The 55420-nt window shown below is 72.1% G+C and carries 53 protein-coding genes and 1 pseudogene (2 of these 54 cut by a window edge); 25 read left to right on the top strand and 29 right to left on the bottom strand.

Annotated features, from left to right (window positions below):
• Positions 1-102 carry the 5' portion of a class II fructose-bisphosphate aldolase gene (fba, locus tag N4G63_RS19895; RefSeq protein ID WP_260787139.1) on the bottom strand. The gene continues 963 nt to the left of window position 1, outside the view, so the window shows 102 of its 1065 coding nt (coding positions 1-102); the start codon lies at positions 100-102; its stop codon lies off the left edge, out of view.
• A 274-nt stretch (positions 103-376) separates the two neighbouring features.
• On the opposite strand from fba, the gene N4G63_RS19890 reads away from it, so the two are divergent.
• Entirely contained in the window at positions 377-1408 is a 1032-nt protein-coding gene (locus tag N4G63_RS19890; RefSeq protein ID WP_314600099.1) for an STAS-like domain-containing protein, read from the top strand.
• Between the two features lie 16 nt (positions 1409-1424).
• Here N4G63_RS19890 and pyk read toward each other — a convergent pair whose 3' ends face one another.
• The 10 genes from pyk to def all read right to left on the bottom strand — a co-directional run bounded on the left by pyk (position 1425) and on the right by def (position 11699).
• Positions 1425-2855: a pyruvate kinase gene (pyk, locus tag N4G63_RS19885; protein ID WP_314600098.1), complete on the bottom strand. Its 1431-nt coding sequence runs from the start codon at positions 2853-2855 to the stop codon at positions 1425-1427.
• A 73-nt stretch (positions 2856-2928) separates the two neighbouring features.
• A complete protein-coding gene (locus N4G63_RS19880) occupies positions 2929-5259 on the bottom strand; it encodes an NADP-dependent malic enzyme (protein ID WP_314600097.1) in 2331 nt (776 codons plus the stop codon).
• A gap of 101 nt (positions 5260-5360) precedes the next feature.
• On the bottom strand, positions 5361-6554 hold the full coding sequence (locus N4G63_RS19875; RefSeq protein WP_260787141.1) for a phosphoglycerate kinase: 1194 nt from the start codon (positions 6552-6554) through the stop codon (positions 5361-5363).
• A 57-nt stretch (positions 6555-6611) separates the two neighbouring features.
• Positions 6612-6941: a branched-chain amino acid transport AzlD family protein gene (locus tag N4G63_RS19870; RefSeq protein ID WP_260787142.1), complete on the bottom strand. Its 330-nt coding sequence runs from the start codon at positions 6939-6941 to the stop codon at positions 6612-6614.
• Between the two features lie 2 nt (positions 6942-6943).
• Positions 6944-7606, bottom strand: coding sequence for an AzlC family ABC transporter permease (locus N4G63_RS19865; RefSeq protein WP_260787660.1), 663 nt, complete (start codon positions 7604-7606; stop codon positions 6944-6946).
• 259 nt (positions 7607-7865) lie between these two features.
• Entirely contained in the window at positions 7866-8633 is a 768-nt protein-coding gene (locus tag N4G63_RS19860; RefSeq protein WP_314600096.1) for a head GIN domain-containing protein, read from the bottom strand.
• Positions 8634-8768: 135 nt separating this feature from the next.
• The gene (locus N4G63_RS19855) at positions 8769-9152 is read right to left on the bottom strand and encodes a hypothetical protein (protein WP_260787144.1); all 384 of its coding nucleotides are present in this window, start codon (positions 9150-9152) and stop codon (positions 8769-8771) included.
• Between the two features lie 77 nt (positions 9153-9229).
• Positions 9230-10069, bottom strand: coding sequence for a zinc metalloprotease HtpX (gene htpX, locus N4G63_RS19850; RefSeq protein ID WP_260787145.1), 840 nt, complete (start codon positions 10067-10069; stop codon positions 9230-9232).
• Between the two features lie 106 nt (positions 10070-10175).
• A complete protein-coding gene (gene fmt / locus N4G63_RS19845) occupies positions 10176-11120 on the bottom strand; it encodes a methionyl-tRNA formyltransferase (protein WP_260787146.1) in 945 nt (314 codons plus the stop codon).
• Between the two features lie 60 nt (positions 11121-11180).
• Complete coding sequence (gene def, locus N4G63_RS19840) at positions 11181-11699, bottom strand: peptide deformylase (RefSeq protein ID WP_260787147.1); 519 nt, start codon at positions 11697-11699, stop codon at positions 11181-11183.
• A 281-nt stretch (positions 11700-11980) separates the two neighbouring features.
• On the opposite strand from def, the gene N4G63_RS19835 reads away from it, so the two are divergent.
• From N4G63_RS19835 to N4G63_RS19825, 3 genes are all read left to right on the top strand, one after another.
• Positions 11981-13144: a LysM peptidoglycan-binding domain-containing protein gene (locus N4G63_RS19835; protein WP_260787148.1), complete on the top strand. Its 1164-nt coding sequence runs from the start codon at positions 11981-11983 to the stop codon at positions 13142-13144.
• Between the two features lie 16 nt (positions 13145-13160).
• Positions 13161-14378, top strand: a complete 1218-nt coding sequence (gene dprA / locus N4G63_RS19830; protein WP_260787149.1) for a DNA-processing protein DprA — start codon at positions 13161-13163, stop codon at positions 14376-14378.
• A 107-nt stretch (positions 14379-14485) separates the two neighbouring features.
• Positions 14486-14938 carry a Smg family protein gene (locus tag N4G63_RS19825; protein ID WP_260787150.1) on the top strand — a complete coding sequence of 151 codons (453 nt, stop codon included), beginning with the start codon at positions 14486-14488 and terminating at the stop codon, positions 14936-14938.
• A gap of 111 nt (positions 14939-15049) precedes the next feature.
• On the opposite strand, the gene N4G63_RS19820 is transcribed toward N4G63_RS19825, so the two are convergent.
• From N4G63_RS19820 to N4G63_RS19800, 5 genes are all read right to left on the bottom strand, one after another.
• Entirely contained in the window at positions 15050-17578 is a 2529-nt protein-coding gene (locus tag N4G63_RS19820; protein WP_260787151.1) for a DUF1631 family protein, read from the bottom strand.
• Positions 17579-17633: 55 nt separating this feature from the next.
• Positions 17634-18689 carry a protein translocase subunit SecF gene (gene secF / locus N4G63_RS19815; RefSeq protein WP_260787152.1) on the bottom strand — a complete coding sequence of 352 codons (1056 nt, stop codon included), beginning with the start codon at positions 18687-18689 and terminating at the stop codon, positions 17634-17636.
• 19 nt (positions 18690-18708) lie between these two features.
• Positions 18709-20628 (bottom strand): protein translocase subunit SecD, encoded by a 1920-nt coding sequence (gene secD, locus N4G63_RS19810; protein ID WP_260787153.1) that lies wholly within the window; start codon positions 20626-20628, stop codon positions 18709-18711.
• A gap of 138 nt (positions 20629-20766) precedes the next feature.
• Positions 20767-21093, bottom strand: coding sequence for a preprotein translocase subunit YajC (gene yajC / locus N4G63_RS19805; RefSeq protein WP_260787154.1), 327 nt, complete (start codon positions 21091-21093; stop codon positions 20767-20769).
• Between the two features lie 157 nt (positions 21094-21250).
• Positions 21251-22204 carry a tetratricopeptide repeat protein gene (locus N4G63_RS19800; protein WP_260787155.1) on the bottom strand — a complete coding sequence of 318 codons (954 nt, stop codon included), beginning with the start codon at positions 22202-22204 and terminating at the stop codon, positions 21251-21253.
• A 145-nt stretch (positions 22205-22349) separates the two neighbouring features.
• Here N4G63_RS19800 and purE point away from each other — a divergent pair, with 145 nt between their 5' ends.
• From purE to N4G63_RS19760, 8 genes are all read left to right on the top strand, one after another.
• Positions 22350-22814, top strand: coding sequence for a 5-(carboxyamino)imidazole ribonucleotide mutase (purE, locus tag N4G63_RS19795; RefSeq protein ID WP_260787661.1), 465 nt, complete (start codon positions 22350-22352; stop codon positions 22812-22814).
• Positions 22811-24007: a 5-(carboxyamino)imidazole ribonucleotide synthase gene (locus tag N4G63_RS19790; RefSeq protein ID WP_314600095.1), complete on the top strand. Its 1197-nt coding sequence runs from the start codon at positions 22811-22813 to the stop codon at positions 24005-24007. Before purE ends, N4G63_RS19790 begins: the two co-directional genes overlap by 4 nt.
• Before the next feature lie 40 nt (positions 24008-24047).
• On the top strand, positions 24048-25103 hold the full coding sequence (locus tag N4G63_RS19785) for an L-threonylcarbamoyladenylate synthase (protein WP_260787156.1): 1056 nt from the start codon (positions 24048-24050) through the stop codon (positions 25101-25103).
• Between the two features lie 21 nt (positions 25104-25124).
• Positions 25125-26150, top strand: a complete 1026-nt coding sequence (locus N4G63_RS19780) for an SGNH/GDSL hydrolase family protein (RefSeq protein WP_260787157.1) — start codon at positions 25125-25127, stop codon at positions 26148-26150.
• Between the two features lie 82 nt (positions 26151-26232).
• The gene (tsaB, locus tag N4G63_RS19775; protein ID WP_260787158.1) at positions 26233-27075 is read left to right on the top strand and encodes a tRNA (adenosine(37)-N6)-threonylcarbamoyltransferase complex dimerization subunit type 1 TsaB; all 843 of its coding nucleotides are present in this window, start codon (positions 26233-26235) and stop codon (positions 27073-27075) included.
• Positions 27075-27623, top strand: a complete 549-nt coding sequence (rimI, locus tag N4G63_RS19770) for a ribosomal protein S18-alanine N-acetyltransferase (protein WP_314600094.1) — start codon at positions 27075-27077, stop codon at positions 27621-27623. The genes tsaB and rimI overlap by 1 nt, the downstream gene beginning before the upstream one ends.
• Entirely contained in the window at positions 27610-28494 is an 885-nt protein-coding gene (locus tag N4G63_RS19765) for a uracil-DNA glycosylase (protein WP_260787159.1), read from the top strand. Before rimI ends, N4G63_RS19765 begins: the two co-directional genes overlap by 14 nt.
• A 134-nt stretch (positions 28495-28628) precedes the next feature.
• The gene (locus N4G63_RS19760) at positions 28629-31100 is read left to right on the top strand and encodes a diguanylate cyclase domain-containing protein (RefSeq protein WP_314600227.1); all 2472 of its coding nucleotides are present in this window, start codon (positions 28629-28631) and stop codon (positions 31098-31100) included.
• 126 nt (positions 31101-31226) lie between these two features.
• On the opposite strand, the gene glmU is transcribed toward N4G63_RS19760, so the two are convergent.
• The gene (glmU, locus tag N4G63_RS19755) at positions 31227-32612 is read right to left on the bottom strand and encodes a bifunctional UDP-N-acetylglucosamine diphosphorylase/glucosamine-1-phosphate N-acetyltransferase GlmU (RefSeq protein WP_260787161.1); all 1386 of its coding nucleotides are present in this window, start codon (positions 32610-32612) and stop codon (positions 31227-31229) included.
• Between glmU and N4G63_RS19750 the strand changes: the two genes are divergently transcribed.
• Positions 32611-33513: a DUF6279 family lipoprotein gene (locus N4G63_RS19750; RefSeq protein ID WP_314600093.1), complete on the top strand. Its 903-nt coding sequence runs from the start codon at positions 32611-32613 to the stop codon at positions 33511-33513. The two genes, glmU and N4G63_RS19750, sit on opposite strands and share 2 nt — an antisense overlap.
• Before the next feature lie 85 nt (positions 33514-33598).
• On the opposite strand, the gene N4G63_RS19745 is transcribed toward N4G63_RS19750, so the two are convergent.
• From N4G63_RS19745 to N4G63_RS19730, 4 genes are read right to left on the bottom strand one after another with little or no spacing between them, the layout of a single operon-like run.
• On the bottom strand, positions 33599-34222 hold the full coding sequence (locus tag N4G63_RS19745; protein WP_260787163.1) for a DUF4136 domain-containing protein: 624 nt from the start codon (positions 34220-34222) through the stop codon (positions 33599-33601).
• A 57-nt stretch (positions 34223-34279) separates the two neighbouring features.
• Entirely contained in the window at positions 34280-35224 is a 945-nt protein-coding gene (gene ttcA, locus N4G63_RS19740; protein ID WP_314600226.1) for a tRNA 2-thiocytidine(32) synthetase TtcA, read from the bottom strand.
• Between the two features lie 8 nt (positions 35225-35232).
• Positions 35233-35631, bottom strand: a complete 399-nt coding sequence (locus N4G63_RS19735) for a dihydroneopterin aldolase (RefSeq protein ID WP_260787164.1) — start codon at positions 35629-35631, stop codon at positions 35233-35235.
• Between the two features lie 13 nt (positions 35632-35644).
• On the bottom strand, positions 35645-36505 hold the full coding sequence (locus N4G63_RS19730; RefSeq protein WP_260787165.1) for an SDR family oxidoreductase: 861 nt from the start codon (positions 36503-36505) through the stop codon (positions 35645-35647).
• An 18-nt stretch (positions 36506-36523) separates the two neighbouring features.
• On the opposite strand from N4G63_RS19730, the gene N4G63_RS19725 reads away from it, so the two are divergent.
• Together N4G63_RS19725 and N4G63_RS19720 are read left to right on the top strand one after the other, a co-directional pair.
• Positions 36524-37732: a class I SAM-dependent methyltransferase gene (locus tag N4G63_RS19725; RefSeq protein WP_443112071.1), complete on the top strand. Its 1209-nt coding sequence runs from the start codon at positions 36524-36526 to the stop codon at positions 37730-37732.
• A gap of 61 nt (positions 37733-37793) precedes the next feature.
• Positions 37794-37985 carry a DUF2905 domain-containing protein gene (locus N4G63_RS19720; RefSeq protein WP_260787166.1) on the top strand — a complete coding sequence of 64 codons (192 nt, stop codon included), beginning with the start codon at positions 37794-37796 and terminating at the stop codon, positions 37983-37985.
• On the opposite strand, the gene N4G63_RS19715 is transcribed toward N4G63_RS19720, so the two are convergent.
• The 5 genes from N4G63_RS19715 to N4G63_RS19695 all read right to left on the bottom strand — a co-directional run bounded on the left by N4G63_RS19715 (position 37948) and on the right by N4G63_RS19695 (position 44157).
• A complete protein-coding gene (locus N4G63_RS19715) occupies positions 37948-39222 on the bottom strand; it encodes a multifunctional CCA addition/repair protein (RefSeq protein ID WP_314600092.1) in 1275 nt (424 codons plus the stop codon). The two genes, N4G63_RS19720 and N4G63_RS19715, sit on opposite strands and share 38 nt — an antisense overlap.
• Before the next feature lie 29 nt (positions 39223-39251).
• Positions 39252-40190 carry an NAD-dependent epimerase/dehydratase family protein gene (locus N4G63_RS19710; protein WP_260787167.1) on the bottom strand — a complete coding sequence of 313 codons (939 nt, stop codon included), beginning with the start codon at positions 40188-40190 and terminating at the stop codon, positions 39252-39254.
• Between the two features lie 16 nt (positions 40191-40206).
• Entirely contained in the window at positions 40207-42276 is a 2070-nt protein-coding gene (locus N4G63_RS19705; RefSeq protein WP_314600091.1) for a lytic transglycosylase domain-containing protein, read from the bottom strand.
• 129 nt (positions 42277-42405) lie between these two features.
• Complete coding sequence (locus tag N4G63_RS19700; RefSeq protein WP_314600090.1) at positions 42406-43089, bottom strand: glutathione S-transferase family protein; 684 nt, start codon at positions 43087-43089, stop codon at positions 42406-42408.
• Between the two features lie 72 nt (positions 43090-43161).
• Entirely contained in the window at positions 43162-44157 is a 996-nt protein-coding gene (locus tag N4G63_RS19695) for a LysR substrate-binding domain-containing protein (protein ID WP_314600225.1), read from the bottom strand.
• A 171-nt stretch (positions 44158-44328) separates the two neighbouring features.
• Between N4G63_RS19695 and N4G63_RS19690 the strand changes: the two are divergent.
• Positions 44329-44598 (top strand): annotated as a pseudogene (locus N4G63_RS19690) (DUF2917 domain-containing protein); the annotation flags it as partial.
• 68 nt (positions 44599-44666) lie between these two features.
• On the opposite strand, the gene N4G63_RS19685 reads toward N4G63_RS19690, so the two are convergent.
• A complete protein-coding gene (locus N4G63_RS19685) occupies positions 44667-45056 on the bottom strand; it encodes a TfoX/Sxy family protein (protein WP_314600224.1) in 390 nt (129 codons plus the stop codon).
• A gap of 180 nt (positions 45057-45236) precedes the next feature.
• Between N4G63_RS19685 and N4G63_RS19680 the strand changes: the two genes are divergently transcribed.
• Entirely contained in the window at positions 45237-45830 is a 594-nt protein-coding gene (locus tag N4G63_RS19680; protein ID WP_314600089.1) for a 5-formyltetrahydrofolate cyclo-ligase, read from the top strand.
• Between the two features lie 184 nt (positions 45831-46014).
• On the opposite strand, the gene N4G63_RS19675 is transcribed toward N4G63_RS19680, so the two are convergent.
• The gene (locus N4G63_RS19675; RefSeq protein WP_260787172.1) at positions 46015-46638 is read right to left on the bottom strand and encodes an OmpW/AlkL family protein; all 624 of its coding nucleotides are present in this window, start codon (positions 46636-46638) and stop codon (positions 46015-46017) included.
• Between the two features lie 303 nt (positions 46639-46941).
• On the opposite strand from N4G63_RS19675, the gene N4G63_RS19670 reads away from it, so the two are divergent.
• From N4G63_RS19670 to N4G63_RS19640, 7 genes are read left to right on the top strand one after another with little or no spacing between them, the layout of a single operon-like run.
• Positions 46942-48576, top strand: a complete 1635-nt coding sequence (locus N4G63_RS19670; protein WP_260787173.1) for a carboxyl transferase domain-containing protein — start codon at positions 46942-46944, stop codon at positions 48574-48576.
• 39 nt (positions 48577-48615) lie between these two features.
• Positions 48616-48744, top strand: a complete 129-nt coding sequence (locus N4G63_RS19665; protein WP_260787174.1) for a hypothetical protein — start codon at positions 48616-48618, stop codon at positions 48742-48744.
• Positions 48741-49709, top strand: coding sequence for a GNAT family N-acetyltransferase (locus tag N4G63_RS19660; RefSeq protein ID WP_260787175.1), 969 nt, complete (start codon positions 48741-48743; stop codon positions 49707-49709). The genes N4G63_RS19665 and N4G63_RS19660 overlap by 4 nt, the downstream gene beginning before the upstream one ends.
• Positions 49710-49768: 59 nt before the next feature.
• Positions 49769-50587 (top strand): dienelactone hydrolase family protein, encoded by an 819-nt coding sequence (locus N4G63_RS19655; protein WP_260787176.1) that lies wholly within the window; start codon positions 49769-49771, stop codon positions 50585-50587.
• 10 nt (positions 50588-50597) lie between these two features.
• Positions 50598-51389: an enoyl-CoA hydratase/isomerase family protein gene (locus N4G63_RS19650; protein ID WP_260787177.1), complete on the top strand. Its 792-nt coding sequence runs from the start codon at positions 50598-50600 to the stop codon at positions 51387-51389.
• A complete protein-coding gene (locus N4G63_RS19645) occupies positions 51386-52024 on the top strand; it encodes a DUF4126 domain-containing protein (RefSeq protein WP_260787178.1) in 639 nt (212 codons plus the stop codon). Before N4G63_RS19650 ends, N4G63_RS19645 begins: the two co-directional genes overlap by 4 nt.
• A 14-nt stretch (positions 52025-52038) precedes the next feature.
• Positions 52039-54042, top strand: a complete 2004-nt coding sequence (locus tag N4G63_RS19640) for an acetyl/propionyl/methylcrotonyl-CoA carboxylase subunit alpha (protein ID WP_260787179.1) — start codon at positions 52039-52041, stop codon at positions 54040-54042.
• 210 nt (positions 54043-54252) lie between these two features.
• On the opposite strand, the gene N4G63_RS19635 is transcribed toward N4G63_RS19640, so the two are convergent.
• Positions 54253-54651, bottom strand: a complete 399-nt coding sequence (locus tag N4G63_RS19635; protein WP_314600088.1) for a hypothetical protein — start codon at positions 54649-54651, stop codon at positions 54253-54255.
• A gap of 186 nt (positions 54652-54837) precedes the next feature.
• On the opposite strand from N4G63_RS19635, the gene N4G63_RS19630 reads away from it, so the two are divergent.
• On the top strand, positions 54838-55420 hold the 5' portion of the coding sequence (locus tag N4G63_RS19630) for a hydroxymethylglutaryl-CoA lyase (protein ID WP_260787181.1). Its footprint extends 344 nt past the window's final position; the window shows 583 of its 927 coding nt (coding positions 1-583); it begins with the start codon at positions 54838-54840; its stop codon lies off the right edge, out of view.

The following is a 55420-nucleotide window of genomic DNA, read 5'->3' as shown; positions in this document are numbered from 1 at the left end:
CACGGCCTGCACCTGCTCGAGGTTGTTGACGTTGAAGGCCGGGATGCCGTAGCCGTTTTCGGCGGCATGGTCCAGCAGTTGGCGCATCGAGACGAGAGGCATGGCAGATCCTGGATGGAGAGTGAGAAACCGTGCGGGCGGTGGCCATGGTACGGCGCGTGGATGTCGCTGTCAGGTCGCTGAAACCGCCTTGTAACTGCGCAGGATTGTATCGACCGAGGCTGTCGCGCCAAGGGTGGCCGCTCAAGCCGGGTGGGTGCCGGCGGTGCAGGAATTGGCGGGTCGGGGCCGCGCTTTTCGCGCTTCAGCCCGGGCTCCTGCCGGTCGACACTGGCAGCCACAGACGGTGGCGGTGATGCCGCCTGAGGACGACACCATGGCCCAGCCACAAGCTCCCCGTTCGCCCCTGAGCAAGGCCTGCGACTGCATCACCGAACTGGTGATCCGTCACCCCGACGCGTTGCCGCACAAGCTGGCCGCACGCCTGGCGATGCCGCCCGACGCGGCGCGCGAGCTGTGCGACCAGCTGGTGGATCTGCAATGGCTCGAGCCCACCGGCACGGCCGCGCGCCCGGCCTGGCGCCCCGGCGCGCTGCGCCAGGTGGTGCGCCGCTACGGCCTGGCCGGCCTGCAGGAAGATGTGCCCTGGCAGCACGACTTCGCGCCCTACTTTGCGCTGCCCGACAACGTGGCGCGCATTGCCCAACATGCGTTCACCGAGCTGATGAACAACGCCATCGACCACAGCGGCGGGCGCCAGGTCACGATCTCGATGCGCCAGACGCCGCTGCAGATGCAGATGCTGGTCAGCGACGACGGCCGCGGCGTGTTCAGCAGCATCGGCCGCCAGTTCAAGATCGAGGACCCGGTGCATGCCATGCTCGAGCTGGCCAAGGGCAAGCTCAGCAGCCAGCCCGACCGCCACACCGGCCGCGGCCTGTTCTTCACCGCCAAGATGGCCGACATCTTCGACCTGCATGCCAATGGCGCCGCGTTTCAGCAGCGCGACTGGGACCGCGAGGAATGGCAGCGCGGCCGCCCGGCCTGTGGCCGCGGCACCTCGATCTACGTGGCGGTGGCGCTCGACACCGAGCGCACGGTCGACGAGGTGCTGCGCCAGTTCAGCGCCGATGGCGAGAGCTATGCCTTCGAGCGCACCGTGGTGCCGATGAAGCTGCTCACCGCGCCGCAGGTGGGGCTGGAGTCACGTGCGCAGGCGCGCCGCATTGCGCAGCGCCTGTCCGATTTCCGCTGCGTGGAGCTCGACTTCGATGGCCTGTCCGACATCGGCCACGGCTTTGCCGACGAGCTGATGCGGGTGTTCAAGCGCGAGCATCCGCAGGTCAAGCTGGTGCCGGTGAACATGGCCCCGCGCGTGGCCGCGCTGGTGCACAGCGTGGCGGCCTGAGCCAACAGGCGCCGCGTCAGCCGACGCGGCAGACCTTGAGCATGTTGGTGCCGCCCGGGTAGCCCATGGGCTCGCCGCAGGTGATGGCGTAGGTGTCGCCGGGGCGCAGCACCTCGCGGCTGACCAGCACGCGCTCGGCATCGGCCAGCGCGGCGTCGCGGTCGGAGTGCGACGACATCAGCACCGGACGCACGTTGCGGTAGAGCGCCATGCGCCGCTCGCTGGTGGGCTTGCTGGTGATGCCGAAGATCGGCACATGGATGTTGTGCCGGCTCATCCACAGCGCGGTGCTGCCCGATTCGGTGAGCGCCACGATGGCCTTGCAGCCCAGGTGATGGGCGGTGAACAGCGCACCCATCGCAATGCTCTGGTCGATGCGGCCGAAGGCGCGGTCGGTGAAGTTGGCGTCCAGGCGCACGTCTTCAGCACGCTCGGCCTCCAGCGCGATCTGCGCCATCTGCTCCACCGTCTCCACCGGGTACTTGCCGGCGGCCGTTTCGGCGCTAAGCATCACCGCGTCGGTGCCGTCGAGCACCGCGTTGGCCACGTCGCTCACCTCGGCGCGGGTGGGCACCGGGTTGACGATCATGCTCTCCATCATCTGCGTGGCGGTGATGGCCACCTTGTCCATCTCGCGCGCCATGCGGATCATCTTCTTCTGCAGCGCGGGCACGGCGGCGTTGCCCACCTCCACCGCCAGATCACCGCGCGCCACCATGATGCCGTCGCTGGCCTTGAGGATGGCCTCGAGCTGCGGAATGGCCTCGCTGCGCTCGATCTTGGCAATCATCGCCGGCTTGTGGCGGTAGGCCTCGCCGGCCACATTGGCCAGCTGGCGCGCCATCTCCATGTCGGTGGCGTTTTTCGGGAAGCTCACCGCCAGGTAGTCGCACTGGAAGGCCATGGCGGTCTTGATGTCCTCCATGTCCTTGGCGGTGAGCGCCGGCGCGGTCAGGCCGCCGCCCTGCTTGTTGATGCCCTTGTTGTTGCTGAGCTCGCCGCCGATCTTGACCGTGGTGTGCACCTGGTCGCCGCGCACGACTTCCACCGTCAGCACCAGCAGGCCGTCATTGAGCAGCAGGGTGTCGCCGGGCTTCACGTCGCGCGGCAGCTCCTTGTAGTCGAGGCCCACGCCCAGGTCGTCGCCAGGCTCGGTGCGCGCGGCGTCCAGCACGAAGGGCGCGCCGGCCACCAGCATGGTCTTGCCGGCGGCAAACTTGCCCACGCGGATCTTGGGGCCCTGCAGGTCGGCCATCAGGGCCACCGGCTTGCCCACCTTGGCGGCGATCTCGCGCACCAGCCGGGCGCGGTCGATGTGGTCCTGCGCCTTGCCGTGGCTGAAGTTCAGCCGCACCACATCCACGCCGGCGCGCAGCATGCGCTCCAGCACCTCGGGGTCGCTGCTGGCAGGGCCGAGGGTGGCAACGATCTTGGTGGCACGTGGCATGGTGGGCAGTGGCTTGGCAGTGAAGGGCGGCCTGATTATGGGCGCCGTGCGCCGGTGCGCCGACGCCACACGGTTACCGCGCGGTTTCTTTCGGCGCCGTGGCGTCGGCCACGGCCAGCGCGGTCATGTTGACCACCCGGCGCATGGTGGCCGAGGGCGTGAGCACATGCACCGGTGCGGCCGCGCCCAGCAGCATCGGGCCGATGGTGACGCCGTGGCCGCTGGTGACCTTGAGCACATTGAACAGGATGTTGGCCGCGTCCAGGTTGGGCAGCACCAGCAGGTTGGCCGCGCCCTTGAGCGTGGCATCGGCCAGAAAGCTTTCGCGGATGGGCTCCGACAGGGCCGCGTCGCCCTGCAGCTCGCCATCGCATTCCACGTCGGGACACCACTGCACGAACAGGTCGCGCGCGGCGCGCATGCGGCGCGCCGATTCGCGCTGCGACGAGCCGTACATCGAGTGCGAGACAAAGGCCACCTTGGGCGGCATGCCGAAGCGCCGCACCTCGTTGGCGGCCAGGCGGGCAATCTCGGCCAGCGCCGCGGCGTCGGGCGTCTCGTTGACGAAGGTGTCGGTGATGAACAGCGTGTGCTCCTCGAGCATCAACGCGTTCATGGCGGCCAGCGTGCCCACGCCGGGGGCGCGGCCGATCACCTTGCACACATGCGCCAGGTGCGCGTCGTACTGGCCCACCAGGCCGCACAGCATGGCCTCGGCCTCGCCACGGCGCAGCATCAGGCAGGCAATCAGCGTGTTGCTGCGGCGCACTGCCGCCTTGGCGGCCTCTTGCGACACGCCGTCGCGGCCCATCAGCTGGTGGTACAGCGCCCAGTAGCTGCGAAAGCGCGGGTCGTCCTCGGGGTCGCACACATCGAAGTCGACACCGGCCTTCAGGCGCAGGCCGGCGCGCTCGATGCGCATGGCCATCACCGCCGGCCGGCCGATCAGGATGGGCCGCGCCAGGCCTTCATCGAGCACCACCTGCACCGCACGCAGCACGCGTTCGTCTTCGCCCTCGGCGTACACCACGCGCACCGGCTGGCGGGCGTGGGCGGCCTTGGCCGCGGCAAACACCGGGCGCATCACCATGCCCGTCTGGTAGACAAAGCGGCCCAGCTGCTGGCGGTAGGCGTCGAGGTCGGCGATCGGCCGCGTGGCCACGCCGCTCTCGGCGGCGGCCTGGGCCACGGCCGGGGCAATGCGCAGGATCAGCCGCGCATCAAAGGGTTTGGGAATGATGTAGTCGGGCCCGAAACGCAGCTCCTGGCCGGCATAGGCCGCGGCCACCTCGGACGGCGTCTCGGCCTTGGCCAGCGCCGCGATCTCGCGCACGCAGGCCAGCTTCATGGCCTCGTTGATGCGCGTGGCGCCGCAATCGAGCGCACCGCGAAAGATGTAGGGAAAGCACAGGACGTTGTTGACCTGGTTCGGATAATCCGACCGGCCCGTGGCCACGATGCAGTCGGGCCGCGCCGCCTTGGCCAGCTCGGGCCGGATCTCGGGCTCGGGGTTGGCCAGCGCCAGGATGATGGGCTGCGCGGCCATGGTGGCCACCATCTCGGGTGTCAGCACGCCGGCGGCCGAGCAGCCGAGAAACACGTCGGCGCCCTTCACCGCATCGGCCAGGGTCAGCGCCTCGGTCTTCTGGCAGTAGCGCTGCTTGCTCTCGTCGAGCTTGCCGGCCGCCACATCGGCCCGGCCGGCGCGGATCACGCCCTTGCTGTCGACCACCGTGATGTGGCCGATGACCACGCCCAGGCCCACCATCAGGTCCAGGCAGGCGATGGCCGCGGCGCCGGCGCCCGAGGCCACCAGCCGCACCTGGTCGATGGGCTTGCCCACCAGTTCGAGCGCGTTGAGCAGCGCGGCCGAGCTGATGATGGCCGTGCCGTGCTGGTCGTCGTGAAACACCGGGATGTGGAGCCGCTCGCGCAGCGCCCGCTCGATGTGGAAGCACTCGGGCGCCTTGATGTCCTCGAGGTTGATGCCGCCCAGCGTGGGCTCGAGCGCGGCAATGATCTCCACCAGCTTGTCGGGATCGCGCTCGGCCAGCTCGATGTCGAACACATCGATGCCGGCGAACTTCTTGAACAGGCAGCCCTTGCCCTCCATCACCGGCTTGCCGGCCAGCGGGCCGATGTCGCCCAGGCCCAGCACGGCCGTGCCGTTGGTGATCACGCCCACCAGGTTGGCGCGGCTGGTGTACTCGGCCGCCAGCGTGGGGTCTTGCTCGATGGCCAGGCAGGCATAGGCCACGCCGGGTGAATAGGCCAGGCTCAGGTCACGCTGGTTGCTGAGCGGCTTGGTGGGCAGCACCGCAATCTTGCCCCGCGTGGGGCTGCGGTGGTATTCCAGCGCCGCGTCGCGCAGCGCCTGCTCGGCCGGGGTGAGCTCGGATGCCATGGCGTGTGTCTCCTTCGTGGTCTGCCCAGGCAGACCCGCCGAGATTACGCCTGAAGCATGACCGCCCGGCCTGAGGTTTCACCTCGGGCCGGGCGCCCGGGTCAGCCTTGTGCGCGCTTGGCCAGGATCTCGAAGGCCGGCAGCGTCTTGCCTTCCAGCACCTCCAGGAACGCGCCGCCGCCGGTGGAGATGTAACCCACCTGCTGCTCGATGCCGTACTTGGCAATGGCCGCCAGCGTGTCGCCGCCGCCGGCAATGCTGAAGGCGCTGCTGTCGGCAATGGCGCGGGCGATGGCCTCGGTGCCGCGGCTGAAGGCCTCGAACTCGAACACGCCCACCGGGCCGTTCCAGACGATGGTGCCGGCGGCCTTGAGTTGTGCGGCCAGCGTGGCGGCGGTCTTGGGGCCGATGTCGAGGATCAGGTCGTCGTCTTCCACCTCGGTGGCAGCCTTCACGGTGGCCGGCGCATCGGCGGCAAAGGCCTTGGCGCACACCACGTCTTCGGGGATGGGCACGGCCGCGCCGCGTGCGGCCATGGCCTCGATCACGGCCTTGGCTTCGCCCACCAGGTCGGGCTCGGCCAGGCTCTTGCCGATCTTCAGGCCGGCGGCCAGCATGAAGGTGTTGGCAATGCCGCCGCCGACGATCAGGCCGTCGACGTTGGCGCTCAGGCTCTTCAGGATGGTGAGCTTGGTGCTCACCTTGCTGCCCGCCACGATGGCCACCAGCGGGCGCTTGGGCGCGGCCAGGGCCTGGCTGATGGCGTCGATCTCGGCGGCCAGCAGCGGGCCGGCGCAGGCGATGGGTGCGAACTGGGCGATGCCGTAGGTGGTGCCCTCGGCGCGGTGCGCGGTGCCGAAGGCGTCGTTCACGTAGACGTCGCACAGCGCGGCCATCTTCTTGGCCAGGTCTTCGTTGTTCTTCTTCTCGCCCTTGTTCAGGCGGCAGTTTTCCAGCATCACCAGCTGGCCCGGGGCCACCGTGACGCCATCGACCCAGTGGGCCAGCACCGGCACCTCGCGGCCCAGCAGCTCGCCCAGGCGCTTGGCCACGGGTGCCAGCGAATCCTCGGGCTTGAACTCGCCCTCGGTCGGGCGGCCCAGGTGGCTGGTGACCATCACCGCGGCGCCGGCCTTCAGCGCCAGCTCGATGGCCGGCACCGAGGCGCGGATGCGCGTGTCTTCGGTGATGGCGCCGGCATCGTCTTGCGGCACGTTCAGATCGGCGCGGATGAACACGCGCTTGCCGGCCAGCTGGCCTTGCGCGGCCAGGTCTTGCAGTCGAAGAATCTTCATGGTGAGCTGCTTTGCGGGAGTGGTGAAAAACTCGGATTCACCCGCAAGTTTGTCAGATCACCAGCCCAGGCCCAGCCGGCAGATCAACATCGTGGCCGTGCCGGCCACGATGGTGCCCAGCATGTCGCGCCGCCACAGGTAGTACAGCGTGGCGGCCAGCGCACCGGCCAGGCGGGGGTCGCGCCAGGTGCTGATCAGCTGGCCCTGGCTCATCACCAGCTCGGGTGCGATCACCGCCACCAGCGCGCCCACCGGGGCGTAGCGCAGGCCCTCGCGCAGCCAGTCGGGCATCGGCAGTTCGCGCTCGGGCAGGATGAAGAAGCCGCGCGTCAGCAGCGTGATCAGCGCCAGCCCGGCAATGGTGAGCAGAACCTCCCAGGTGGCCATGCTCAGGCGCCCCGACTGCGCAGCGGCCGCGTGTGGTCGATCACCGTGCCCACCACCACCGCGGCGGCAATGGCCACCAGCATGTTCAGCTTGAGCGGCAGGGCATAGGCGGCCACGGCCGCGGCGCCGGCCACCACGGCGGGCAGCCAGGTGGCGCGGTCGGCCAGCATCGCGTAGGTCATGCCCAGCAGGGCCACGGTGCCGGCAAAGCCCAGGCCCCATTCGGCCGGCACGCGGTGGCCCAGCGCAATGCCCAGCAGCGACATCACATGCCAGCTGCCGGCGTTGACCGTGACGCCGCCCCAGAAGTAGGGCTGCTGCTCGGGCGCCGGCCTGGGCTCGGGAAAGCGGCGCATGAACAGCACGTAGTTCAGATCGGCGCAAAAGTAGGCCAGCAGCGCGCGGCGCCGCCGCGGCAGGTGGGCGAAGTAGGGCCGCCACTGCGTGCTGAAGACCACGAAGCGCAGGTTCAGGCACAGCGCCGTGGCCCACACCACCCAGATCGGCGCGCCGCTGGCCATCAGCGGTGTGGCGGCCAGCTGGGCCGTGCCGGCAAACACGGTGAGCGACATCAGCACGGCCAGCCAGGGATCGAGCCCGCTCTTGACCATGGCCACGCCGGTCACCAGGCCCCAGGCGCCGATGCCCAGCGCAATGCCCACCATGTCGCGCGCGCCGCGGCGGTATTCGGGGTGGCGCACCAGGCGGGCCAGGCGGTGGCCCAGGCGGGCGGTATTGGCCGGCGGTTCGGGCGGCAGGGGCTGGGGCCGGCCCGCGGAAGCGGAAGTCATTGCCGCGATTGTCGGCGCTGTGGCCGCGGCGCCATGCAGGCGGGCCGTGCGCCGATGCACGCCGCGAGGCGCCACCGCCGCTGCCAGCGCGGCGCCACCGCCACCGCCGCTGCCAGCGCGGCGGGGGGCCGCCTCAGTACTTCTTCACCTTGCCCGAGCCGGCCACCTTGGTCTGCACCGTGGCGTTGCCGGTGTGGCGCACATCGCCCGAGCCGGCGATGCCGATGTCCAGCGTGCGCTGGGCCTGCAGGTCGACACTGCCCGAGCCGGCGATGCTGACCTTGGCATCGTCCGCACGCAGGCCGGCAGCCTTGACATCGCCCGAGCCGGCGATCTTCACCACCAGCCGCGTGGCCTGGCCGGCGGCCAGCACATCGCCCGAGCCCGATACGTCGATGCTCAGCTCGTCGGTGCTGATGTCGGCCAGCTGCACATCGCCCGAGCCGCTGATCTGCACGCGCAGCTGCGGCACCTTCAGCGCCTCGGCCAGCAGCTTGCCCGAGCCTTGCACGGCCAGCCCGCGCAGCTGCGGCACGGTGACCTGGATCTGCGGCGCCACGCGCGTCTGCAGGCTGGTGCCGCGCTTCCAGCGCAGCACCAGGGTGCGGCCGTCGACCACGCTTTCCAGCAGCGGCAGCAGGTTGGCATCGGCCGTCACGCTGACGGCCGGCACCGCGCCCTGGCGCACGCTCACCTTGAAGCCCTGGGTCTGGATGCTGTCGAAATCGCCCGGGCTGCGCTGCTCGGTGGCGGCCTCGCCGCTGCCCACCACGCGATCGGCAGCGCGCGCGGCGCCGGGCCAGGCGGTGATGGCCAGCATCAACAGGGCGCTGGCCAGGGCCAGGCCGAACAGGCGGTCAAGCCAGCCGGTCATCGGCCGTGAACGGGGGGTGGAATTCATCGCGTGCTCCTCGGTGGCCGCGATGATGGCTGAGGCGGGGCACCCGCCCCAGTGGCCGCGCGACGAAGCGTCGCCCAGGTGGCCCAGGCTGCGGCCTGGCGCGACGTGCCGGCGTCAGCCGCCGCGGCGCTGCGCTCAGTGGCCCTTCTTGCCCTTGGCCGGCGGGGCTTCTTCCTCGTCGGCCTCGTCGGCGGCCGAGGCCTTGGGCGCCGGCTTGGGCGCCGAGGCCGGCTCGGGCGGCTTGGGCAGCGGCACCACCGGGGTCACCGGCTCGATCTTGTTCTCGCGCATGTAGTTGTCCATCTCGCGCCAGCCGGCGTAGATGGCCGACTTGTCGGCCTTCTTGTAGAGCGTGTAGCAGTCTTCGATGGCGCGGCCGGCATGGCGGCAGGCGCCACCGATGGCCTTGCTGTCGGCTTCACGCTTGGCCGCGGCCGCGGCGGGCGTGTCGATGCCCAGCTGCTCGCAACCGGAGGCGAGTACGCACACGAGCATCCAGGGCGCGAGGGTCCACTTCATGCCCCCGATATCGGCCCGGCGGCGGGCCAACTTGAGCGGCGCTGCGGCGTGCGCGCGGCGCCGGGTGCCCCGTTCAATCAGCGCATGGCCAGCAGGCGCTCCACGCGTTCCTCGGTGGACGGGTGGGTGGAGAACAGGCCGCGCAGGCCGCCGCCCGACAGCGGGTTGACGATCATCATCTGCGCCGTCTCGGGGTGGCGCTCGGCGGCCTCGAGCGGTGCGCCGCGGGCAAAGCGCTCGATCTTCTGCAGCGCCGAGGCCAGGGCCTGCGGGTCGCCCGAGATCTCGGCGCCGCCGCGGTCGGCCTCGAACTCGCGCGCGCGGCTGATCGCCATCTGGATCAGCGCGGCCGCCATCGGTGCCAGGATGGCCACCAGCAGACCGGCCAGCGGGTTGACCGGCCGACCCTCGCTGTCACGGCCACCGAACATCATGCCGAAGTTGGCCAGCATGCTGATCGCGCCGGCCATCGTGGCGCTGACGGTGGAGATCAGGATGTCGCGGTGCTTCACATGCGCCAGCTCGTGGGCCATCACGCCGCGCATCTCGCGTGCGCTGAGGGTGCGCAGGATGCCGGTGGTGGCCGCCACCGCGGCATGCTCGGGGTTGCGGCCGGTGGCAAAGGCATTGGGCGCGTTGTCGTCGATCACGTACACCCGCGGCATCGGGATCTGCGCGCGCTCGGCCAGCTCGCGCACCATGCCCACGAACTGCGGCGCGGTGCTGTCGTCCACCTCGCGGGCGTTGTACATCTTCAGCACCATCTTGTCGCTGAACCAGTAGCTGAAGAAGTTCATCCCCAGCGCCACCAGCAGCGCCAGCATCATGCCGGTCTGCCCGCCCAGCACACGGCCGAGCAGCATGAAGAGGGCGGTGATGGCCGCCATCAGGATGGCGGTCTTCATCAGGTTGAACATGGTGGTTCAGCGCCCCGCGGGGCGGGGCAGGGGTGGCGATGAGGCGTCAGATGCGGCCGCGGGCGCGGAGTTCAATGCCGCGCGGGCGAGCCCCCGCCAAAGGCCATCAGCCGAGCTGGGTGCCGGCCAGGCCGGGGCACTGCTGCAGCAGCACGCCCACATCGATGCGCCGGCCGCCCGGCCGCTGCAGCGTGCGCAGCGCCAGCGCGCCGTCGCCGCAGGCCACCAGCAGGCGCTGGCCGTCGGCCTGCAGCACCTGGCCCGGCGTGCCGCCGGCCTGCGGCAGCACCTCGGCCGCCCACAGCTTCACCACCTCGTTGCCGAGTGTGAAGCTGGCGCCGGGAAACGGGTCGAAGGCGCGCACGCGGCGCTCGATCACCGCCGCCGGCTGGCGCCAGTCGATGGCCGCCTCGTGCTTCTCGATCTTGTGCGCGTAGTTGACGCCCTCGGCCGGCTGCGGCGTGCGCCGCAGTGCCTCGGGTGCGGCCAAGCCCTGCACGCACAGCGCACCACCCTGCGTGGCCAGGCGGTCGTGCAGCGTGGCGGTGGTGTCGTCGGGGCGGATGGCCTGCGCCGCGGTGAGCAGCATGTCGCCGGTGTCCAGGCCGGCGTCCATCTGCATCAGCGTGATGCCGGTCTGGGCATCGCCGGCCTCGATGGCGCGGTGGATGGGCGCCGCGCCACGCCAGCGCGGCAGCAGCGAGGCATGGATGTTCAGGCAGCCGCGCGCCGGCAGATCCAGCACCCACTGCGGCAGGATCAGGCCGTAGGCGGCCACCACCATGGCCTCGGGCGCGGCGCCCAGCAGCGCCTGGCGCGCCGCCGCGGCATCGTCAGGGTACTTGCCGTCCAGCCGCAGGCTGCGTGGCTGGGCCACGGCGATGCCGTGCTGCAGCGCCAGGGCCTTCACAGGTGAGGGCGTGAGCTTCATGCCACGGCCGGCCGGGCGGTCGGGCTGGGTCAGCACCAGCGGCACGGTGTGCCCGGCGGCCAGCAGCTGGCGCAGCGCCTCGGCGGCAAATTCCGGCGTGCCGGCGAAAACGAGCTTCATCGGGTCAGGCGTCAGGGCGTCAGGGCTTGGGGCAGGCGGTGTGCGGTGGCCGGCGCCGGCTCAGCGCGGGCTGTCCTGCTCGTCGCGCGTCTTCTTGACCATCTTGGTCTTGATGCGGTTGCGCTTGAGCAGGCTCAGGTACTCCACGAACACCTTGCCCATCAGGTGGTCCATCTCGTGCTGCACGCACACCGCGGCCAGGCCCTCGGCGTCGAAGCTGAAGCTGCGGCCCTCGCGGTCGAGCGCGCGCACGCTCACCCGCGCATGGCGCTGCACCGGCTCATAGATGGTGGGCACCGACAGGCAGCCTTCGTCGCCCACGTGCATCTCGTCGCTCACCGCGGTGAGCTCGGGGTTGATCAGCACCAGCGGCTGGTCGCGCTCGGCCGAGGTGTCCATCACGATCACGCGTTCGTGCACATCCACCTGGGTGGCGGCCAGGCCCACGCCGTCGGCCTGGTACATGGTGGCCAGCATGTCGTCGGCCAGCTGGCGGATGCGCGCGTCCACCTGGCTGACGGGCTTGGCCACGGTGTGCAGGCGCGGATCGGGGTAGCGGAGGATCGTCAGCATGGGCATGGCAGGGCGGTGTCGGCCTCGGGCCGACACATGGGGAAACAACTGTGGATGTCAAGCAACGCCGGGCGGTGAAGGCCTTGGGGCGGCGGTGGCCAGCCTCAGCGCTTTTCATTGCGGCATCAAGGGTTTATCGGCAGAATCTGCGAGGCTGCATGAAGTATTTCAGCGCCCTTGCAGCCCTTTGCAGCCGTTGGCGAGCCAAGGGCGGGTGGGGGCACTGCGATGCAGCTTGTGCCGCGCGGTGCGGATTGTCGCACCGGCCCCTTCCGGAGACTGTCGCCATGAGTTCACGCCCGCCCCGACCCGCACGCCTGCGCCCGATGGCGTGCGCCTGGGGTCTGCTGCCGCTGCTGTGGGCGGCCGCTGCCGGCGTGCAGGCGCTCGAGCCGGTCACCCCGGCCTGGCGCGCCACCGCCCAGCAGGTGGCCGAGGCCGGCGTGCCGCTGTCCGAGCTGGCCGCCAACGCCCCCGATTCGCACACCGTGCAGCGTGGCGACACGCTGTGGGGCGTGTCCTCGCTGTTCCTCAAGGGCCCCTGGCGCTGGCCCGAGCTGTGGGGCATGAACCTCGACCAGATCCGCAACCCGCACCTGATCTACCCGGGGCAGGTGCTGGTGCTCGACAAGAGCAACGGCCGCGCGCGCCTGCGCCTGGCCAGGGGCGCGGCAGATGGCCAGATGCCCAGCAACACCGTCAAGCTGTCGCCCACGGTGCGCAGCCAGCTGCTTGACAACGGCGCCATCGCGTCGATCCCGCTGCACCTGATCGGCCCCTTCCTCAACGAGGCGGTGGTGCTCAGCGACGACGCGCTGGCCACCGCGCCACGCATCGTGGCCACCCAAGAGGGCCGGGTGATGGTGTCGCGCGGCGAGACGGCCTATGTGCGCGGCGATCTCGCCGGCGCCCGCAGCTTTGCGGTCTACCGCCAGACCAAGCCGCTGTCCGATCCCGAGACGCGCGAGCTGCTGGGTTTCGAGGCCGGCTATGTCGGCACCGCCGACTTGCTGCGCACGGCGGTCGAGCAGGGGGTGCCGGTGCCGGCCACCTTCACGATGACCAGCGTGCGCCAGGAGGCCGGCGTGGGCGACCGCCTGGCACCGGTGCCGCCGCATGACCTGCAGGCCTATGTGCCGCATGCGCCGGGCCAGCCGGTGGCCGGCCGCGTGGTGTCGATCTACGGCGAAGCGCTGAGCGCCGGCCAGAACCAGATCGTGGCCATCAACCGCGGCACGCGCGACGGCATCGAGCGCGGCCATGTGCTGGCCTTGTGGCGCGCCGGCACGACGGCGGTCGACCGCACGCAGGACAAGCCGCTGCTGATGCAGCTGCCCGACGAGCGCAGCGGCCTGCTGTTCGTGTTTCGGGTGTTCGATCGCGTGTCCTATGCGCTGATCGTCTCGGCGCTCGATCCGGTCAAGCCCGGCGACCGCTTCACCCAGCCCTGAACCGGCGCGCGGCGGCATGTCGGTGTCGTCCGCGCCCGACGCTGACGAACTGGCCGCCTGGCTGCGCCTGCTGGCCACGCCCGGCGTGGGCCGCGACACCGCGCGGCGCCTGCTGGCCGCGTTTGGCTCGCCGCAGGCGGTGCTGGCCGCCGGCGAACTGCCTTGCCGCAGCGTGGCCGGCGTGGCGGTGGGTGCCGCGCTGGCGCAGGTGCCCGCCGGGCTGGCGACCCAGGTGGCCGCGGTGCAGGCCTGGTTGCAGGGCGCTGGGGCCAATGGCCCGGCGCGCCGCGTGATGGTGCTGGGCGATGCCGACTATCCGCCGCTGCTGCTGCACACCGCCGATCCGCCGCTGCTGCTGTACCTGGAGGGGCGCAGCGAGCTGCTGTCGGCGCCAGGCCTGGGCATCGTCGGCAGCCGCCGGCCCACGCCGCAGGGCCGCGAAAACGCCCGGGCCTTTGGCGCCGCCCTGCTGCGCCAGGGCTGGACGGTGGTCTCGGGCCTGGCCCTGGGCATCGACGCCGCCGCCCACGAGGGTGCGCTGCAGGCCCAGGCCGAAGCCGCCGCCGGTGCCGACGGCCCCGGCACCGTGGCGGTGATCGGCACCGGCATCGACGTGGCCTATCCGCTGGCGCACAAGGCACTCACCCGGCGCATCGCCGCGCGTGGTCTACTGGTCAGCGAGCTGCCGCTGGGCGCGCCACCGCTGGCGGCGCATTTTCCGCAGCGCAACCGCCTGATCGCCGGGCTGACCCGCGGCACGCTGGTGGTCGAGGCTGCACTGCGATCGGGCTCGCTGATCACCGCGCGGCTGGCCGCCGAAGCCGGGCGCGAGGTGTTTGCGCTGCCGGGCTCGATCCTGTCCGACCAGAGCGAGGGCTGCCATGCGCTGATCCGCCAGGGCGCCACGCTGGTCAGCTCGGTCGAGCAGGTGCTGGAAGACCTGGGCCCGCCCGCCGCCGGCGCGGGCCGCTGGCCGGCCGCCAGCACCACGCCGGCCGATGCCGGCGCGGCCGCAGGGCTGTGGCCCGACGCGCCCGCGGCGGCGGCCTCGGCAGACGAAAGCGACGACCCGGTGCTGCGCGCGCTGGGCCACGATCCGGCCTCGCTGGACGCCCTGATGGCTCGCTGCGGCTGGCCCGCGCACAGCCTCTCCGCCCACCTGCTGACGCTGGAATTGAGCGGCCAGATCGCCCGTTTGCCTGGCGGTCTGTACCAGAGAATCCAGCGTTCTTGAGCGCTTTTCGGGCAGTGAGCGCATGCTCACATCAAAGCCATGAAAAGCCACCGGAACCCAGGCCTGGGCCCACGCCCCAATCCCGGGCCCTGGGGTATAGTCAATTCATGTTCGAGGTTCTGGTCTATCTCTACGAGAACTACTGGCGCCCTGATGCGTGCCCGGATCACGCCCAGCTGACGCGCAAGCTCTCGGCCGTGGGCTTCGAGTCCGACGAGATCCAGGAAGCCCTGGTGTGGCTGGACGGCCTGGCCGAAGTGGCGCAAACCTATACCGGCGAGCAGTCCGAGGCCAGCATGCGCGTGTACTCGCCGGCCGAGGTGGATCGCCTGGGCCCCGATTCCGTGGCTTTCGTGAGCTTTCTCGAATCGGCCGGCGTGCTGCCGCCCTCGATGCGCGAAATGGTCATCGACCGTGCCACCGCGGTGGGTGAGTCGCCGCTGGCACTCGAAGACCTGAAGGTCATCGTGCTGATGGTCTTCTGGAGCCTGGGTGAAGAGCCCGACGCGCTGATCCTGGACGAGCTGTTCGTCGCACCCGAAGAGCGCCTGATCCACTGATCGGCGCTTGCGAGCGCTGCGGCGCTTTCAAGCGCCGGGCCACCACCCCTGTGCACGACCGCCTGCGCGCGCGGGCCGGGCCGGCGGGCCGACACCCGGCACCGGGATCTTCTAGTTCATCAGCTTCGACGGATCAGCGTCCAGCCGCGCCAGCGCGCTGCGTGTGGCCTTGACGGTGAGCGCTTCGTCTTGCGCAGGCAGCAGCAGGCCGGCCTGCAGATAGGCGGCCAGGCGCTGCTGCTGGAACATCAGGCAGCGGCCGGCCGGCGTGACGAACAGCGACAGCTGGCGGCGCATGCCGTGCCACACCAGCTGCACGTTCTCGCGGCGGCCACGCCAATCCAGCGTGTACCAGCTGCCCACCATCAGCTCGCGCGCCCAGGCCAGCATCGGCGCGGTGGGCATGGTGCCGCCGTCGGACACCACCTCGAGCTCGGAGCTCTCGTGGCCCGACAGGTCGAGCACCATCGACTCGTCGATCTCGATGTCTTCGGCGGCCGGCAGCAGCTCTTCGAGTGAGTCGAGCCGCTCCATCAAATCCTGCAGCCGGTCGCTGGGAATCACCGCCGCCTTGGCAGTGAAGGCCGCGGCCAGCGCGTTGTTCAGCGCGTTGATGCGCTCGTCCTGCTTCTCGGCGGCCATGTTGGCCGAGGCCATGCCGTCGCGCAGGCGCTTGAGAAGCGGCGGCAGGCGGCGAATGACCTCGGCGCGCTCTTCGCGCGTGACCTTGGCGCTGGCCGACCAGATCAGGTCGGCGGCGGCGCGCTTCATGGCCTTGGTCTCGGTGCTTTGCGCGCCGTAGCGCACGGCCGAGGTGGCCAGCACGTCGGCCCACACCTGGAACAGGAACTGGCGCACGCCCTCCTGCACCGGTACCTCGTTGAGCATGCGGCGCAGCTCGATGGTGTACTGGATGGCCAGGGTTTCGCGCTGCTCGACCTGCTGGGCCAGCGAGACGCCGCGGCGGGTGGCCTCGTTCTCGTTCTTGAAATAGTGCTCGAGGAACTTCTCGAACTCGACCAGCACGGTCTGGAACACGCGCCGGCCGGTGTCGGGATAGGCTTCGACCACCTGCACCACGCGCTTGATCTCTTTCTCGAGCGCGTCGCCGACCGCGCCGCTGGCCGAATCGAGCCCCATCACGCAGGCGCCCATGCGGTCGATCAGCCGGCGCGCCGGGTGGTCCAGCGTGGCGAAGAAGTCGGGCTCGCTGATGGCCACGCGCAGCACCGGCATCTGCAGCCGGGCAAACCACACGCGCATGGCCGCGGGGATGCGGTCTTCGGTGAGGATGCTCTGGAACATCATCGCCACGATTTCGATGGTGGCCCGCTCGGTGGGGCTGGAGGCGGCCTGCTTGAGTGCCTGCTTGCCCTTGTCGAGCTCGTCGAGCAGCATCGGCCCGGTGGGCGCCATGGCCCCGCCTGGTGCGCCACTGCCGCTGCGCCGGCCGGCCAGCCCGGCGGCGCCGCTGGGCGGCGTGGCCACAAAGCGGCGGCGCAGGTTCTGCTGCGCGTTCTGGATGGCCACGGCCAGGGTGTCGGACACCGGCCGCGCCTGCACCGTGTCGGAGAAGCCAGGCAGGTGGCGGCCCACCAGCCGGTTGAGCCGGCTCATCACCGCCTCGGCATGGTCGCTGCCGCGCGCCAGCGGCGCGGCGCGGGTCATCATGCGGGTTTCTTCGCCCACCTGCCGGTCGTCGGACGGGCCGTGCGACGGGTCGGCGTAGCGGGCGTTGCGGCGGCTGTCGCGCTCGCCGGCAGACTCCCAGCCGCCGTCGTACGCACCGGCGTCGGCATGGCCGGCGTGGCTTGGGTAGCCCGAGTGCGCGCTGCCGTAGTAGCCGCCGGCGCCACTGGCGTGGGCGTGGGCCATGCCGCCATGGCCGCTGGAGGTGCTGGGCACCCCCGAGGTGCTGCGCGGCGCCTGGCCCTGGGCACCGAAACCGCTGCCGCCGCCACCACCGCCGCCGCCATTGCTGTCGCGGGTGCGGCGGATCAGCGGGCGCAGGTCGACATCGGCCATCACGCGCTGGCTCACCAGCCAGCGGTTGGTCTCGTGGTAGGCCTCCTGGGCCAGGGCCGAGAACTCGTCGTGCAGCAGCGGCTGGGCCTCGCGCCAGTCACCGGCCAGCAGCCCCGACTGGCGCCAGGCGTCGAGCGCCACGCGCGCCAAGATGTGGGCGCGCAGCATGTCGTGGGTGTCGAGCTCGCCGCGGCGCTCAAGGTAGGCAACGCGCGAGCGCAGGTCGGTGAACTCCCAGGAGGCGCGATCCATCACCGCCAGCGCCAGGCGCGAGGTGAGGATCTCGCGCTCGATGGTGTCGTCGTCCACCAGCGACAGGCCGCCGCCGCGGCCGCCCAGCGGCGCATCGGAAGGCACCGAGGCCGTGACGCCATGTTGCAGCACGTGGCGCAGGCCGCTGGCCATGGCCGCGTGCCAGGCGCCCGAGCACTTGATCAGGCCCTGCACCAGATCGCGCCTGCGCTGGCCCACGGCGTACTCGGCCGGTTTGTCGAGCAGTTCGCGCGCGCCGCTCGAAACCGCTGTCACGAGGGCCGGCAGGCCCTTGAGCAGTTCTTCCACGTAGCGGCGCCGTGCCAGGCTGGCGATCTGGGCGTTGTCGGCAGCGGTCGCCATGGTGGAAGGCAGGACTTCGGGAGACTCAGAAATGACGCCTTACTCTATACCAGGACTAGACCACCGCCCCTGCATTCGGGTCGTTGGGATCGTGTTCCTTTGTACCGGCGCCCCCTCCCTTGCTGATGAGGTCTTCCCGCTTGACGCCCAGCCACATCGCGATGGCCGCGGCCACGAACACCGACGAGTAGATGCCGAACAGGATGCCGATGGTCAGGGCCACGGCAAAGTAGTGCAGCGTCGGGCCGCCGAACAGCAGCATCGACAACACCATCAGCTGGGTCGAGCCGTGGGTGATGACGGTGCGGCTGATGGTGCTGGTGATGGCGTGGTCGATGACCTGCGCGGTGTTGAGCTTGCGGTACTTGCGGAAGGCTTCGCGGATGCGGTCGAAGATGACCACCGACTCGTTGACCGAGTAGCCCAGCACCGCCAGCACCGCCGCCAGCACGGCCAGCGAGAACTCCCACTGGAAGTAGGCGAAGAAGCCCAGGATGATGATCACGTCGTGCAGGTTGGCGATGATCGCCGCCACCGCGAACTTCCATTCGAAGCGGATGGCCAGGTAGACCATGATGCCGATCACCACCACGGCCAGCGCCATGGCGCCGTCAGTGGCCAGTTCCGAGCCCACGGCCGGGCCGACGAATTCGGTGCGCGAGAGCTTCAGCGGCTCGGTGCCGGCGGCCACGGCACACGAGGGCCGGCTGACCTGCTCGCCCTGGGCCGTGGTGTAGGCCTTGGTGCCCACGCTGCCGCCTTCGGCCTTGCACAGGGCCTCGAAGGCCCGCGTGGCGGTGGCGGCCTGCTCGCCGGCCTTGGCCTCGCCGCTGACCGGCATGCGCACCAGCACATCGTGCGAGGTGCCGAAGTTCTGCACCTGTACCTCGCCGAGCTTGAGCGCCTCGACGGTGCTGCGCACCTTCTCGAGGTTGGCGGCCTGGGTGTACTCGACCTCCAGCACCGTGCCGCCCTTGAACTCGATCGACAGGTGCAGGCCGCGGGTGAGCAGGAAGAACACCGCCGCGGCAAAGGTGACGAAGCTGATGATGTTGAACACCAGCGCATGCCGCATGAACGGGATGTCGCGGCGGATGCGGAAAAATTCCATGGTCGTGCTCCTGTCGCGCTCAGGCCTTGGGGGCCGGGTCGGCGTCGGTGTTGTCGGGCGTCAAGGCGGAGCCGGCCACCGCGGCCGGGCGCCACACCTGGCCGATCGACACGCTCTTGAGCTTCTTCTGGCGGCCGTACCAGAGGTTGACCAGGCCGCGCGAGAACATCACTGCCGAGAACATGCTGGTCAGGATGCCCAGGCAGTGCACCACGGCAAAGCCGCGCACGAAGCCCGAACCGAAGGCCAGCAGCGCCAGGCCGGCGATCAGCGTGGTGATGTTGCTGTCGAGGATGGTGGCGAACGCGCGTTCGTAGCCGGCATGGATGGCCGCCTGGGGCGAGGCGCCGTTGCGCAGCTCCTCGCGCACGCGCTCGTTGATCAGCACGTTGGCGTCGATGGCCATGCCCAGCGTCAGGGCGATGGCGGCGATGCCCGGCAGCGTGAGCGTGGCCTGCAGCATCGACAGCACGGCCACCAGCAGCAGCAGGTTGAAGCCGAGCGCCAGCGTGCTGATCACGCCGAACAGCAGGTAGTAGCCGCACATGAACACCGCGATGGCGGCGAAGCCGTAGGCCACGCTGGCAAAGCCCATCTGGATGTTCTCGGCGCCCAGCGTCGGGCCGATGGTGCGCTCTTCGATGATCTCCATCGGCGCGGCCAGCGAGCCGGCGCGCAGCAGCAGCGCGGTGTCGCTGGCTTCCTGGGTGGTCATGCGGCCCGAGATCTGCACGCGGCCGCCGCCGATCTCGCTGCGGATCACCGGCGCGGTGACGACCTCGCCCTTGCCCTTCTCGAACAGCAGGATGGCCATGCGCTTGCCGATGTTGTCGCGCGTGACATCGCGGAAGATGCGCGCGCCCTTGGCATCGAGCGTCAGGTGCACGGCCGGCTCGCCGCTGGTGCCCGAGTCGAAGCCCGACTGGGCGTCGGTGAGGTTCTCGCCGGTCAGCACGACCTGGCGGAAGACGATGATCGGCGTGCCGTCACGCTCGAGGTAGCGCTCGCTGCCAAAGGGCACCGGGCCGGCGCCGCGCAGCGCATCCAGCGCCTCGGTGCTGCTGTTGACCATGCGCACCTCCAGCGTGGCGGTGCGGCCGATGATGTCCTTGGCGCGGGCCGTGTCCTGCACGCCGGGCAGCTGCACCACCACGCGGTCGGCGCCCTGCTGCTGGATCACCGGCTCGTTGGTGCCCAGCTCGTTGATGCGGTTGTGCAGCGTGGTGATGTTCTGCTTGATGGCCGCGTCCTGCACCGCCTTGGCGGCCGGGGGCTTGAGCGCGCCGGTGAGCTTGACGTCGCTGCCGTCGGGGGCCGGCGTCCACTGCCAGTCGGGCAGCTGGTCGGACAGCACATTGGCCGCCTGCTGGGCGGTGGCCGCGTCGCGCAGGCGCACCGTCACCGTCTGGCCGTCGCGGGCGATGCCGGCATGGCGCACGTTCTTGTCGCGCAGCAGCGTGCGGGCGTCGCCCACCACGCTGTCGGCCTTCTTCAGCAGCGCGGCCTTCATGTCCACCTGCATCAGGAAGTGCACGCCGCCGCGCAGGTCAAGGCCCAGGAACATGGGCATCGCGTGCAGGCGGCTCAGCCAGGTGGGCGTGCGGCTCAGCAGGTTGAGCGCGACGATGTAGCCGGGGTCGGCGGCATCGGGGTTCAGCGCCTTGGCGATCGCGTCCTTGGCCTTGATCTGGTCGTCGGTGCTGCCAAAGCGCGCCTTGACCGAGGTGCCTTCCAGCTGCACGAAGTCGGCCGTCAGCCCGGCGGTCTTGATCGCCTGCTCGATGCGCGGCACCAGCGCCGCCTCGACCTTCAGCGTGGCCTTGGCCGAAGACACCTGCACGGCCGGCGCCTCGCCGAAGAAGTTGGGCAGCGTGTAGACCAGCCCGATCACCAGCGTCAGGGCCAGCAGGGCGTATTTCCACCAGGGGTAACGGTTCATCGTCGCGATCCTCGACCCGGTGGCAGGCCCTGCTGGGCAGGTGGCTGCGGCGCCGGGCGGTTCACCCCGCGGGCGGGGTGCATCTGGCGGCCGTGGTGCGGGGGGCACCGGCGGCCGTGCCTCACAAGCCGCTGGGGCTTACTTGCCGTAGGTGCCCTTGGGCAGCACCTGCACCACGGCGCTGCGCTGCAGCTGCAGCTCGACGCCGCTGGCGACTTCAAGGCGCAGGTGGTTGTCGTCGAGCTTGGTCACGCGGCCCACCAGACCGCCCGAGGTGACCACCTCGTCGCCCTTGGCCAGCGCCTCGATCATGGCGCGGTGCTCCTTCTGGCGCTTCATCTGCGGGCGGATCATCACGAAGTACAGCACGGCGAACATGCCGACCATGATGACCAGCTGCATGGTGCCGCCGTCACCAACACCGGCGGCCGGGGCGGTCTGGGCGAATGCGTTGGAAATGAACATGTGAGAGGTTCCTACTGAAGGTCAGGTCGTGCGCTGCCTGGAGGCAACGCCTTGGGATGCGGGCAAACCGCCCATTTTAGGTGCGCGCGGTGACGCCCGATGCGAGGGGCGCTGCGGCGGCGCCCGGCACCCGGCCGGGCGCACGGGCGCATGGCGTTCAGAACAGCGCCATGCTGAGCTTGCGACGGTACTGGTCGATCACCGGGTCGGACGGCGTCACCGCCGCCTTGCCGGTGAGCTCGAGCGTGCCCTTGGCCTTGGCGGCGTCCTGCCCCGGCGCGGCCTTGGGCACCGGCTTGGTCATCAGCTCGAGGATGGCCACATAGGTCTTGCGCGCCAGCTCGTCGTGCCAGGCCTTGTCGCGCATGATGATCTCGAGCAGCGCGTCCATCGCGTCGGTGAAGCGGCCCACCGCCATCAGCAGCTGGGCCAGCTCGTAGCGGGCGTCGAAGTCGCGGCGGTTGGCCTCGATGGCCGCGGCCAGGGCCTGCGGGCTGCGCGCCACGGGCGCCTTCTCGCAGGCGCTCAGCCACAGGCCCAGGGCGGCCAGGCGCGGCTCGAACTGCAGCTTCGAGACCACCGGCTCGAAGGCCTGGCGCGCCAGCACCAGATCGCCTGTCTCGATCAGCAGCTTCACGTAGTCGAAGCGCGCGCTGTCGTTGGCCGGGTCCGCCGCCACGGCCTGCTGCAGCTTGGCCAGCGCGGCCGGCAGGTCGCCCTCGGCCTCCAGGGCTTCGGCCTCGGCGGTCTCGACCTCGGCCTCGACCTCGTCGGCGCTGGGCACATGGCGGTCGAGAAACTCGCGGATCTGCGCCTCGGGCAGCGCGCCTACAAAGCCGTCCACCGGCTGGCCATTGGCAAACAGCACGCAAAACGGGATCGAGCGCACGCCGAAGGCCTGGCTCAGCTGGCTGGCGATCTCGGGCTGGTCGTCGCTGTTGAGCTTGGCCAGCGTGAAGCGGCCCTCGTAGGCGGTTTCCAGCTTCTCGAGGATGGGCCCCAGCGTGCGGCAGGGCTGGCACCAGGGCGCCCAGATGTCGAGCAGCACCGGCTGCTGCATCGAGGCCTGGATCAGCTCGGTTTCGAAATTCTGGATCGTGATGTCGCTCATGGTGGGCTGGGCCTGCAGGGGTTTTGACAGTCGCGTGGCACGGGCAGATGCGGGCGGCCGCCTACAATTCAATGTTTTGCCGTCGCTTGCGGAGAACCCCTTGTCAGTTGAGCACCACAACCCCAGCGCCGTGATCGGCGTGCTGATGGGATCGTCCAGCGACTGGGAGACGATGCGCGAGGCGGCCCGGATTCTCGCCGACTTCGGCGTGCCGCATGAATGCCGCGTGGTCTCGGCCCACCGCATGCCCGACGAGATGTTTGCCTACGCCGAGGCCGCTGCCGGTCGCGGGCTGCGCGCCATCATCGCCGGCGCCGGTGGCGCGGCCCACTTGCCGGGCATGCTGGCGGCCAAGACCACCGTGCCGGTGCTGGGCGTGCCGGTGCAGAGCCGGGCGCTGTCGGGGGTGGATTCGCTGCACTCCATCGTGCAGATGCCCAAGGGCATTCCGGTGGCCACCTTCGCCATCGGCGCGGCGGGCGCGGCGAACGCGGCCCTGTTTGCGGTGGCCATGCTGGCCACCGGCGATGCCGCGCTGCGCGGCCGGCTCGAGGCCTTCCGCGCGGCGCAGACGGCCGCTGCCCAGGCCATGACGGCAGAACTCAAATGAGCGGCAAGACGATTCTTCCGGGCGCCACGCTGGGCGTGATGGGCGGCGGCCAGCTGGGCCGCATGTTCGTGCAGGCGGCGCAGGCGATGGGCTATTTCACCGCCGTGCTCGATGCCGATCCGGCCTCGCCGGCCGGCCTGGTGGCCCACTACCACATCGACACCGGCTACCTCGACGAGCAGGGCCTGGCGCAGCTGATGCAGCGCAGCGCCGCGATCACCACCGAGTTCGAGAACGTGCCCGCCGCCGCGCTGGTGACGCTGGGTGCGCACCGGCCGGTGGCGCCGGCGGCCGAGGCCGTGGCCATCTGCCAGGACCGCGCCGAAGAAAAGGCGCTGTTCCGCCGCGCCGGCGTGCCGTGCGCGCCGCATGCCCGCATCGAGACCGAGGCCGAACTGGCCGCCGTGCCCGACAGCCTGCTGCCCGGCATCCTGAAGACCGCCCGCCTGGGCTACGACGGCAAGGGCCAGGTGCGCGTGGCCGACCGCGCCGCGCTGGCCGCCGCCTGGGCCCAGCTGCGGCAGGTGCCCTGCGTGCTCGAGGCCATGCTGCCGCTGGCACTGGAGCTCAGCGTGGTGGTGGCGCGCAATGCCTTTGACGACGTGGTGCAGCTGCCGGTGCAGCAGAACCTGCACCGCGACGGCATCCTGGCCGTGACCCAGGTGCCGGCACCCGATGTCGCGCCGGCGCTGCAGCAGCAGGCCAGCGACTGCGCCGCCGCGCTGGCCCGGGCGCTGGGCTATGTGGGCGTGCTGTGCGTCGAGTTCTTCGTGCTGAAAGACCCGCTGCCAGGCCCCGACGGCACCTGGGTCTCGCTGGTGGCCAACGAGATGGCGCCGCGTCCGCACAACTCGGGCCATTGGTCGGTGGACGGCAGCGACGTGAGCCAGTTCGAGCTGCAGGTGCGCACGCTCACCGGCCTGCCGCTGGTGGCGCCGCGCCAGCATTCGCCGGCGGTGATGCTCAACCTGCTGGGCGACCTGTGGTTTCCGCAGGGCGCCGATGCGGCCGAAGCCACACCGCCGTGGGCCCAGGTGCTGGCACTGCCCGGCGTGCACCTGCACCTGTACGGCAAGGCCAGCGCCCGCCCGGGCCGCAAGATGGGCCACCTCACCGTCACGGCCGACACCGCCGCCATGGCCCGCACGGTGGCCTCGCAGGCCGCGGCGCTGCTGGGCCTGCCGGCGTTCTGAGCGCGCGGCGCCGCGCCACGTCTCCATCAAACCTCCGGCGATGAGCATCCTGCGCGGCGACGATCCCGCGGCCCTGGCCGCCGCCGCCGAGCGCCTGGCCGCCGGGGCGCTGGTGGGCCTGCCCACCGAGACGGTGTACGGCCTGGGCGCACGCGCCGACGACGATGCCGCCGTGGCGCGCATCTTTGCCGCCAAGGGCCGGCCGGCCGACCATCCGCTGATCGTGCACGTGGCCGACGCCGCCGCCGCGGCGTTTTTCGCTGCCGATGCGCTGCCGCCCGCGGCCCGGCGCCTGATGGCGGCCTTCTGGCCCGGGCCGGTGACCGTGATCGTGCCGCGCCGCGACGGCGTGGCCGCGGCCTCGGCGGGCGGGCAGGCCAGCATCGGCCTGCGCTGCCCCTCGCACCCGGTGGCCCAGGCGCTGCTGCGGGCCGCCGCGGCGCGCGGCGTGCCCGGCGTCTCGGCGCCCAGCGCCAACCGGTTCGGCCGGGTCAGCCCGACCTGCGCGGCGCATGTGGCCAGCGAGTTCGGGCCCGAGCTGCTGGTGCTGGACGGTGGCGATTGCGATGTCGGCATCGAATCGGCCATCGTCGATGTGAGCCGCGGCCACCCGGTGCTGCTGCGCCCCGGCGCGCTGCCGCGCGAGGCCCTCGAGGCCGCGCTGGGCCAGCCGCTGCAGGCCCCCGATGCCGACGCACCGCGGGCCTCGGGCACGCTGGCCTCGCACTACGCGCCGGCGGCGCGGGTGCGGCTGTTTGCGCCCGAGGCACTGAGCCGGGCGCTGGCCGCCGCGCTTTGCACGGCCGACACCTGCGGCCCGCAGGCGCCCGAGGGCGTGGCGGTATATTCCCGCCAGCCTGTGGCCGGGCCCCAGGCCATGGCTGCGTCCGGACTTTGGCGGCCGATGCCCGCCGACCCGGCCGCCGTGGCCCATGAACTGTTTGCGGTGCTGCGGGCGCTGGATGTGCCTGCGGTGCGCGAGATCTGGATCGAGCAACCGCCCGATCTGCCGGCCTGGGAAGGCGTGCGCGACCGCCTGCGGCGCGCCGCTGCCGACCCAGGCCATGACGGCCGCCAGCCTGGCGCCGTTGCCTGATGAAGCTGAACTGGAATGTCGATGAGTCTCTCGCGTGATTTGACCCGCCGCCTGCCGCACTGGCTGACCCGTGTGCGGGGCGCCGGTGCGCTGGCCGTGGCCGCGGCCCTGGTGGCTGGCTGCGGTGGCGGCACCTCGCAGGTGGAGTCGTTCAAGCCCGACCGCCTGGTGGTGCTGGGTGACGAGAGCAGCATGATCGCCGACGCCACCGATACCGGCGGCAAGCACGACGGCCACAAGTACTCGATCAACGACCGCAGTTCCACCAGCACCGGCAAGTGCCTGTCGCTGCCGACCTTTGCGCAGTCGGTGGCCAGCCTGTACGGCTTCGTGTTCAAGGAATGCAATCCGACCGATGCCACGGTCAAGGCCTTCATCCTGGCCAAGGAAAACGCCACCGTGGAAGACCCCGCGGCCGGCCTGCGCCAGCAGGTGGCCGAAGTCAGCGGCGGCCTGAGCCGGCGCGACATGGTCACCATGATGATCGGCGTGCACGACGTGCTGGCGGTGTATGCCCAGGTCAAGGGCGGCCTGATGGGCGAGGCCGGTGCGCGCGCCGAGGCCAAGCGCCGCGGCAAGGCCGCGGCCGAGCGCGTCAACAACGACATCCTCAAGACCGGCGCGCGCGCGCTGATCTTCACGATGCCCGACCTGGGCCTGTCGCCCTATGCCGTGAGCGAGCAGCTTTCGCGCCCGAATGCCAAGGCCCTGCTGTCGCAGCTGACCTACGACTTCAACGCCGAGTTGCGCACCAACATCGACGCCACCGCCTACGACGGCCGCAACTACGGCCTGGTGCTGGTCGATGACGTGGTGGCCGCGGTCTACAAGCTGCCCTCCGGCTACCTGGCCTCGCCGGCCTCGCCCGACGTGGCGGCCTGCGATGCCGCCCAGGTCACCGTGGCCACCCAGTGCACGCTCAGCACGCTGGTCAGCGGCGCCTCGAGCACCAGCCACCTGTGGGCCGACAGCATCCACCTGGGCCCGCAGGCGCACAGCCTGATCGGCAGCCAGGCGCAGTCGCGCGCGCTCAACAACCCGTTCTGAGCGGCGCCCGCGCCGCCCCGCGGCAGCGCCCGGGCGCCCGGCTGCGGCGCCCGCCGCCCCGCGGCTACACTGCCGCGCCGCCATGACCGAACGCCCGCCCGCCAGCCTGCCAGTCCGCCCGCCAGCCCGTGCGCCCGGCGCGGCCGCGGCATGCCTGCTGGCGCTGGACACGGCCACCGAATGCCTGGCCGTCGGCCTGTGCACGCCGCAAGGCCGCTGGCTGCAGCATGAGGCTGGCGGCGCCCAGGCCTCGGCGCGGCTGGTGCCGGTGGTGATGGATCTGCTGCGCCAGGCCGGCACCTCGCTGGCCGGGCTCGACGCGATCGCCTTCGGCGTCGGCCCCGGTGCCTTCACCGGCCTGCGCACCGCCTGCGCGGTGGCCCAGGGCCTGGGCTTCGGCGCCGACCGGCCGCTGCTGCCGGTCGACAGCCTGCTGATCGTGGCCGAGTCGGCGCGCGCCGAGCAGGCCAGCGCAGGCCAGCCCGATGACGGCACCGGCGCCTGGTGGGTGGCGGTGGATGCGCGCATGGACGAGGTCTACGCCGCCGAGTACCACTTCGACGCCGCCGAGGGCTGGCACACCCGGCAGGCCCCGGCGCTGTACACCCAGGCCGCGCTGGCCGAGCGCTGGGCCCGGGCCCAGCCGCAGCGCGTGGCCGGCAACGCGCCGCGGCTGTTCGGTGCACGCCTGCCGGTGCAGGGTGTGCGCTGCATCGAGCCGGCCGAGCATCCCGCGCAGGCTCAGCCGGCCGCACAGGGGGCTGGCGGCCGGGCCGGTGCGCTGCTGCGCCTGGCCGGCGCGGCCTGGGCGCGTGGCGCCCAGATCAACGCCGACCAGGCCTTGCCGCTGTACCTGCGCGACAAGGTGGCATTGACCACCGACGAGCGCCTGCGCCAGCGCGCCGCCGCCGCCGGGGCGCCGTGATGGCCGGCCCGCAGCGCGCCCAGGGCGAGGTGCAGGCCGTGCACCGCGCCATGCAGGTGACCGACCTCGACCCGGTGATGGCGGTGGAGGCGGGCGCCTACAGCCACCCCTGGACACGCGGCAACTTCATCGACTCGCTGGCCGCCGGCTACGACACCGAGCTGCGCCTGGCGCCGCCCGGGCAGCTGATCGGCTACATGGTGGCCATGCGTGGTGTCGGCGAAACCCATCTGCTGAACATCACCGTGGCCCCGGCCTGGCAGCGGCGCGGCCATGCCCGCGCGCTGCTGGCGCGCCTGCTGGCGCAATGCCGCGCCCGCGCCGACGAGGCCTTGTGGCTGGAGGTGCGGCAAAGCAATGCGCCGGCCCGCGCGCTGTACGCGGCCTGCGGCTTTGCCGAGGTCGGCCTGCGCCGAGGCTATTACCCGGCCGAGCGCGGGCGCGAAGACGCGCTGGTGATGCGCCTGGGCCTGCCGCAGCACGCGGCCACCGGTCTGCCGCCGACCGGACCCTGGGCCCAGCACGGAGGTGACCATGCGCTGGGATGAACGCCAGCAGGCCATGCTGCGCAGCCTGGGCCTGCGCCTGTGGCTGCCGCCCACCGAGGCCGATGCCGCGGCGGCCGCGCCTGCGGCGGCCAGCGCGGTGCTGGCCGACACGCCGGCTGCGGCGGCGGCCGTTGCCTTGGCGGGTTCGCCTGCCGCGGCGCCTGCCGTGGCACCGGCCATTCCAGCGGCATCGGCACCGGCATCGGATGGTGCCCCGCGCCCGCTGGCGCCCGCGCGGCCTCTCGCGGCGGCGCCGCCACGCCAGCCTGCCGCGCCACAGCCCGCGGGCGCCATCGCCGGCATGGATTGGCCGGCCCTGCGCGCCGCGGTGGCCGGCTGCCAGGCCTGCAGCCTGGCCGGCAGCCGGCGCAACACGGTGTTCGGCGTGGGCCACGAGCAGGCGCACCTGATGGTCGTGGGCGAGGCCCCCGGCGAGCAGGAAGACCGCGAGGGCGAGCCCTTCGTCGGCGCCGCCGGCCAGCTGCTCGACCGCATGCTGGCCGCGCTGGGCCTCGGCCGCGGCGCGGCCGATCCGGCGCGTCAGGTGTTCATCGCCAATACGCTCAAGTGCCGCCCGCCGCACAACCGCAATCCGCAGCCCGACGAACTGGCGCAGTGCCAGGGCTATCTCGAGCGGCAGGTGGCCCTGGTGCAGCCGCGCGTGATCCTGGCCATGGGCCGGTTTGCGGTGCAGTCGCTGCTGGGCAGCGACGCGCCGATCGGGCGCCTGCGCGGCAGCGTGCACCAGTGGCAGGGCCGGCCCCTGGTGGTGACTTACCACCCGGCCTATCTGCTGCGCCAGCCGGCCGACAAGGCGCGCGCCTGGGACGATCTGTGCCTGGCCGCCAGCTGTCTGCAGACCGCTGACTGACCACCCGAAAAATCCCGGGTGGCAGGCCCGCGACAGAGGGTGTTGCCGGGCGCAGGCGGTCGATATCATGCGCGCCGACCCGGCCCTGACGGCCGCGGCGGGGGAGGCCGAGATTGCAGCGTGACACCGTGCCCATGCAGGGCCGCGAGCCGCCAGCGCGCGCGCTGCCGGTGCCGGCGCCCGATCTGGGCTGGCCCGACAGCCCGCTGCCCGCGCTGGCGCTCGATGCCCAGGGCCGTGCGCTGGCGCTCAATGCAGCGCTGGCCGAATGCCTGGGCCACCCGCGCGAGGCCCTGCTGCAAGAAGGCTGGTGGGCCGCGCTGGCGCCCGCCGCGCTGCGGCCCTTGCAGCAGGCGCTGCGCCCGGGCTGCAGCACGCTGCTGCGGCTGCCGCTGGCGGCAGGGGCGGCGGCCGCTGCCAGCCCGCAGGCTGCCGACGGCACGCTGAGCCTGCAGCTGGCCTGGCAGCCCGAGGCCGGCTGCCACCTGGGCGTGGTGGCCACGCTGCCGGCGCTGTGGCAGGCGCTGGCCGACGAGCAGGCGCAGCACCGCACGCAACGCCAGCTGGGCGATCTGCTGCCGGTGATGGTGGCGTACTTCGGTGGCCGCCAGAGCCTGTGTCGCTATGCCAACCAGGCCTATGCCGCCTTCTACGGCCTGGACACCCGCAGCATCGTCGGCCGCAGCCTGGGCCAGGTGGTGGGCGATGCCGGCCTGGGCCTGGCGCAGGCCGAGGTGCAGCGCATGCTGGCGCATCGCCGCACGGTCACCTACACCCGCTGCGTCGAGCCGGTCGGCGGCGGGCCGCGGCGCTGGGTGGAGGTCCACCTGATCCCGCACATCGGCGCGCCCGGCCAGGCGCGGGCCGGCCAGGTGCAGGGCGCGCTGGTGCTGGTCAGCGATGTCACGCGCTTTGTCGACATCGAGCGTGCGCTGCGCGAGAGCGAGGAGCGGCTGCGCAAGTTTCTGGGCGCCAGCCTGGAAGGCATCGCCTTTCACCGCGACGGCGTGGTGACCGACCTCAACGAGCCGATGGCCGCGCTGCTGGGGCGCGCGCGCGAGACGCTGATCGGCCAGCGGGTGATGGATTTCATCGCCCCGGCGCATGCCGCGCGGGTGCGCGAGGGCATGGCACGCCTGAGCGAGCTGCCCTACGAGGCCGCCTGCCTGCATGCCGACGGCAGCACGCTGCCGGTGGAGATCATCGCCCGCGCCATCCAGCACGACGGCCAGCCGCTGCGCATGGTGGTGGTGCGCGACATCCGCGACCGCCAGGCTGCCCGCGTGCGCATGCAGCACCTGGCCGAGCACGACTCGCTCACCGGCCTGCGCAACCGCGCGGCCTTCATGGCGGCGCTGCAGGCGGCCATCGAGCAGCCGGCCGCACCCGGCATGGTGCTGGCGCTGCTGTTTGTCGACCTCGACCATTTCAAGCGCATCAACGACGCGCTGGGCCATCTGGCCGGTGATGCGCTGCTGCGCACCGTGGCCGAACGCCTGCGCGCCGTGCTGGCGGCCGTGGCGCCGGGGGCCGAGGCCGGGCGCTTTGGTGGCGACGAGTTCGTGATCCTGCTGCCCGGCCTGGCCGGCGCCGCGGCGGCGCGTGCGGCGGCGCTGCGCGTGCACGCGGCCATTGCCGAGCCGGTGAACTGGGGCGGCCGCCCGATGGCCGTGACGCCCACCATCGGCGTGGCGCTGCACCCGGCCGATGGCGACAGCGCCGATGCGCTGCTGCGCCATGCCGACGCGGCCCTGTATGCCGGCAAGGCCGCCGGCCGCGCGGTGGTCACCTTGTTCGAGCCGGCCATGGCGGCGGCCATCGAGGCCGGGCTGCAGCTCGAGGCGCGCATTGCCCAGGGCCTGCGCCAGGGCGAGTTCGGCTGGCGGCTGCAGCCGCGCCGCGCGCTGGCCGATGGCCGGCTGCTGGGCCTGCAGGCCGAGCTGCACTGGCACCACCCCGAGCGTGGCAGCCTGGGCGCGGCCGCCTTCGCCCCGGCCGCCGCGCAGAGCGGCCTGCTGCAGCCGCTGCTCGACTGGGCGCTGGCCGAGGCCCTGCGCCTGCAGGCCGGCTGGGCCGAGCTGGCGCTGGCGGTGCCGCTGTCGCTGAACCTGGCGGGCCTGGTGTCGCGTGCCGCCGGCCTGGCCGACAGCGTGGCCCGCGCGCTGGCCGCGCTGCCGCCTCGCGCGGGGCCGGGCCTGGCGCTGGAGCTCGATGCCGCGCTGTGTGTCGACGATGCCCGCCCGGCGGCCGAGCTGCTGCAGCGCCTGCGCGCGCTGGGGGTCAGCGTCTGGCTGGCCGAGGTGGGGCGTGGCGCGCTGCCGCTGGGCCTGCTGCGGCAGCTGCCCGCCGGCGCCGTGGCCGGCCTGTTGCTGGACGCCGAGCTGGCGGCGGCCCCGGCCGCTGATGCCGCCGCTGGCGCGGTGCTGGGCGCGGCGGCGGCGCTGGCGCGCGGCCTGGGCCTGCCGCTGTGCGCGCCCGGCGTGGCCGATGGGGCGCAGTGGCAGGCCCTGCTCGAGGCCGGCTGCCAGCAGGCGCAGGGCCCGTGGGTGGCGCCGCCGATGACACCGGCCGAGGCCACCGCCTGGCTGGCCACGCAGCGGCGCTGAGGCCTGCCGCGCCAGTGCCTGGCGGCCGGGCTGGCGCTGACCGCCGCGCGCTGCGGCGCTTGCCTGGGCCCAGGGCCCTGACCTGATCGTTGGCCCGTGCGCCAGTCTGAGCGCCGGCCTGAGCGCTTACTTGGGCGTTTTCGGCGCCTTCACCGGCCGCGTCCAGCCCGCCAGCGAGAGCTGCTTGGCGCGCGCCACGGTCAGCTGGCCGGCCGGCGTGTCCTTGCTCACCGTGCTGCCGCCGCCGATGGTGCCGCCGGCGCCCAGGGTCACCGGGGCGATCAAGACGCAGTTGCTGCCCACGTGCACATCGGCGCCGATCACGGTGCGGTGCTTGTTGGCGCCGTCGTAGTTGGCGGTGATGCTGCCGGCGCCGTAGTTCACGCGCTCGCCCACCGTGGCGTCGCCCAGGTAGGCCAGGTGGTTGGCCTTGGCGCCGCGGGCCAGCGTGCTGTTCTTCACCTCGACGAAGTTGCCGATGTGCACCTCCTCGGCCAGCTCGGCGCCGGGGCGCAGCCGCGCATAAGGGCCCACCAGCGCGCCGGCACCCACCTTGGCGCCCTCGATGTGGGTGAACGGGTGGATCACCGCGCCGCTGGCGATCTCGGCGTCGCGGATCACGCAGTGCGCGCCGATCCTCACGTCGTCGCCCAGCCGCACCTGGCCCTCGAGCACGCAGCCGACGTCGATCTCGCAATCCTGGCCATGGGCGAGGCTGCCGCGCAGATCGAAACGCGCCGGGTCGGCCAGGCGCAGGCCGGCGTCCAGCAGCGCCTCGGCCTGGCGCTTCTGGAAGCGGCGCTCCAGGTCGGCCAGCTGCAGCGGGCTGTTGACGCCCAGCACCTCGGTCTCGTCGCGGGCGTGGCTGGCCACCACCGGCACGCCATCGGCCACGGCCATGGCCACGATGTCGGTCAGGTAGAACTCCTTTTGCGCGTTGTCGTTGCGCAGCGCCATCACCCACTGCTTGAGCAGCCGGGTGGGGGCGGCCATCATGCCGGTGTAGACCTCGCGGATCTCGCGCTGGCGCGGCGTGGCGTCCTTGTGCTCCACGATGCCCAGCACGCGGCCGCCGCCGGCATCGCCCGAGCGCAGGATGCGGCCATAGCCGGTGGCGTCGGGCAGCTCGATGGTCAGCAGCGCCAGGCGCTCACCGCCGCAGGCCTCGGCCAGCGCGCGCGCGGTCTCGGGCGCGATCAGCGGCACGTCGCCGTTGAGGATCAGCGTGGTGCCGTCGTCACCCAGGTGCGGCACCACCTGCTGGATGGCATGGCCGGTGCCCAGCTGCGGCATCTGGCGCACCGGCAGCACGCCGCGCGCGGCAATGGCAGACTCGACCTCGTCGGCGCCGTGGCCGGTGATCACCAGCGTGCGCTCGGCGGCCAGCGATTGCGTGCTGTCGAGCACATGCGCCAGCAGCGCACGGCCGGCCAGCCTGTGCAGCACCTTGGGCAGGCGGGATTTCATGCGGGTGCCTTTGCCCGCCGCCATGATCACGATATCGAGTGCCATGAAGTACCGTCTGCCTTGGAATGTGAAGCCGCGGATTATCGGCGCGCTGCAGTGGGCGCTGGTGGCCGCGTGCATGACGCTGCTCACGTCCTGCAGCACCGTGCAGCTGGGCTACAACCAGGGGCCCACGCTGGCCTGGTGGTGGCTGGACCGGCAGATCGACTTCACCGCCGAGCAGCGCCCCCGGGTGCAGGCCGCGCTGCAGGCCTGGTTCGACTGGCACCGCGCCACCCAGCTGCCGGCCTATGCCGACGAGCTGCAGCGGCTGCAGAAGATGGCCGCCGGGCCGGTGAGCGGGGCCCAGGTGTGCGCCCAGCTGGCCGGCTGGCAGCAGCGCGCCCGGGTGGCGCTGGAGCAGGCGCTGCCGGCCGCCGCCGAGGTGGTGCGCACGCTCACGCCGGCCCAGATCAACCAGCTCGAGCGCCACCAGGCCGAAACCCTGGACGACGCCACCCGCGAGTTCGTGCGGCCGCCGCCGGCCGAGCGCCGCCGCCAGGGGCTGGAGCGCGCGCTCGAGCGCTTCGAGCCCTACTACGGCCCGCTGGACGAGGCCCAGCGCCAGCGCCTGGATGCGGGCCTGGCGGCCTCGCCCTTCGACCCCGAACGCTGGCTGGCCGAGCGCCGCACCCGCGCCCAGGGCCTGGTGCGGGCACTGCGCCAGTGGCAGGCCGAGCAGGCCGACGCGGCCACCGTGCAGGCCGGCCTGCGCCGGCTGGCCGAGGAGGTGATCGTGTCGCCGCGGCCAGCCTATGCCGACTACCAGCGCCGCCTGACCGAGAGCAATTGCGCGCTGACCGCCGAGCTGCATGCCGGCACCAGCCCGGCGCAGCGCCAGCGCGCGGTGGAGCGCCTGAAGCGCTGGGAAGACGACCTGCGCAGCCTGGCGGCACCGCGGCGCTGAGCGCCCGCTCGCCGGCTCATTCGCCCGCCTGCTCGCGCGCCCACTCGCCGGCGCCGGCCCCGCCTGCTGCCGCTACGGCGGTGCCTCAGCCCGGTGTCAGCGGCACGCGCACGGTGCGCGGGTTGGGCCCGGTGGCCGGAAAGTCCATCAGCGCCGCCGCAAACAGGGGCGCCAGCACGCCGGCGACATCGCTGCGCCAGCCTTCGTGGCTGGCGCGGGCCTCGTACAGCGGCTTGCCGGTGCCGCGTTCGCGGATCAGCAAGGCCACCTCGTGGTCGTAGCGCGGGTTGTCAAAGCGCGGCGAGGGGGCCCAGAACGGGCCGCGCCAGGGGTTCACGCGCCAGGGGCCGAAGCCGCCGTGCCACCACAGCGGGTCGTCCCAGGGCGAGCGGTCGGTGCGGCTCACGCGGGCCCCGAGCTGCACCACCAGGTCGGGCTGGCCACCGGCCGCCACGGGCGTGAAGCCCAGGCGGGCCAGCGCGGCGGCCGCGGCGGTTTCCAGCTGCTGCTGCAGCGCGGCCTGCGGCGCCTGCTGCTGCGAGGGCAGGCGCTCGAAGGCATAGCTGCCGCGGTGGCCGGCATCGCGCGCGGCCGGCCAGTCGCCAAAGCTGCTCACCTCCACGCCCAGCTGCGACAGCGTGGCGCAGCCGCCCAGCAGCAGGGCCAGGGGCGCCAGCGTGGCGGCCGAGATCAGGTGTCGTCGTTGCATCGTGAACTCCTTGGGTGGCCGCCGCGCCGACCGGCCGCCCGGCATGGGCGGCGGCCCTCAGTCGCGCACGAAGCGGATGGTCTGCGCCTTGGGTGTAGCGCAATCGGCGCCATCATCCGCCGGATCGTCGTCATGATCGAAGGCTTTGTCGCCGCTCGGATCGGGTGTGCCTGTGGGCTTGATCGACGCGAACGGGTAAAGGTTCCGGTCCATCATGTGCGAGGGGGTGATGTGGCCCATGGCGCGCAGCATGTTGTCGCTGCGTCCGGGGTACTGCTTCTCCCACTCGCGCAGCTGGGCCTTGATGGTGACGCGCTGCAGGTTCTCCTGGCTGCCGCACAGGCTGCACGGAATGATCGGGTACTGGCGGTGCCGGGCCCAGGTCTCGAGATCGGTCTCGGCCACGTAGGCCAGCGGGCGGATCACGGTGTGGCGGCCGTCGTCGCTGACCAGCTTGGGCGGCATGCCCTTCAGGCGGCCGCCGAAGAACATGTTCATCATCATCGTGACCACCATGTCGTCGCGGTGGTGGCCCAGCGCGATCTTGGTGGCTCCCAGCTCGCCGGCCACCCGGTACAGGATGCCGCGGCGCAGCCGCGAGCACAGGCTGCACATCGTCTGCCCCTCGGGGATGTGCTTCTTGACGATGCTGTAGGTGTCCTGGTTCTCGATGTGGAAGGGCACGCCCACCCGGGCCAGGTACTCCGGCAGGATGTGCGCCGGAAAGCCCGGCTGCTTCTGGTCGAGGTTGACGGCCACCAGCTCAAACTTCACCGGCGCGCGCTGCTGCAGGTTCATCAGGATGTCGAGCAGGGCGTAGCTGTCCTTGCCGCCCGACAGGCAGACCATGATCTTGTCGCCGTCCTCGATCATGTTGAAGTCGGTGACGGCCTCGCCCACCTGGCGGTGCAGGCGCTTGCTCAGCTTGTTCATCTCGAAGGCCTGCTTCTTGGCCTTCTGGGTGTCGTGGGCCGCGGCGGCCAGCGCGTCGGGCTGGGTCATGTCGTTCATCACGCGGCCTCCTTCATGCCGAACACCTCGCAACCCACGGCGTCGCAGTCGGGGTACACGTCGGGCTTCTCGGTGGCCACGCGGGCGGCGCGCACCTTGGGGTGGGCCAGCATCGCGCGCAGCACGTCGTCGGCCAGGGTTTCCTGCAGGTGGATGTGGCCCTGCGACACGCGCGCGGCGATGGTGCGGCGGATGAAGTCGTAGTCCACCACCTCGTCCAGGCGGTCGTTGTGCGGCGTGCTCTGGGCCAGCGGCACGTACAGGTCGACATTGATCACCACGCGCTGCTCGCCCTTCTTTTCGAAGTCGTGCACGCCGATGTTGATCCACACCTCGTAATCGCGCAGAAAGAGGCGCCGGCAGCCCATCAGGCTGGGGTTGCTGAGCAGGCTTTGCATGGGGTTCGGGCCTTCAGGAAGAGGATGCGGCTTGTTGTTGTTGCGCGAGAAACAGCACGTCGCGCGGCTGGCCCCACAGGTGCTGGCCACCATCGACCAGCAGGTTGTGGCCGGTGGTGGCCGGGGCTTCGAGCAGGTAGCGCACCGCGCGGGCAACGTCGTCGGGGGTGGACGAGCGCGCCAGCGGCGTCATGCGGTGGGCGGCGGCAAATTCGGCCTGCGTCATCGGCCCCGACAGCAGCGTGACACCGGGCGACACCGCGTTCACCCGCAGCACCGGCGCGCAGGCCTGGGCCAGCATCACCGTGGCGGCCTGCAAGGCGGCCTTGCTGAGTGTGTAGCTGAAGTAGTCGGGGTTGGGGTTGGCCAGCTTCTGGTCGAGCAGGTTCACCACGCAGCCGGTGGCGCTGGCGTCGCCCGCGGCGCGGCGCTGCAGCAGGTGCTCGTGCAGCGCGCGGCTCAGCAGCACGGCCGGCGCGGTGTTGGCGCGCATCGCGCGATCGAGCAGGCCGGGGCTGAAGCTGGCGGGGTCGTCGTACTCGAACAGCGAGGCGTTGTTCACCACCGCGTCCAGCCGGCCCAGGCGCAGCAGCACGGCGGGCACCAGGGTTTCGCAGGCCTGCGGGTCGGCCAGGTCGGCGCTGAACACCTCGGCGCGCACGCCGTGGGCGGCCACCTCGGCGGCGGTGGCCTCGGCCTCGGCGAACGAGCGGTGGCAGTGCAGCGCCAGATCCCAGCCGGCGGCGGCCAGCTCGAGCGCAATCTGGCGGCCGATGCGGCGTGCGGCGCCGGTGACCAGCACCACCTGGCGACTCGCCGGGCGGTTGACCGGGTGCTGGCTTCGAGAGGCGGAAGGCGAGGAGGGCGTGCTCATGGTTTCTACAATGCCAGGATGACGGCCCCGGCAACCCCGCCCGCCACCGCTGCCGGTGGCCCAGGCGAACCCGACAGTGTATCGAGCCCGGTTTCGGCGCGCGTGACGGACGAACTCTCGGCGCTGATCCACAAGGCCATTCAGGCCGCCGGTGGCTGGCTGCCCTTTGACCGCTTCATGGCGCTGGCGCTGTATGCGCCGGGCCTGGGCTACTACGCCAACACCAGTGCCAAGTTCGGCGCCATGCCGGGTTCGGGCAGCGATTTCGTCACCGCGCCCGAGCTGAGCCCGTTTTTCGGCCGCGCCCTGGCGGCCCAGGTGCGCCAGGGCCTGCAGGCCAGCGGCACGCACACGGTGCTGGAGTTCGGCGCTGGCTCGGGCGCGCTGGCCGAGCAGTTGCTGGACGCGCTGGGCGACGCGGTGCAGTGTTACCAGATCGTCGACCTGTCGGGCACGCTGCGGGCGCGCCAGGCCGGGCGGCTGGCCCGCTTTGCGCCCCGGGTGCAGTGGCTGGATGCCTTGCCCGAGGCGATCGACGGCGTGGTGCTCGGCAACGAGGTGCTCGACGCCATGCCGGTGCAGCTGCTGCACTTTGATGGCGCGGCCTGGTTCGAGCGCGGCGTGGTGGCCGAGGCTGCACCCGGCACCGAAGCCGGCACCGGCACCGGCACCGGTACCGGCTTCGCCTGGGCCGACCGGCCGACCACGCTGCGCCCGCCGGTGGAGGCGGCCTTCGTGCCCGGCACCGTCACCGAGATCCACCCGCAGGCGCGGGCCTTCATCGCCACGCTGGCCGGCGTGCTGCGGCGCGGCCTGGCGCTGTTTCTCGACTACGGCTTTCCCGAGGCCGAGTACTGGCTGCCGCAGCGCCACATGGGCACCCTGATCTGCCACCGCGCGCACCGCAGCGACCCCGATCCGCTGGCCGACGTGGGCCTGAAGGACATCACCGCGCATGTCGACTTCACCGGCATCGCGCTGGCCGGGCAGGACGCCGGGCTCGAGGTGGCCGGCTACACCTCGCAGGCCCGCTTTCTGATCAACTGCGGCCTGCTCGATCTGCTGGCCGGGGCCAGTGTGGCCCAGCGCGCGATGGCGCAAAAGCTGATCACCGAGCACGAGATGGGCGAGCTGTTCAAGGTGATCGCCTTCACGCGCGGGCTCGACCTGCCGCCCGATCAGCCGCTGCTGGGTTTTGCCCAGGGCGACCGGACGCACCGGCTGTGAATGCCGGCCGGCGAGCCGCTCGGCGGGTGGTGGCGGTGCGCCGCCGGCGGGGGCTGACCCGATGCGCTGGCTGATCGTCTTCGTGCTGGCCTCGCTGGTCTTCAGCGGCCTGAAGGGCTGGCTGCAGAAGATCGGCCTGGGCCGCCTGCCGGGCGACATCACGCTGCGCTGGCGCGGCCGCGAGCTGTTTCTGCCCTTTGCCAGCAGCCTGGTGTTCAGCCTGCTGGCGATGCTGGTGGGTTTGCTGGTGTAGGCGCCGGCGCGCCGGCCAGCGCCTGCGCCACCGCCGCCACCCGAACCGCCCGCACCCGCTCGCCGATCTGCGGGCCCTTCAGGCCGGCGGCCACGGCGGCGGCACTGGCGGACTGCACGTCGGCGGCCAGCGCGGCATCCAGCGCGGCCTGCAGGCGCGCGCGCTGCGGGTAGGGCCGGTCTTCAAAGCCGGTGCGGCCGCGTGCATCGCATTCGCAGGCCAGCAGCGCTTCGGCAAAGCGCTGCGGCCGGCGCAGGCCGTCGCAGCGGTCGATCAGGCGCATCACGGCCTCGGGCCCGAACTCGGCGCTGCGGTGGATGTTGCCGTGCTCGCGCGCCACCAGCTCGGCCAGCTCGCGGCAATCGCCGGGCAGCTTCCAGCGCTCGGCCACCTGGCGGGCCAGGCCCACGCTGCGCTGCTCGTGCCCGATGTGGCGCGGCCATTCGTTGCGCGGCGTGGTGGCCTTGCCCAGGTCGTGCATCAGGCAGGCCCAGCGCACGCTGAGCGGTGCCTGCAGCGCCGCGGCGGCGGCCAGCACCAGCAGCTGGTGCACGCCGGTGTCCACCTCGGGGTGGTGGGTGGGCGGCTGCGGCACGCCCCACAGCGCGTCCAGCTCGGGCAGCAGCACGGCCAGCGCACCGGTGCTGCGCAGCAGCTCGATCATGCGGCCGGGCTGCGCGGCCATCAGCCCGCGCGACAGCTCCTGCCACACGCGCTCGGGCACCAGGTGGTCGACTTCGCCCGCGGCCACCATCTGGCGCAGCAGGGCCAGGGTTTCGGGGGCCAGCGTGAAATCGGCATACCGCGCGGCAAAACGCGCCACGCGCAGCAGGCGCACCGGGTCTTCGACAAAGGCCGGCGACACATGGCGCAGCACGCGCGCCGCCAGATCGGCCTGGCCGCCGTAGGGATCGGTCAGTGCGCCGGTGTCGGGGTCCTGGGCGATGGCGTTGATGGTCAGGTCGCGGCGCGCCAGGTCGTCTTCCAGCGTGACGTCGGGCGCGGCGTGGAAGGCAAAGCCGTGGTAGCCGCGGCCGGCCTTGCGCTCGGTGCGGGCCAGCGCGTATTCCTCGGCCGTCTCGGGGTGCAGAAAGACCGGAAAGTCGGCGCCCACCGGCTTGTAGCCGGCACGCAGCATGGCCTCGGGCGTGCTGCCCACCACCACCCAGTCGCGGTCTTGCACCGGCAGGCCCAGCAGCGCGTCGCGCACCGCGCCGCCCACGATGTAGACCTTCACTGCCCCCGCTCCCGCCCCGGCCTGGCCGCTCAGAACTTTTGATAGGCCGGCCGGGCCGGCGCGAAGTGCGTGGCCAGGCGCGCCAGCGGCTGTGGCGCGATGCCCAGCGCGGCCAGGCCCGGCAGCGTGCCGCTGGCCACATTGGGCACACGCATGCTCAGCAGGTTGTCGCGGCTCATCGGCGGCTCGCCGGGCAGCAGGGCCATGCCGGCGGCCTGCAGCATGCCGGCCCATTCAGGCAGCGGCAGCAGCGGGCGGGCGTGGCCGCTCATGGCACCCACGCGCGCGATGATCTGGCCCAGGCTCAGCACCTCGGGGCCGGCGGCCTCCAGCGTGGCGCCGGCCAGGTCGTCGCGGCCGACCAGCGCGACGATGGCCTGGGCCACATCGCCCACCCACACCGGCTGGAAGCGCGCGCCGGTGCCGGCCAGCGGCAGCAGCGGAAACAGCTTCAGCAGGCCGGCAAACAGGTTGGTGAAGCGGTCGTCCTCGCCGAAGATCACGCTGGGCCGCAGGATGCGCACATCGGTGTCGCCCACCTGCTCGGCCTGGCGCCACACGGCCTCGCCGGCGGCCTTGCTGCGCAGGTAGTTCGAGGGCGCGTCGGCCGCCACGCCCAGTGCGCTGACATGCACCACGCGGCGCACGCCGGCGGCGCGCACCGCGGCGGCCAGGGTGCGTGGCAGCGCCACGTGCACGCGGTCAAAACGCGCGGCATCGCCATGCAGCACGGCCACCAGGTGCACCAGGGCATCGGCACCCTGCAGCGCGGCGGCCAGCTGGGCAGGCTGGTTCAGATCGCAGCGCAGCAGCTCGACATTGGGCAGGCACTGCACGGCACGCGCATGGGGCAGGTGGCGCGTGGGCACCACCAGGCGGCAGCCGGGCCAGGCTTCGGCCAGGCGCTCGCACAGCGCGCGGCCGACGAAGCCCGAGCCTCCGGTGATGACGATGCGGCGCGGGGTCATGCGGTGGGGTGTCCGGTCAGGGCAGTTCGGTGTTGGCGGGGTTGGCGCCGGACTCGCGCGGGCCGATGGTCTGGCCCAGGCGGCTGCGCAGCGCTGGCGGCTTGCCGCCCTGCAGGCTGTCGTACACGGCGGCGGCCGAGGTCACGCGCTTCACATAGTCGCGCGTTTCGTTGAACGGGATGCTCTCGGTCCAGGCGGCGGCGTCGAGCGTGCCGCCTTCGCGCCAGCGGCGCGGCCGGCCCGGGCCGGCGTTGTAGGCCGCGGCCGCCATGGCCTGCGAGCCTCCCAGGTCATCGAGCACCAGCTTCAGGTAGCTGGTGCCCAGCTTCAGGTTGGTGAGCGGCTCGGTGATCAGCTCGGGCCGGCTCCAGTCCATGCCGATCTTCTTGGCCACCCAGCGCGCGGTGGCCGGCATCACCTGCATCAGGCCGCTGGCACCGACATGCGACTTCAGCTGCGGCATGAAGCGGGTTTCTTGCCGGATCAGGCCGAACACATAGGGCGCGTCGAGCCCGGTGGCGGCGGCGGCGCTGCGGATCTGCTCGGCCCACGGCGTGGGGTAGCGCAGGGCGATGTCGACCTCGCTGCGGGTGCGCTCGGCGGTGTTGATGCACAGCTGCCAGTCGGCGGCGTCGCAGGCCAGGCGGGCGGCGGCGTTGAGCGCGCGGTCGTCCATGCCGCGCAGCGAGAAGTTCCACTCGCGCCGGGCCTCGTCGCGCAGGCCCAGGTTGACCAGCAGCAGCGCGCGCTGCAGGCCGGGGTGGCTGCGCGCGGCCTCGCGCTCGGCCGGCGTGATCGCCGCCGGGCGCGGCGGCAGCGCAGCCGGGCGGCCCAGCGCCTCGGCGGACAACTGGCCGTAGAAGTGCGGATCGGGGCTCAGGCCGTCGAGCAGGCGCTGGCTTTCGGCGCGCTGGGCCTCGCCCTCGGCACCTTCCCTGGCGGTGGCGGCCAGGGCGCGGGCGCGCCAGTACTGCCAGGCGGGGTCCTTCTGGCCGGCCGGGCTCATGCTGTCGATCAGGCGCAGCATCAGCGGCCAGCGCGCGTCCTGGCGGCTGCGCAGGGCGGCGCGCACGTTCCAGCCCAGGGTCTCGTCGGTCCAGCCGGGCTGGCGGGCGGCCTCGCCCTTGACCTGGCGGTCGAGCAGGTTCACTGCGCGCTGGGCGTGGTCTACCGCCTCGGGCGCCAGCTTGAAAGCCGCCTGGCGCGCGGTGTAGCTCCAGCCCCAGGCGGCCTGCGCGGGTGTCAGGCCCTCGTCGCCCAGCAGCTGGGCGGCGGCCTCGTGGTCGGTGGCGGCCAGGCGCATCAGCGCCAGCAGGCGCAGCTCTTGGGGCAGGCGGCGCGGGCTGGCGCTGCGGCGCAGAAAACGCGCCGGGTTGTCCAGGGCCTCGGCCACCTCGCGCGCCTGGGCATTGCCCAGCAGGCCCACCGCGGCGCGGGCGGCGCCCGGGCGCTGGCCTTCCACGGCGTAACGCGCCTTCAGCCAGACATCGTGCTCGGAAAAGCGCTTGGCATCGACCATCGCGGTGGCCAGCATGTTGCAACCGTCGTCGGCCTCGCGCTGGGCAAACCACGCGCTGCGGGCGGCGTCGCGCACGTCGCGGCCGGCCAGGTGCTCGGTGAGCAGCCACCAGCACGTGACCTCGCGGTCGTCGTTCATGCGAAAGCGCGGGAAGTCGCGTGCCAGGTTGGCAAAGTCGCGCCGGCGGCCCAGCTCGAGCAGCCAGTCGTTGCGCAGCCGGTCTTCGACATAGCTGCCGGGCCAGCGGGCGTAGAAGGCCTCGACCTCGTCGACCGTGGCCTCGCCCAGGCGGCTGCCCAGGTCCCAGTACTCCACCCAGGACAGCAGCGGGTGGTTGGCGGCGCTGAGCACCGCGCGCGCCGCAGCCAGGCGGCTGCGGTCGGCCTTGCGCTCGCCCTTGCGCGCGGCGTCGCGGGCCTCCAGCACGGTGGCGTCGGTCGGGTCGGGGGTGGTCTGGGCCGCGGCGGGCAGGGCCAGGGCCAGGGCGGCGGCCAGCGCCGGCAGCATGGCGCGGCGCAAGGCAAGTGGCGCGCGCAGGCGGGGGCGCGGGAAGGGCAGGCAGGTCATCGCGGCGGGCTGGCGGCTGGGGGAAGCGCGCGTGCGGCCTGGCCGGTCACGGCGCGTGAAACTCACTGTACCCCAGGGCCTGCCGCCGCTGCGCCGGCGCGGGCTTCGGCGCCGGCGTCAGCGCCGCGGTCAGCGCTGTGTGCGGTAGGGCTCGTCCTCGGGCACGAAATCGGCCTCGAGCAGCGCCTCGGCCACCCAGGCCTGCACGCCGGCCGTGGCCCACAGGCGATCGGCATAGCCCGCCACCACCGGCGGCAGCGGCAGCGCATAGGTGCGCATGCGCGAGACCACCGGCGCAAAGTAGGCGTCGGCCACCGAGTAGCCGCCAAACAGGAACGGCCCGCCGCTGGCGGCCAGCGCCTCGGTCCACAGCGTGACGATGCGCGCCAGGTCGGCCGCCGCGGCCGGCTTGTCGGCCAGCTGCTGTGCGCCCACCTCGGGCAGGTGGGCCTCGATGTTCATCGGAAACGCGCCGCGCAGGGCGGCAAAGCCGCTGTGCATCTCGGCGCACAGGCTGCGGGCGCGGGCGCGCGCGCTGCGTTCGGCCGGCCACAGCGCCTTGTCGGCACAGCGCTCGGCCAGGTATTCGGCAATGGCCAGGGTGTCCCAGACCAGCAGGCCGTCGTCGTCCACCAGGGCCGGCACGCGCCCGGCGGGCGAGACGGCGGTGATGGCCTTCTTGAAGCGCGAGTCGGCGCTGAAGCTGTCGAAGCGCAGCATCACCTCGTCGAAGGCGATGCCCTTCTCGCGCATCAGCACCCAGGGGCGCATGGACCAGGACGAGTAGTTCTTGTTGCCGATGTACAGCTTCATCGCGGGGCTCCGGGGGTGGGGGGATGGCTGTGCATGCTAGGCGGGCCGGTGCCGCCCGGGGGTGAGATTTCGTCATGGGCTTGATGCGCCGGACGCATCCGCCGGCAAGCTGCGCGCACCCGGACTGCCATAGGGATCGGACGCCGCGCCGGGGTTGGCCAGCGCCGTGCGGGTGAGCGCCGCCTCGTCGCGGATCCAGGCGATGAAGGCCTGCAGCTCGGGCCGCAGCCGCGCGCCGGGCAGCGGCAGCAGCCAGTAGGCGGCCGGGCTGTCCACCCGCCCGGCCGGGCCGAAGGGCTCGACCAGCTCGCCGCGCGCCAGCGCGTCATGCACCAGGGCCATGCGCGCCAGCGCGATGCCCTGGCCGGCCAGCGCGCCCTGCACCTGCTGGTGGGTGTAGTTCAGGTAGATCCAGCGGCGCGGCTCGAGCAGCGGCTGACCGGCCTCGCGCAGCCAGCGCCGCCAGCTCAGATAGACGGCGCTGGGGCGGTGGTCGTCCTCCTCCAGCAGCGCGTGGCCGGCCAGATCGGCCGCGGCGGCCAGCGGCGGCGCCTGGCCGCTGCGTGCCTGGGCCAGCAGCCAGGGGCTGGCCACCGGCGTGAGCCGCTCGCCGAACAGGCGCTCGGTCTCGGGCGTGCTGGCCACGTCGTCAAAGCCGTAGCGCAGCACCAGATCGACCTCGGGGTCGTCGAGCTCGGTCATCTTGTCGCTGGCGCTGATGCGGATGTCGATGTCGGGGTGGCGCTGCTGGAAGGTGGGCAGGCGCGGCAGCAGCCACAGCGTGGCGAACGAGGCAAAGGTCGACAGGTTCACATGCCGCCGCCCCTGCGCCACGCGGATCTGCCGCACCGTGCGGTCGATGCGCTCCAGCGCCGGCATCACCGCCTGGCGCAGGGCCTCGCCGGCGGCGGTGAGTTCCACCCGCCGCGTGCCGCGGTTGAACAGCGTGGCCCCCAGCTCCTGCTCCAGGCCCTTGATCTGGCGGCTGATGGCCGACTGGGTGAGAAACAGCTCGTCGGCCGCGGCGCTGAACGACAGCCGCCGCGCCACGGCCTCGAAGGCGCGCAGGCTGTCAAGCGCCAGCGGCCGGCGCGGGCCGGCCGCGCCGCCGGGCCGGGTGGGCGGGGTGCCGGGCGCGCGGGGGAGTCAGTATTCATTCCGTTCTCGCATCAAAGCCGGGCGCCGATCGCATTGGACTGGCCGGCGCCGCATGCCGATCATCTTGCCATCGACAGCGCCATGCCCAACCGGGCCGGCACCGGCCTCTCACCGCAGGAGATCATCATGAAGTCCACGCATCAATCCCCCGCATCGTCCAGCAGCCTGCAGCCGTTGGGCCGGGTGCCGCGCAGCCTGCGCCTGGCCGGCGCCAGGCGCCTCGAGGTGGCCCAGCCCGGCTGGCTGATGGTGCACGAGGGCCGGGTGTGGCTGACCCGCGACGGCGGCGGCGACGACCATGTGCTGGCCGCCGGCCAGCGCCTGTGGCTGGGCCGCGGTGTGCGCGTGGTGGTCGACTCGTGGCAGCCGGCCGTGGCCGCGTGCCTGGGCTGGCAGGCCGATGCGGTGGCCGCCGGCGCTCAGCGCCTGGGCGTGCCCGTGGCGCGGCGGCGCGGCGCCGCCGGTGCGGCAGCGGCGCTGGGTGCGGCCGCGGCGGCGGTGGCCTGGGCCGCGGCGGCGCGGGTCTTTGCCGCCCTGGGAGGTGGTTTGCTGGCCGCGGCGCGCAGCGCCGAGGCCAGGGCCAGCCGCGCCCAGGGCTGCATGGCCGCGGGCGAGTCCATGGCCGCGTCGGGCGCGCTCCAGTAACTGGTGAGCACGCGGCGGCCGGTGCGGGTGGCATAGCCGAAGGGCTGGCCGCCGGCGGCCGCGAACGCCGCCTGGCTCAGGGCGTCGGCCTTCAGGTACAGGCGCTGGTCGATGATCAGCGCGACCATCAGCGCCTCGATGAACAGGCCGTGGCCGCCAAACATGCGCCGTGCCTGTGGCCGCCCCAGCGAGGCCAGCAGCTCGAGGCAGTGGGCAGCAAACGCGGCATCGGCGGCCATGGTGGCGCGCAGTGTAGGGCGGGCCCGTGACAGCGTGAGCGATGTCGCAGCGGCGCAGGTGCCCGAGCTTGGGCGTGGGCCGGGCGCGCGGGCCACAATCCGGCCATGAGCTCCGAACGCCGTTTCCGATTCGACCAGCCCTCGCGCGACAAGCCCACGCTGCGCAAGCAGCTGCAGGCCGAGCGCCAGGCCATGGTGGACCGCCACCAGCGCAGCGTGCACCTGCAGGAGGTGATGCAGGTGTGGCTGCTTGACCGGCCCGAGGTGGCCATCGGCGCCTACTGGCCGATCAAGGGTGAGTTCGATGCGCTGCCGGCGCTGTACCGCTGGAGCGAGGTGAGCGGCGAGCGCATGCTGGGCCTGCCGGTGATGGACCGCCAGACCAAGCAGCTGCGCTTTCACGCCTGGTTTCCGGGCTGCCCGATGGAAGAAGACGCCTACGGCATTCCCAAGCCCAAGGACACGGTGCAGTTCCAGCCGCAGCTGCTGATCATTCCGCTGGTGGGTTTCGGCCCCGGCGGCAACCGCCTGGGCTACGGCGGCGGCTTCTACGACCGCACGCTGGCCGCGCTGCAGCCCCGGCCGGTGACCGTGGGCCTGGGCTTTGCGCATGGCTACATCCCCTGGCTCGAGATGGAGCCGCACGACGTGCCGCTGGACGCCATCCTTACCGAAGACGGCGTGGCCTGGGAGGCGTAGCTCACCCCCCTGCGGGCTGACGCCCGCCCCCTCAAGGGGGCACCCACCCTGGGCCCGGCAGAGCCGGGCCTCGGTGGTCGCTGGGTTGCGCTGGAATCCTGCAACGACCTTGCAATGACAAACGCCGCCCGAGGGCGGCGTTTGTCATCGTCGGTCGTGTCTCGTGTCTGAACGCGTCAGCACATCAGAAGCGCTTGCCCACGCCCACGCCGACCAGCAGCGGGTCGACCTTGAACTTGCCGTGGTCGACGCCGCCCACGTAGACGGTGGTGCCGATCTGCACCTTCTTCACGTCCACGTTCAGCAGCCAGCCACCGCCCAGCGGCACGTCGGCGCCCACCTGGGCGGCCAGGCCCCAGCTGTTGTGCTTCAGGCCCACCGCGCCATTGAGGATCTTCACGGCCGAGATGTTGGTGTAGTTCACGCCTGCGCCCAGGTAGGGACGGAAGCCGCCCAGGCCGGTGAAGTGGTACTGCACGGTCAGCGTCGGCGGCAGGTGCTTGAAGGTGCCGATCTGGGCGCGCGCGCCGTCTTCGTCCAGCGCGGTGAGCTTCTGCTTTTGCGGGTAGGTCAGGATCAGCTCGGCCGCCAGGTTGGGCGTGAAGAAGTAGCTGATGTCGAGTTCGGGAATGGTCTTGTTGTTGATCTGCAGCTTGGCGTCCAGATCGGTGCTGTCCTTGTTGGCCGAGTCCAGGTAGACGGCACGGGCGCGCACGATGAAGTTGCCGGTGTCCTGCGCCTGCACGGGCAGGGCGCTCACGGCGGCGGCGGCGGCGGCGATGGCGATCAGGGAGCGAATGGCGGTCATGCTGTTTTTCCTCAGGGTTGCAGTCCAGCAGGCCCGCTTTGCACCGGGCCCGTGAACGCATTGCACGCTGCCGGTCGGCGGCGGCCCTTGGCCCAGCGCAAGCCGCCGCCCGCCGCATGCCTCTGGCCACCAAGGGTTTGACCTGAGGCAAAGCGGGGTGATGCGGTGGCGCAACAGCGCGACTTGCGTCCTGCCACCCGGCCAGGCGCAAGCACTCAATTGACGTTTACGTAAACGTCACTTGATAATCCCGCCGCACACTCGACCCCACATCACATCCAGATCGCAAGCGCCGGAGACCGCATGGCCGTTCTGCAGAGCAAGCTCAATCCCCGCTCGCAAGAGTTCCGCAGCCACGCCGAGGCCATGCAGGCGCTGGTGGCCGATCTGAATGCCCGCCTGGCCAAGATCGCCGAAGGCGGTGGCGCCGATGCCCGCGCCAAGCATCTGGCGCGCGGCAAGCTGCTGCCGCGCGAGCGGGTCGAGCGTCTGCTCGACCCCGACACGCCCTTTCTCGAGATTGCGCCGCTGGCCGCGCTGAACATGTATCCCGAGAAAGACGGCCAGGGCGGCACGCGCGACGCCGCGCCGTCGGCCGGCCTGATCGCCGGCATCGGCCGCGTGGCCGGGGTCGACTGCGTGATCGTCTGCAACGACGCCACCGTCAAGGGCGGCACCTACTACCCGGTCACGGTCAAGAAGCACCTGCGCGCGCAGGAGATCGCGGCGCAGAACGGCCTGCCCTGCATCTACCTGGTCGACAGCGGCGGCGCCAACCTGCCCAACCAGGACGAGGTGTTTCCCGACCGCGATCACTTCGGCCGCATCTTCTACAACCAGGCCAACCTGTCGGCGGCCGGCATTGCGCAGATCGCCGTGGTGATGGGCAGTTGCACGGCCGGCGGCGCCTATGTGCCGGCGATGAGCGACGAGACCATCATCGTCAAGAACCAGGGCACCATCTTTCTTGGCGGCCCGCCGCTGGTGAAGGCGGCCACCGGCGAGGTGGTGAGCGCCGAAGACCTGGGCGGTGGCGACGTGCACACGCGGCTCTCGGGCGTGGCCGACCACCTGGCCGAGAACGACCTGCATGCGCTGGCCCTGGCGCGCCAGAGCGTGGGCCGGCTCAACCGCAGCAAGCCCCAGCCGCTGGCCTGCGTGCCGCCGCGGCCACCGCGTTTTGCCGCGGAAGAACTGCACGGCGTGATCCCCACCGACACGCGCAAGCCCTTCGATGTGCGCGAGGTGATTGCGCGCGTGGTCGACGACAGCGCGTTTGACGAGTTCAAGGCCCGCTACGGCGCCACGCTGGTGTGCGGCTTTGCCCACATCGAGGGCATGCCGGTGGGCATCGTGGCCAACAACGGCATCCTGTTTGCCGAGAGCGCCAACAAGGGCGCGCACTTCATCGAGCTGTGCTGCCAGCGCAAGGTGCCGCTGGTGTTTCTGCAGAACATCACCGGCTTCATGGTCGGGCGCAAGTACGAGAACGACGGCATCGCCCGCGCCGGCGCCAAGATGGTCACCGCGGTGGCCTGCGCCGCGGTGCCCAAGTTCACCGTGATCATTGGCGGCAGCTTCGGCGCCGGCAACTACGGCATGTGCGGCCGCGCCTACAGCCCGCGCCTGCTGTGGATGTGGCCCAACGCGCGCATCAGCGTGATGGGCGGCGAGCAGGCCGCCAGCGTGCTGGCCACCGTCAAGCGTGACGGGCTCGAGGCCAAGGGCGGCAGCTGGAGCGCCGACGATGAAGAAGCCTTCAAGGCGCCCATCCGCCAGCAGTACGAACTGCAGGGCCACCCCTACTACGCCAGCGCCCGGCTGTGGGACGACGGCGTGATCGACCCCGCCGACACCCGCCGCGTGCTGGCCCTGGGCCTCAGCGCGGCGCTCAATGCGCCGATCCCCGAGACCCGCTTCGGGGTGTTCCGCATGTGATGTGCATGATGTGCTGGATGGCTCACCTGGACACACACCATGCGCACCCACATTGACCTCGACCTCGACCCCGACATCAACATCGCCAACGGGCCACTCGACGCCGCCCGCGCGGGCAAGGGTTTCGAGCCGGCGCGCGGCCTGCGCACCTGGGGGCATCGCGCATGAACGGTTTCAACCTGCGCGTATTGCAGCCCGCTGACTCGCTGGCCGAGCTGACCGCGCTGCTGCACCGCGCCTATGCGCCATTGGGCGCGGCCGGCATGAACTTCACCGCCGTGAACCAGACCGAGGCCCAGACCGCCGAGCGCGTGCGCCACGGCCAGTGCCTGGTGGCCGAGCGCGATGGCCGGCTGATCGGCACGGTCACGGTGAACGGCGCCTTCGATCCCAACCAGCAGGCCTGGGCGCGTGCCACGCCGTGGTTCTACCGCAGCGATGTGGCCCACTTCCACCAGTTCGCGGTGGCGCCCGAGCAGCAGGGCGAAGGCGTCGGCAGCGCGCTGCTGGCCGGTGCCGAGGCCTGGGCCCGCAACCATGGCCACCGCGCGCTGGCGCTCGACACCGCGGTGCCGGCCGCCGCGCTGCGCCAGCGCTATTCCCGCGCCGGCTTCGAGGTGGTGGACGAGGTGCACTGGCGCGGCAAGACCTACCGCAGCGTGGTGATGCTCAAGCCCCTGGCCTTTGACGGCGAAGGCCAGCCGCTGCCGCCGCCGCAGGCCGGTGACGCGCAACACCAGGCCGCCGTGGTGCGCACCCTGTGGGCGCATTTCCAGGCGCGCGACTGGCCCGCCGCGCGCCGCCTGCTGCACGACGACGCGCAGCTGCACTGGCCGGCCAGCGGCGAATGGCTGCTCGACGCCGACGCCATCGTGCGCGTGCAGGCGGTCTACCCCGAGGGCTGGCGCATCACCGTGCTGGAGGCCACCCCCATGCTCGACGGCCGCGTGCACTCGTGGGTGCGGGTCGACCATGGCGCCACCAGCTTCTTTGCGCACACGCTGTGGCGCTTCAAGGGCGCGCGCATCGCCGGCGCCAGTGAAACCTGGGCCACCGCCGAGGCGCCGCCGGCCTGGCGCACGGCCGAGGCCATCGGCGCCTACCGGCGCGAGCCCTGGCCCAGGGGCGCGTGATGCGGCGTGTGGCGGGTTGGCTGCTGGCTGCGGCCTTGCTCGGGCTGGCCGGCGTGCCCATGGCCGCCCGCGCTGCGCTGGTCGAGCAGGTGCTGCAGGTGCCGGTGAGCGTGAGCGATGCCTTCGGCAAGACCACCGAGCAGCCGATCACGGTCACGGTGTTCAGCGACGACGCGGCCAGCGCGCCGCGGCCGCTGCTGGTGCTCAACCATGGCCGCTCGCCCAAGCCGGCCGAGCGCGCGGCGATGGGCCGGGCGCGCTACAGCGCCGTGGTGTCCTGGCTGGTGGCGCAGGGCTTCGTGGTGGCAGTGCCGACGCGCGTGGGCTATGGCGCCAGCGGCGGGCCCGACATCGAGGATTCGGGCGCCTGCGACCGCAAGAACTATCCGCCCGGCTACCGCGCCGCGGCGGCGCAGACGCTGGCCGTGCTGCAGGCCTTGCGTGCCCGGCCCGATGTGCTGCCGGGTCGCAGCGTGGTGATGGGCCAGTCCTACGGTGGCGCCACGGCCGTGGCCGTGGCGGCGCTGAACCCGCCGGGCGTGGTGGCCGCGATCAACTTTGCCGGCGGCGGCGGCGGCAACCCCGAGACCCAGCCGCAGCGCCCCTGCTCGACACCGCAGCTCGAGCGCATGTTCCGCGAGTTCGGCCGCGAGGCGCGGGTGCCGATGCTGTGGGTCTACACCGAGAACGACCAGTACTTCGGCCCCGAATACCCACGCGCCTGGTTCGCCGCCTTCCGCGAGGCCGGCGGCGTGGCCGAGTTCCAGCAGTACCCGCCGCATGGCGACGATGGCCACAGCCTGTTCACGCGCTTTCCCAAGGTGTGGCAGCCGCGCGTGGCCGAGTTTCTGCGCAGCCAAGGTTTCGAGATTCCGTGAGACAAGCCCGATGACAGCCAGCACCCTCGACATTCAACGCCACGGCGGCGTGGCCCGCGTGTTCCTCAACCGCCCTGACGTGCGCAATGCCTTCAACAGCGAGGTCATCGCCGAGCTCACCGCCGCCTTCACCACGCTGGGCGCCGATGACAGCGTGCGCGCCATCGTGCTGGGCGGCCACGGCAAGGCCTTTTGCGCCGGCGGCGACCTGAACTGGATGCGCGCCATGGCCGACTACAGCTGGGAGCAGAACCGCGTCGACGCCCAGGCCCTGGCCGACATGCTGTTCACCATCTACACCTGCCCCAAGCCGGTGATCGGCCGCCTGCACGGCGACTGCTATGCCGGCGGCGTGGGCCTGGCCGCGGTGTGCGATGTGCTGGTGGCTGCGCACGACATGCACTTCTGCCTGTCGGAGGCCAAGGTGGGCCTGCTGCCGGCCACCATCAGCCCCTACGTGATCCGCGCGCTGGGCGAGCAGGCCTCGCGGCGCTTCTTCATCACCGCCGAGCGTTTCTCGGCGGCCAGCGCGCACCGCCTGGGGCTGGTGCAGGTGCTGGCCGAACCGGCGGCCCTGGATGCCGAGGTCGATGCGCTGGTCAGCGCGCTGCTGGCCAACGGCCCGGCCGCCGTGGCCGCCAGCAAGCGCCTGGTGCAGCAGGTGGCCGGCTTGCCCGTCACGGCCGAGCTGCGCGCCGACACCGCCCGCCGCATTGCCGACATTCGCGCCAGCGCCGAGGGCAAGGAGGGCATCTCGGCCTTTCTGGCCAAGCGCGATCCGGCCTGGAAGGCGCCGGCGTGAACCTGCTGCCGGCCACGCTGGACACCAGCCACCTGCTGGCCCTGGCCGCCGCGCTGGGCTGGGCCAGCGGCCTGCGCCTGTACGGCGTGCTGTTTGCCACCGGCATGGCCGGCTGGCTGGGGGCGGTGGCCTTGCCGCCGGGCCTGCAGGTGCTGCAGCACCCGCTGGCCCTGTGCGCCGCCGGCGTGATGCTGCTGACCGAGTTTGTGGCCGACAAGATCCCCTGGATCGACTCGCTGTGGGACGCCCTGCATGCGCTGCTGCGGGTGCCGGCCGGTGCCGCGCTGGCGGCGGCGGTGTTCGGTGGCGAGCACCAGGCCTGGGCCTGGGCCGCTGCGGTGCTGGGCGGCTCGCTGGCGGCCACGGCGCAGCTGGCCAAGAGCGCCACGCGGGCGGCGGTGAACACCTCGCCCGAGCCGTTCTCGAACATCGCGCTGTCGCTGGCCGGCGATGCCGCCGTGCCGGCCATGCTGTGGCTGGCCTGGGCCCATCCGGCCTGGTTTGCCGTGGCGCTGGTGCTGGTGGTGGCCGTGATGCTGGTGCTGATCGTGCTGCTGCTGAAGTTTGTGAGGACGCTGGGCCGCACGCTGCGCCAGCGTTTTGGCGGCGGCGCGGCGCGCGCCGGCCTGACCTGAAGCCTGGAGACCCCATGTTCAACAAGATCCTGATCGCCAACCGAGGCGAAATCGCCTGCCGGGTGGCCGCCACCGCGCGCCGCCTGGGCATCCGCACCGTGGCCGTGTACTCCGAGGCCGATGCCCATGCCCGGCACGTGCAGGCCTGCGACGAGGCCGTGGCCATCGGCGGTGCCGCGCCGCGCGACAGCTATCTGCGCGCCGACCGCATCCTGGCCGCGGCACGCGCCACCGGCGCGCAGGCCGTGCACCCGGGCTACGGCTTCCTGTCCGAGAACGAGGCCTTCGCCCGGGCCTGCGCCGAGGCCGGCATCGCCTTCATCGGCCCGCCGCCCGCGGCCATTGCGGCCATGGGCAGCAAGAGTGCGGCCAAGGCCTTGATGGCGCAGGCCGGCGTGCCGCTGGTGCCCGGCTACCACGGTGCCGACAACGACCCCGCGCTGCTGGCCACCGAGGCCGCGCGCATCGGCTACCCGGTGCTGATCAAGGCCAGCGCCGGTGGCGGCGGCAAGGGCATGCGCCGGGTCGACGCGCCGCAGGACTTTGCCGCCGCGCTGGCCAGCTGCCAGCGCGAGGCGCAGGCCAGCTTTGGCGACCAGCATGTGCTGGTCGAGCGTTATGTGCTGCGGCCGCGGCACATCGAGATCCAGGTGTTTGCCGACTCGCTGGGCCATTGCATCCACCTGGGCGAGCGCGACTGCTCGGTGCAGCGCCGCCACCAGAAGGTGCTGGAGGAGTCGCCCGCGCCCGGCCTCAGCGCCGCGCGCCGCGCCGAGATGGGCGCCGCCGCCGTGGCCGCCGCGCAGGCCGTGGGCTATGTGGGCGCCGGCACGGTGGAGTTCATCGCCGAGGAGGTGGACGACGGCGATCTGCGCTTTTACTTCATGGAGATGAACACCCGGCTGCAGGTGGAGCACCCGGTCACCGAGGCCGTCACCGGGCAGGATCTGGTGGACTGGCAGCTGCGCGTGGCCGCCGGCCAGCCGCTGCCCCTGACCCAGGAGCAGGTGCAACTGAGCGGCCACGCCATCGAGGCCCGGCTGTGCGCCGAGAACCCCGACGCCGGCTTTCTGCCCGCCACCGGCCAGCTCGATGTGCTGCGCTGGCCGGCGCATGCCGAGTTCGAGCGCGGCGCGGTGCGCGTGGATGCCGGCGTGCGCGAGGGCGACGCGATCAGCCCGCACTACGACTCGATGATTGCCAAGCTGATCGTCTGGGGCGATACGCGTGCGCAGGCGCTGGCCCGGCTCGACCAGGCCCTGCAGGCCACGCGCATCGTCGGTCTGGCCACCAATGCGGCCTTTCTGCGCCGGGTGGTGCAGTGCAGCAGCTTTGCCACGGCCGATCTCGACACCGGCCTGATCGAGCGCGAGCGCGCGGTGCTGCTCGACCAGCCGGCGCTGCCGCTGGCCGTGGCCGCCGCCGGCGTGGTGGCGCACCAGCTGGCCGCCGAAGCCGCACTGGAAGGTGCCGACCCCTTCAGCCGCCGCGACGGCTGGCGCCTGCACGGTGGGGCGCGCCGGCACGTTGATCTGGAGGTCGACGGCCAGGCGCACAGCGTGGCGCTGGCCCGCCACCACGATGGCCGCTGCGAGCTGCAGATCGTCGACCAGCGCTGGCCGATCACGGTGCGCGCGCTGGGCGGCGCAGCGCACGACGTGACACTGGGCGAGCAGCGCCTGCGCTTCGAGGTGTTTGTGCACGGCGAGCGGGTGGCGGTGTTTGCGCCCGCAGGCAGTGCCGTGCTGCGCGTGGTCGACGCCATCGCCCATGCCGGCGAAGCGGCCGGCGAAGGCGGCCGCCTCACCGCCCCGATGCCCGGCAAGGTGGTGGCCTTTCTGGCCGCCGCCGGTGACCGCGTGGCCCAGGGTCAGCCGCTGGCGGTGATGGAGGCCATGAAGATGGAACACACCCTCACCGCGCCCCGCGACGGCGTGGTGGCCGAGCTGCTGTACGGCGTGGGCGATCAGGTGGCCGAAGGTGGCGAACTGCTGCGCCTTGAGCCGGTTGTGGCATGACGGCACCCGGCCACGCCTACCCGCGAGGCCGGGTGCCCCCATGGGCCGAGCGCCGGGCCGCTCCCAAGCCGGCCTGCACCCGCCTGGCGGGTGGCCTCGCGTACCCGCGAGGCCGGGTGCCCCCACGGGCCGGGCGCCGGGCCGCTCCCAAGCCGGCCCGGACCCGCCTGGCGGGTGGCCTCGCGTACCCGCGAGGCCGGGTGCCCCAGCTCATTCCTTGCGAAAACGCCCCAGCCAGCTGCGGCGGCGCTCGACGGCGCCGTGTTCAAGCCCGCTGTCGTCGCGCCCCTGCGGATCGAGCGGCATCGGTGGCGGTTGCGACAGGCCGAAGCCCGAGGTGTCGCGTGCCCACTCGTTGGGTTGCATCGCGTGGCCGGGCGGCTCGTGGCGCTCGGCCAGGTGGGCCGGCAGGGCGGCCGTGACCTCGCGGAACATCGCCGCCAGCGCCATCAGCTCGCTGCCCACGCAGGCGTCGCACACCAGCAGCACGTCGCGGGCATACCGTGCATCGCCGAGCAGGCGCTCGATCTGGATGCCGTGGCCGATTTCACCCAGCAGCAGGTCGTGGATGCGCTGCGCGATCTGGGGGCGGCTCAGGGGGCTGGGCAAACAAGTCTCCGGCGGGGCTTCGAATGGGCAGGACTGGTGCGGGCCCGCTGGCCGCATCCTACGCATGATCGATGCCGCCTCCATCCCCAATCCGACATGCGCGGTGTGCCATGGGCCCGCCCACCCCGGCGCCCTGTCGATCAACCGCGGCTGGCTATAGTGCCGCCGCTTCAGTGAAGGATTGCGATGATTCCCTCCCGAGTCACGCTCGTCGACGTGGGCCCGCGCGACGGCCTGCAGAACGAGAAACAGGCGGTGTCCGCCGCGCACAAGATCGAGCTGGTGCACCGGCTGCAGGCCGCCGGGCTGCGCGAGATCGAAGCCACCAGCTATGTCAGCCCCAAGTGGGTGCCGCAGATGGCCGACAACGCCGAGGTGATGGCCGGCATCCGGCGCCAGCCGGGCGTGCGCCTGAGCGTGCTGACGCCCAATCTGAAGGGGCTGGAGGCGGCGCTGGCCGGGCCGCCGGCCACCCGCCCCGACGAGGTGGTGGTGTTTGGCGCCGCCAGCGAGGCCTTCAGCCAGAAGAACATCAACTGCAGCATTGCCGAGAGCATCGAGCGATTTGCCCCGGTGGTGGCCGCGGCGCGTGCGGCCGGCGTCAAGGTGCGGGCGGCGATCTCCTGCGCGCTGGGCTGCCCCTACCAGGGCGAGGTCAGCGCCGACGCGGTGGAGGATGTGGCCCGGCGCCTGGCCGACATCGGCGTGCAGCACTGCGGCGTGGCCGACACCATCGGCGTGGGCACGCCGCACAAGGTGCAGGCCGCGA

This window comes from Aquabacterium sp. OR-4, from assembly GCF_025290835.2.
GTDB lineage: Bacteria > Pseudomonadota > Gammaproteobacteria > Burkholderiales > Burkholderiaceae_C > Pseudaquabacterium.
This window is presented reverse-complemented; position numbering and strand designations above follow the sequence as displayed.

Coding starts and splice junctions, on each gene's coding strand:
- N4G63_RS19855 (WP_260787144.1), bottom strand. CDS start 9,152: ATGAAGTGGACCCTCGCGCCCTGGATGCTCGTGTGCGTACTCGCCTCC.
- secF (WP_260787152.1), bottom strand. CDS start 18,689: ATGGAATTTTTCCGCATCCGCCGCGACATCCCGTTCATGCGGCATGCG.
- N4G63_RS19865 (WP_260787660.1), bottom strand. CDS start 7,606: ATGGTGGGCATTGCGCTGGGCATCGGCGCCTGGGGCCTGGTGACCGGC.
- rimI (WP_314600094.1), top strand. CDS start 27,075: ATGGCCGGCCCGCAGCGCGCCCAGGGCGAGGTGCAGGCCGTGCACCGC.
- N4G63_RS19785 (WP_260787156.1), top strand. CDS start 24,048: ATGAGCATCCTGCGCGGCGACGATCCCGCGGCCCTGGCCGCCGCCGCC.
- N4G63_RS19730 (WP_260787165.1), bottom strand. CDS start 36,505: ATGAGCACGCCCTCCTCGCCTTCCGCCTCTCGAAGCCAGCACCCGGTC.
- N4G63_RS19725 (WP_443112071.1), top strand. CDS start 36,524: ATGACGGCCCCGGCAACCCCGCCCGCCACCGCTGCCGGTGGCCCAGGC.
- N4G63_RS19820 (WP_260787151.1), bottom strand. CDS start 17,578: ATGGCGACCGCTGCCGACAACGCCCAGATCGCCAGCCTGGCACGGCGC.
- glmU (WP_260787161.1), bottom strand. CDS start 32,612: ATGGCACTCGATATCGTGATCATGGCGGCGGGCAAAGGCACCCGCATG.
- N4G63_RS19880 (WP_314600097.1), bottom strand. CDS start 5,259: ATGGCATCCGAGCTCACCCCGGCCGAGCAGGCGCTGCGCGACGCGGCG.
- N4G63_RS19700 (WP_314600090.1), bottom strand. CDS start 43,089: ATGAAGCTGTACATCGGCAACAAGAACTACTCGTCCTGGTCCATGCGC.
- ttcA (WP_314600226.1), bottom strand. CDS start 35,224: ATGACCCAGCCCGACGCGCTGGCCGCCGCGGCCCACGACACCCAGAAG.
- N4G63_RS19710 (WP_260787167.1), bottom strand. CDS start 40,190: ATGACCCCGCGCCGCATCGTCATCACCGGAGGCTCGGGCTTCGTCGGC.
- N4G63_RS19660 (WP_260787175.1), top strand. CDS start 48,741: ATGAACGGTTTCAACCTGCGCGTATTGCAGCCCGCTGACTCGCTGGCC.
- tsaB (WP_260787158.1), top strand. CDS start 26,233: ATGACCGAACGCCCGCCCGCCAGCCTGCCAGTCCGCCCGCCAGCCCGT.
- secD (WP_260787153.1), bottom strand. CDS start 20,628: ATGAACCGTTACCCCTGGTGGAAATACGCCCTGCTGGCCCTGACGCTG.
- N4G63_RS19870 (WP_260787142.1), bottom strand. CDS start 6,941: ATGGCCACCTGGGAGGTTCTGCTCACCATTGCCGGGCTGGCGCTGATC.
- N4G63_RS19640 (WP_260787179.1), top strand. CDS start 52,039: ATGTTCAACAAGATCCTGATCGCCAACCGAGGCGAAATCGCCTGCCGG.
- N4G63_RS19675 (WP_260787172.1), bottom strand. CDS start 46,638: ATGACCGCCATTCGCTCCCTGATCGCCATCGCCGCCGCCGCCGCCGCC.
- N4G63_RS19860 (WP_314600096.1), bottom strand. CDS start 8,633: ATGAATTCCACCCCCCGTTCACGGCCGATGACCGGCTGGCTTGACCGC.
- N4G63_RS19825 (WP_260787150.1), top strand. CDS start 14,486: ATGTTCGAGGTTCTGGTCTATCTCTACGAGAACTACTGGCGCCCTGAT.
- N4G63_RS19780 (WP_260787157.1), top strand. CDS start 25,125: ATGAGTCTCTCGCGTGATTTGACCCGCCGCCTGCCGCACTGGCTGACC.
- N4G63_RS19685 (WP_314600224.1), bottom strand. CDS start 45,056: ATGTTTGGCGGCCACGGCCTGTTCATCGAGGCGCTGATGGTCGCGCTG.
- htpX (WP_260787145.1), bottom strand. CDS start 10,069: ATGTTCAACCTGATGAAGACCGCCATCCTGATGGCGGCCATCACCGCC.
- N4G63_RS19875 (WP_260787141.1), bottom strand. CDS start 6,554: ATGAAGATTCTTCGACTGCAAGACCTGGCCGCGCAAGGCCAGCTGGCC.
- def (WP_260787147.1), bottom strand. CDS start 11,699: ATGCCCATGCTGACGATCCTCCGCTACCCCGATCCGCGCCTGCACACC.
- N4G63_RS19720 (WP_260787166.1), top strand. CDS start 37,794: ATGCGCTGGCTGATCGTCTTCGTGCTGGCCTCGCTGGTCTTCAGCGGC.
- N4G63_RS19665 (WP_260787174.1), top strand. CDS start 48,616: ATGCGCACCCACATTGACCTCGACCTCGACCCCGACATCAACATCGCC.
- N4G63_RS19890 (WP_314600099.1), top strand. CDS start 377: ATGGCCCAGCCACAAGCTCCCCGTTCGCCCCTGAGCAAGGCCTGCGAC.
- yajC (WP_260787154.1), bottom strand. CDS start 21,093: ATGTTCATTTCCAACGCATTCGCCCAGACCGCCCCGGCCGCCGGTGTT.
- dprA (WP_260787149.1), top strand. CDS start 13,161: ATGTCGGTGTCGTCCGCGCCCGACGCTGACGAACTGGCCGCCTGGCTG.
- N4G63_RS19735 (WP_260787164.1), bottom strand. CDS start 35,631: ATGCAAAGCCTGCTCAGCAACCCCAGCCTGATGGGCTGCCGGCGCCTC.
- N4G63_RS19745 (WP_260787163.1), bottom strand. CDS start 34,222: ATGCAACGACGACACCTGATCTCGGCCGCCACGCTGGCGCCCCTGGCC.
- N4G63_RS19765 (WP_260787159.1), top strand. CDS start 27,610: ATGCGCTGGGATGAACGCCAGCAGGCCATGCTGCGCAGCCTGGGCCTG.
- N4G63_RS19800 (WP_260787155.1), bottom strand. CDS start 22,204: ATGAGCGACATCACGATCCAGAATTTCGAAACCGAGCTGATCCAGGCC.
- N4G63_RS19790 (WP_314600095.1), top strand. CDS start 22,811: ATGAGCGGCAAGACGATTCTTCCGGGCGCCACGCTGGGCGTGATGGGC.
- pyk (WP_314600098.1), bottom strand. CDS start 2,855: ATGCCACGTGCCACCAAGATCGTTGCCACCCTCGGCCCTGCCAGCAGC.
- N4G63_RS19750 (WP_314600093.1), top strand. CDS start 32,611: ATGAAGTACCGTCTGCCTTGGAATGTGAAGCCGCGGATTATCGGCGCG.
- fmt (WP_260787146.1), bottom strand. CDS start 11,120: ATGAAGCTCGTTTTCGCCGGCACGCCGGAATTTGCCGCCGAGGCGCTG.
- N4G63_RS19670 (WP_260787173.1), top strand. CDS start 46,942: ATGGCCGTTCTGCAGAGCAAGCTCAATCCCCGCTCGCAAGAGTTCCGC.
- N4G63_RS19680 (WP_314600089.1), top strand. CDS start 45,237: ATGAGCTCCGAACGCCGTTTCCGATTCGACCAGCCCTCGCGCGACAAG.
- N4G63_RS19835 (WP_260787148.1), top strand. CDS start 11,981: ATGAGTTCACGCCCGCCCCGACCCGCACGCCTGCGCCCGATGGCGTGC.
- purE (WP_260787661.1), top strand. CDS start 22,350: ATGGGATCGTCCAGCGACTGGGAGACGATGCGCGAGGCGGCCCGGATT.
- N4G63_RS19705 (WP_314600091.1), bottom strand. CDS start 42,276: ATGACCTGCCTGCCCTTCCCGCGCCCCCGCCTGCGCGCGCCACTTGCC.
- N4G63_RS19760 (WP_314600227.1), top strand. CDS start 28,629: ATGCAGGGCCGCGAGCCGCCAGCGCGCGCGCTGCCGGTGCCGGCGCCC.
- N4G63_RS19655 (WP_260787176.1), top strand. CDS start 49,769: ATGGCCGCCCGCGCTGCGCTGGTCGAGCAGGTGCTGCAGGTGCCGGTG.
- N4G63_RS19650 (WP_260787177.1), top strand. CDS start 50,598: ATGACAGCCAGCACCCTCGACATTCAACGCCACGGCGGCGTGGCCCGC.